The organism is Streptomyces sp. SID8352, from assembly GCF_009862265.1.
Lineage (GTDB): Bacteria > Actinomycetota > Actinomycetes > Streptomycetales > Streptomycetaceae > Streptomyces.
On the sequence record NZ_WWGX01000043.1, the window covers coordinates 227,740 to 285,410 of the forward strand.

At 73.1% G+C, this 57,671-nt stretch carries 46 protein-coding genes and 2 pseudogenes (2 of these 48 only partly in view); 23 read left to right on the forward strand and 25 right to left on the reverse strand.

The window, feature by feature from the left end; genetic code table 11:
- The 3 genes from GTY84_RS15380 to GTY84_RS15390 form a co-directional block, all read right to left on the reverse strand.
- Positions 1 to 36, reverse strand: partial view of a non-ribosomal peptide synthetase gene (locus GTY84_RS15380; RefSeq protein WP_161226818.1) — the 5' end (the start) only. Its footprint begins 11,073 nt before the window's first position; 36 of the gene's 11,109 nt are visible here — the first part of the coding sequence; it begins with the start codon at positions 34 to 36; its stop codon lies off the left edge, out of view.
- Positions 37 to 167: 131 nt separating this feature from the next.
- Positions 168 to 1,469 carry an enterobactin transporter EntS gene (gene entS, locus GTY84_RS15385; protein ID WP_202551153.1) on the reverse strand — a complete coding sequence of 434 codons (1,302 nt, stop codon included), beginning with the start codon at positions 1,467 to 1,469 and terminating at the stop codon, positions 168 to 170.
- Complete coding sequence (locus GTY84_RS15390) at positions 1,462 to 1,728, reverse strand: phosphopantetheine-binding protein (protein ID WP_161226820.1); 267 nt, start codon at positions 1,726 to 1,728, stop codon at positions 1,462 to 1,464. The genes entS and GTY84_RS15390 overlap by 8 nt, the downstream gene beginning before the upstream one ends.
- A gap of 147 nt (positions 1,729 to 1,875) precedes the next feature.
- On the opposite strand from GTY84_RS15390, the gene GTY84_RS15395 reads away from it, so the two are divergent.
- The gene (locus tag GTY84_RS15395; protein WP_161226821.1) at positions 1,876 to 2,385 is read left to right on the forward strand and encodes a GNAT family N-acetyltransferase; all 510 of its coding nucleotides are present in this window, start codon (positions 1,876 to 1,878) and stop codon (positions 2,383 to 2,385) included.
- 60 nt (positions 2,386 to 2,445) lie between these two features.
- Here GTY84_RS15395 and GTY84_RS15400 read toward each other — a convergent pair whose 3' ends face one another.
- From GTY84_RS15400 to GTY84_RS15410, 3 genes are all read right to left on the reverse strand, one after another.
- Positions 2,446 to 2,658 (reverse strand): MbtH family protein, encoded by a 213-nt coding sequence (locus tag GTY84_RS15400; RefSeq protein ID WP_161226822.1) that lies wholly within the window; start codon positions 2,656 to 2,658, stop codon positions 2,446 to 2,448.
- Positions 2,659 to 3,141: 483 nt separating this feature from the next.
- On the reverse strand, positions 3,142 to 4,545 hold the full coding sequence (locus GTY84_RS15405) for a lysine N(6)-hydroxylase/L-ornithine N(5)-oxygenase family protein (protein WP_161226823.1): 1,404 nt from the start codon (positions 4,543 to 4,545) through the stop codon (positions 3,142 to 3,144).
- 1,358 nt (positions 4,546 to 5,903) lie between these two features.
- Complete coding sequence (locus GTY84_RS15410) at positions 5,904 to 6,653, reverse strand: AraC family transcriptional regulator (RefSeq protein WP_345943446.1); 750 nt, start codon at positions 6,651 to 6,653, stop codon at positions 5,904 to 5,906.
- Between the two features lie 132 nt (positions 6,654 to 6,785).
- Between GTY84_RS15410 and GTY84_RS15415 the strand changes: the two genes are divergently transcribed.
- The 5 genes from GTY84_RS15415 to GTY84_RS15435 all read left to right on the forward strand — a co-directional run bounded on the left by GTY84_RS15415 (position 6,786) and on the right by GTY84_RS15435 (position 12,759).
- Entirely contained in the window at positions 6,786 to 7,832 is a 1,047-nt protein-coding gene (locus GTY84_RS15415; protein ID WP_161226824.1) for an iron ABC transporter permease, read from the forward strand.
- Positions 7,832 to 8,932, forward strand: coding sequence for an iron ABC transporter permease (locus tag GTY84_RS15420; protein ID WP_161226825.1), 1,101 nt, complete (start codon positions 7,832 to 7,834; stop codon positions 8,930 to 8,932). Before GTY84_RS15415 ends, GTY84_RS15420 begins: the two co-directional genes overlap by 1 nt.
- On the forward strand, positions 8,929 to 9,762 hold the full coding sequence (locus tag GTY84_RS15425; protein WP_161226826.1) for an ABC transporter ATP-binding protein: 834 nt from the start codon (positions 8,929 to 8,931) through the stop codon (positions 9,760 to 9,762). Before GTY84_RS15420 ends, GTY84_RS15425 begins: the two co-directional genes overlap by 4 nt.
- Before the next feature lie 2 nt (positions 9,763 to 9,764).
- Complete coding sequence (locus GTY84_RS15430; RefSeq protein ID WP_161226827.1) at positions 9,765 to 10,808, forward strand: ABC transporter substrate-binding protein; 1,044 nt, start codon at positions 9,765 to 9,767, stop codon at positions 10,806 to 10,808.
- A 118-nt stretch (positions 10,809 to 10,926) separates the two neighbouring features.
- On the forward strand, positions 10,927 to 12,759 hold the full coding sequence (locus GTY84_RS15435; protein ID WP_161226828.1) for a siderophore-interacting protein: 1,833 nt from the start codon (positions 10,927 to 10,929) through the stop codon (positions 12,757 to 12,759).
- Positions 12,760 to 13,044: 285 nt separating this feature from the next.
- Here GTY84_RS15435 and GTY84_RS33870 read toward each other — a convergent pair.
- From GTY84_RS33870 to GTY84_RS15445, 3 genes and pseudogenes are all read right to left on the reverse strand, one after another.
- A pseudogene (locus tag GTY84_RS33870) lies at positions 13,045 to 13,146 on the reverse strand (alanine--tRNA ligase-related protein); the annotation flags it as partial.
- Between the two features lie 70 nt (positions 13,147 to 13,216).
- Positions 13,217 to 13,372 (reverse strand): annotated as a pseudogene (locus GTY84_RS34960) (IS5/IS1182 family transposase); the annotation flags it as partial.
- A 102-nt stretch (positions 13,373 to 13,474) separates the two neighbouring features.
- Positions 13,475 to 14,725, reverse strand: a complete 1,251-nt coding sequence (locus tag GTY84_RS15445; protein ID WP_161226829.1) for an FAD-dependent monooxygenase — start codon at positions 14,723 to 14,725, stop codon at positions 13,475 to 13,477.
- Between the two features lie 79 nt (positions 14,726 to 14,804).
- Between GTY84_RS15445 and GTY84_RS15450 the strand changes: the two genes are divergently transcribed.
- Together GTY84_RS15450 and GTY84_RS15455 are read left to right on the forward strand one after the other, a co-directional pair.
- On the forward strand, positions 14,805 to 15,365 hold the full coding sequence (locus GTY84_RS15450; RefSeq protein WP_202551183.1) for a TetR/AcrR family transcriptional regulator C-terminal domain-containing protein: 561 nt from the start codon (positions 14,805 to 14,807) through the stop codon (positions 15,363 to 15,365).
- Between the two features lie 333 nt (positions 15,366 to 15,698).
- A complete protein-coding gene (locus GTY84_RS15455; RefSeq protein ID WP_161226831.1) occupies positions 15,699 to 16,436 on the forward strand; it encodes an IS5 family transposase in 738 nt (245 codons plus the stop codon).
- Between the two features lie 4 nt (positions 16,437 to 16,440).
- Here GTY84_RS15455 and GTY84_RS15460 read toward each other — a convergent pair whose 3' ends face one another.
- The gene (locus GTY84_RS15460; protein ID WP_345943452.1) at positions 16,441 to 17,016 is read right to left on the reverse strand and encodes a hypothetical protein; all 576 of its coding nucleotides are present in this window, start codon (positions 17,014 to 17,016) and stop codon (positions 16,441 to 16,443) included.
- A gap of 239 nt (positions 17,017 to 17,255) precedes the next feature.
- Between GTY84_RS15460 and GTY84_RS15465 the strand changes: the two genes are divergently transcribed.
- Positions 17,256 to 18,026, forward strand: coding sequence for a transglutaminase-like domain-containing protein (locus GTY84_RS15465; RefSeq protein WP_161226832.1), 771 nt, complete (start codon positions 17,256 to 17,258; stop codon positions 18,024 to 18,026).
- Positions 18,023 to 18,943 carry an NAD(P)-binding domain-containing protein gene (locus GTY84_RS15470; RefSeq protein WP_161226833.1) on the forward strand — a complete coding sequence of 307 codons (921 nt, stop codon included), beginning with the start codon at positions 18,023 to 18,025 and terminating at the stop codon, positions 18,941 to 18,943. The genes GTY84_RS15465 and GTY84_RS15470 overlap by 4 nt, the downstream gene beginning before the upstream one ends.
- A 488-nt stretch (positions 18,944 to 19,431) precedes the next feature.
- Here GTY84_RS15470 and GTY84_RS15475 read toward each other — a convergent pair whose 3' ends face one another.
- Both GTY84_RS15475 and GTY84_RS15480 read right to left on the reverse strand, forming a co-directional pair.
- Positions 19,432 to 19,839, reverse strand: a complete 408-nt coding sequence (locus GTY84_RS15475) for a VOC family protein (RefSeq protein WP_161226834.1) — start codon at positions 19,837 to 19,839, stop codon at positions 19,432 to 19,434.
- A 532-nt stretch (positions 19,840 to 20,371) separates the two neighbouring features.
- Positions 20,372 to 22,111 (reverse strand): SulP family inorganic anion transporter, encoded by a 1,740-nt coding sequence (locus tag GTY84_RS15480; protein ID WP_161226835.1) that lies wholly within the window; start codon positions 22,109 to 22,111, stop codon positions 20,372 to 20,374.
- 1,726 nt (positions 22,112 to 23,837) lie between these two features.
- Between GTY84_RS15480 and GTY84_RS15485 the strand changes: the two genes are divergently transcribed.
- Positions 23,838 to 25,796 (forward strand): AfsR/SARP family transcriptional regulator, encoded by a 1,959-nt coding sequence (locus tag GTY84_RS15485; protein ID WP_237532289.1) that lies wholly within the window; start codon positions 23,838 to 23,840, stop codon positions 25,794 to 25,796.
- A gap of 338 nt (positions 25,797 to 26,134) precedes the next feature.
- Here the strand turns inward: GTY84_RS15485 and GTY84_RS15490 are convergent, their stop codons facing one another.
- On the reverse strand, positions 26,135 to 27,001 hold the full coding sequence (locus tag GTY84_RS15490; RefSeq protein ID WP_161226837.1) for a pyridoxamine 5'-phosphate oxidase family protein: 867 nt from the start codon (positions 26,999 to 27,001) through the stop codon (positions 26,135 to 26,137).
- An 812-nt stretch (positions 27,002 to 27,813) separates the two neighbouring features.
- Here GTY84_RS15490 and GTY84_RS15495 point away from each other — a divergent pair.
- The 9 genes from GTY84_RS15495 (at position 27,814) to GTY84_RS15535 (ending at position 40,868) form a co-directional block, all read left to right on the forward strand.
- Positions 27,814 to 28,845 carry an iron-containing redox enzyme family protein gene (locus tag GTY84_RS15495; protein WP_161226838.1) on the forward strand — a complete coding sequence of 344 codons (1,032 nt, stop codon included), beginning with the start codon at positions 27,814 to 27,816 and terminating at the stop codon, positions 28,843 to 28,845.
- A 35-nt stretch (positions 28,846 to 28,880) separates the two neighbouring features.
- Positions 28,881 to 29,567 (forward strand): 2OG-Fe dioxygenase family protein, encoded by a 687-nt coding sequence (locus GTY84_RS15500; RefSeq protein WP_161226839.1) that lies wholly within the window; start codon positions 28,881 to 28,883, stop codon positions 29,565 to 29,567.
- An 83-nt stretch (positions 29,568 to 29,650) separates the two neighbouring features.
- On the forward strand, positions 29,651 to 30,559 hold the full coding sequence (gene dapF, locus GTY84_RS15505) for a diaminopimelate epimerase (RefSeq protein ID WP_161226840.1): 909 nt from the start codon (positions 29,651 to 29,653) through the stop codon (positions 30,557 to 30,559).
- Entirely contained in the window at positions 30,556 to 31,653 is a 1,098-nt protein-coding gene (locus GTY84_RS15510) for a pyridoxal phosphate-dependent aminotransferase (RefSeq protein ID WP_161226841.1), read from the forward strand. Before dapF ends, GTY84_RS15510 begins: the two co-directional genes overlap by 4 nt.
- Before the next feature lie 64 nt (positions 31,654 to 31,717).
- Positions 31,718 to 34,897 carry a non-ribosomal peptide synthetase gene (locus GTY84_RS15515; protein ID WP_161226842.1) on the forward strand — a complete coding sequence of 1,060 codons (3,180 nt, stop codon included), beginning with the start codon at positions 31,718 to 31,720 and terminating at the stop codon, positions 34,895 to 34,897.
- Positions 34,890 to 36,332: a serine hydroxymethyltransferase gene (glyA, locus tag GTY84_RS15520; protein ID WP_345943447.1), complete on the forward strand. Its 1,443-nt coding sequence runs from the start codon at positions 34,890 to 34,892 to the stop codon at positions 36,330 to 36,332. The genes GTY84_RS15515 and glyA overlap by 8 nt, the downstream gene beginning before the upstream one ends.
- Entirely contained in the window at positions 36,329 to 38,746 is a 2,418-nt protein-coding gene (locus GTY84_RS15525; protein WP_161226843.1) for an amino acid adenylation domain-containing protein, read from the forward strand. The genes glyA and GTY84_RS15525 overlap by 4 nt, the downstream gene beginning before the upstream one ends.
- Complete coding sequence (locus tag GTY84_RS15530; RefSeq protein ID WP_161226844.1) at positions 38,743 to 39,552, forward strand: alpha/beta fold hydrolase; 810 nt, start codon at positions 38,743 to 38,745, stop codon at positions 39,550 to 39,552. The genes GTY84_RS15525 and GTY84_RS15530 overlap by 4 nt, the downstream gene beginning before the upstream one ends.
- A 2-nt stretch (positions 39,553 to 39,554) precedes the next feature.
- Positions 39,555 to 40,868, forward strand: a complete 1,314-nt coding sequence (locus tag GTY84_RS15535; RefSeq protein WP_161226845.1) for an MFS transporter — start codon at positions 39,555 to 39,557, stop codon at positions 40,866 to 40,868.
- A 179-nt stretch (positions 40,869 to 41,047) separates the two neighbouring features.
- Here GTY84_RS15535 and GTY84_RS15540 read toward each other — a convergent pair whose 3' ends face one another.
- From GTY84_RS15540 to GTY84_RS15560, 5 genes are read right to left on the reverse strand one after another with little or no spacing between them, the layout of a single operon-like run.
- A complete protein-coding gene (locus GTY84_RS15540) occupies positions 41,048 to 42,346 on the reverse strand; it encodes an LLM class flavin-dependent oxidoreductase (protein WP_161226846.1) in 1,299 nt (432 codons plus the stop codon).
- Entirely contained in the window at positions 42,343 to 43,422 is a 1,080-nt protein-coding gene (locus GTY84_RS15545) for an LLM class flavin-dependent oxidoreductase (protein WP_161226847.1), read from the reverse strand. Before GTY84_RS15545 ends, GTY84_RS15540 begins: the two co-directional genes overlap by 4 nt.
- A 41-nt stretch (positions 43,423 to 43,463) precedes the next feature.
- Positions 43,464 to 44,225 (reverse strand): amino acid ABC transporter ATP-binding protein, encoded by a 762-nt coding sequence (locus GTY84_RS15550; protein WP_161226848.1) that lies wholly within the window; start codon positions 44,223 to 44,225, stop codon positions 43,464 to 43,466.
- A complete protein-coding gene (locus GTY84_RS15555; protein WP_161226849.1) occupies positions 44,222 to 46,003 on the reverse strand; it encodes an FAD/NAD(P)-binding protein in 1,782 nt (593 codons plus the stop codon). The genes GTY84_RS15550 and GTY84_RS15555 overlap by 4 nt, the downstream gene beginning before the upstream one ends.
- Entirely contained in the window at positions 46,000 to 46,857 is an 858-nt protein-coding gene (locus tag GTY84_RS15560) for an amino acid ABC transporter permease (RefSeq protein ID WP_161226850.1), read from the reverse strand. Before GTY84_RS15560 ends, GTY84_RS15555 begins: the two co-directional genes overlap by 4 nt.
- Positions 46,858 to 47,471: 614 nt before the next feature.
- Between GTY84_RS15560 and GTY84_RS15565 the strand changes: the two genes are divergently transcribed.
- The gene (locus GTY84_RS15565; RefSeq protein ID WP_237532306.1) at positions 47,472 to 48,371 is read left to right on the forward strand and encodes an ABC transporter substrate-binding protein; all 900 of its coding nucleotides are present in this window, start codon (positions 47,472 to 47,474) and stop codon (positions 48,369 to 48,371) included.
- Between the two features lie 394 nt (positions 48,372 to 48,765).
- Here GTY84_RS15565 and GTY84_RS15570 read toward each other — a convergent pair whose 3' ends face one another.
- From GTY84_RS15570 to GTY84_RS15595, 6 genes are all read right to left on the reverse strand, one after another.
- Positions 48,766 to 49,704, reverse strand: coding sequence for an NAD(P)-dependent oxidoreductase (locus GTY84_RS15570; RefSeq protein WP_161226852.1), 939 nt, complete (start codon positions 49,702 to 49,704; stop codon positions 48,766 to 48,768).
- Positions 49,701 to 50,867: a cytochrome P450 gene (locus GTY84_RS15575; RefSeq protein WP_161226853.1), complete on the reverse strand. Its 1,167-nt coding sequence runs from the start codon at positions 50,865 to 50,867 to the stop codon at positions 49,701 to 49,703. The genes GTY84_RS15570 and GTY84_RS15575 overlap by 4 nt, the downstream gene beginning before the upstream one ends.
- Positions 50,868 to 51,315: 448 nt before the next feature.
- Entirely contained in the window at positions 51,316 to 52,794 is a 1,479-nt protein-coding gene (locus GTY84_RS15580; protein WP_161226854.1) for a class I adenylate-forming enzyme family protein, read from the reverse strand.
- Positions 52,794 to 53,534, reverse strand: coding sequence for a glycosyltransferase (locus tag GTY84_RS15585; protein WP_161226855.1), 741 nt, complete (start codon positions 53,532 to 53,534; stop codon positions 52,794 to 52,796). Before GTY84_RS15585 ends, GTY84_RS15580 begins: the two co-directional genes overlap by 1 nt.
- Positions 53,531 to 54,559, reverse strand: coding sequence for a ketoacyl-ACP synthase III (locus GTY84_RS15590; RefSeq protein WP_161226856.1), 1,029 nt, complete (start codon positions 54,557 to 54,559; stop codon positions 53,531 to 53,533). The genes GTY84_RS15585 and GTY84_RS15590 overlap by 4 nt, the downstream gene beginning before the upstream one ends.
- Before the next feature lie 163 nt (positions 54,560 to 54,722).
- Positions 54,723 to 55,283 carry a hypothetical protein gene (locus GTY84_RS15595; RefSeq protein WP_161226857.1) on the reverse strand — a complete coding sequence of 187 codons (561 nt, stop codon included), beginning with the start codon at positions 55,281 to 55,283 and terminating at the stop codon, positions 54,723 to 54,725.
- Between the two features lie 147 nt (positions 55,284 to 55,430).
- Here GTY84_RS15595 and GTY84_RS15600 point away from each other — a divergent pair, with 147 nt between their 5' ends.
- Both GTY84_RS15600 and GTY84_RS15605 read left to right on the forward strand, forming a co-directional pair.
- Entirely contained in the window at positions 55,431 to 55,790 is a 360-nt protein-coding gene (locus tag GTY84_RS15600; protein WP_161226858.1) for a hypothetical protein, read from the forward strand.
- A 19-nt stretch (positions 55,791 to 55,809) separates the two neighbouring features.
- Positions 55,810 to 56,913: a protein kinase family protein gene (locus GTY84_RS15605; protein ID WP_161226859.1), complete on the forward strand. Its 1,104-nt coding sequence runs from the start codon at positions 55,810 to 55,812 to the stop codon at positions 56,911 to 56,913.
- Between the two features lie 121 nt (positions 56,914 to 57,034).
- On the opposite strand, the gene GTY84_RS15610 is transcribed toward GTY84_RS15605, so the two are convergent.
- A protein-coding gene (locus GTY84_RS15610; protein ID WP_161226860.1) for an NYN domain-containing protein crosses the window boundary here: on the reverse strand, positions 57,035 to 57,671 show its 3' portion. It continues 149 nt past the right edge of the window; only the last 637 of its 786 coding nucleotides appear in the window; its start codon lies beyond the right edge, outside the window; it ends in the stop codon at positions 57,035 to 57,037.

A 57,671-nucleotide genomic window follows, 5' to 3' on the forward strand; every position in this document is an offset into this window, starting at 1 on the left:
GGTGAGGGGAAGTCGCCGCAAAGCACGCTCGGTCATGGATCTTGCTCCAGGGTGCGCACGCGGTGGGCCGGGGACCGGGACCGCAGGGGGGAATGAGTCGTGCCGCGGACCGCGCCGGGAGGATGGGCGCGGTCGGACGGCGGGGGGAGAGAGGAGGACCGGGCGGTTCAGCCGGCTGCCGCGCGGGCACCGTCGGAGGGCACCAGGCCGCCCGTGGCAGGCGGAGTGCCGTCCTTGCCGGGAAGGGTTGCCCTACGCAGTCCGGGTACCGCCACGGCCACCGCCACTGCGGCGACCGCACAGACCGCGCCGTTGAGTACCGCAGCCGCAGCCGGACTGAACCAGCGTGCCAGCAGGGCCACTTCGGCGTCGCCGACGACATCGCCAGTAGTTCCCTGAGCGGTGATCACGCTGACAAGCCGACCGCGCAGCCGGTCCGGTGTGCTGTGCTGGACAAGGGCGTACTCCAGGATCTCGTACACCGTCCCGGCCGCACCGGCGATGGCGAGCATTGCCACGGCCACGGCGACATGGCCGCTCAGGCCGAAGCCCACGGTCGCCAGTCCGCCCGTGAACGCGGCGGTCAGCAGCATCCGTCCGGGCCGGGCGGTGCGGGTCAGCCAGCCGCTGGTTGCGGACACCAGGACGGCGCCGACGGCGGGCGCGGTGTAGAGCAGGCCGAGCATGACTTCGCCCCCGCCGAAGCGGGTGTCCACCAGCTCCGGGAACAGTACGACCGGCAGATTGAACAGCGCGGTCACGCCGCCCAGGACGAGCAGTCCGCCGACGACACGGTTGCGCAGCGCGTATTTGAGGGCCACCAGCGGTGAGCCGCTGTCCTCGGCACCTTTCTCGTCATCGGCGTGCTTCACCGGGGGCAAGGGCCGGATCCGGGAGATCAGCAGGGTCGTGACGCCGGTGGTGAACGCGGTGAACGCGAAGACCGGGCCCGGACCGCCGAGAGCCAGCAGCACACCGCCGAGCAGCGGTGCGGCGATCGAGCCGATCTCGCCGGTGAGGGAGATCAGCGCACCGGCCGCGGGGAGTTGGTCGGAGCGCACCAGGGTCGGGGCCACCGCCATCAGCGCCGTGACGCTCACTCCGGTGGCCAGTCCGTCCCAGGCCACGCACAAGTAGATCGCCCACAGGGACTGCTCCGGAAGAAAGGCGTTGACGGCCAGCCCGGCGAACGCCAGGGCCGCCGCGCCACGTGCGCAGACGATGAGCCGGCGGCGGTCCGTGCGGTCGGCCATCCAGCCGCCCCACAAGGAGCCGAGCAGCACCGTGATGCTCATGATCATGGTGCTGACGGCGACGTGGAAGGTGGCGCCGGTCAGCTCGTAGACCTGCGAGGCGAGTGCGACCGTCGCCATCCCGAGCCCGAACAGGGACACCACGCGCGCGATGAAGATGGCTCGGAAGTCCCGGCTGGTGCGCAGGGGTTCGACATCGATCAGAAGGTCACGCATCCGCACGAGGTGCTCCGCCCGGCGCGAGGAGGCCGGTCCACTCGGTGAGCGTCGGGCGTTCCGCGAGGTCCACGAAGCTGATTTGCGCCCCGTCCGCCCGCCATGTCTCCACCAGCGTCATCAGACGGATCGAGTCCAGGCCCTGGTCGAGCACGTTCTCGTCCACCGCGATCTCGTCCGGGTCGAGGTACAGCACCTCCGCCACGTCGCGCACCAGGCGCTCCAGCGTGAACATCTGCTCCGAGTCGTTCTCGGTCATCTGCGGTCCTTCTCCCCTAAGAGAGCGCATCAATGGATGCTGGATTAGGTAAGGCTAACCTAACTATCTATGCTCGGTCCGAGTCAAGCCGGTCCGTCGCGCACGACCTGGCGCCCGGCGTCCCAACTCCACGAGAGCGAGAGGCAGATGACGACGCAACTGTCCCGCAGCGGACCCCGACCCGCTCACGACCCCGTCGTGCGCACCGCCACGACGGGGGACGCGGACGAGCTCTACCGCCTGTCCCGCGGCTTCGCCCACAAGGGCGCGCTGCGCGCGAGGGCGTCGCGGGTGTACGCGCGGTCGGTGGGCGACTTCCGGGTCGCCGAGTCGGCGACGGAGGGTGTCGTGGGATGCGTGGGGCTGCGCCGCCATCCGATGCCGGGCGGGGACACCGCCGTTCTCTACAACTTCTGTGTGTCGCCCACCAGTCAGGGCCGGGGAGTCGGTTCGGCTCTGCTGCGGGCGACGCTCGCCGCAGCGGTCGCCCAGTCCGTCGTGCGCGTGTACACAGCTACCGTCGGCGTCGGCACGCTGTTCCTGCGGCACGGATTCGTCCCGGGGGCCACGGACGGGGCGCCGGCGGCCTGGCTGGCCGCGCTGGATCCCCGCCGGGGCTCACAAGTGCTGGCCCTGGTGCTGACAGCCGGGCGCTGACGGCGCACCAGGCAGCCTTTGGGAGGGAACCACGGAGGCTGCCCGGTGTCCTGGGAGCAGTCAGGGCCGCGCCGCCGTCAGGCTGGCCGGGCGCATGTCGGTCCAGTGCTCCTCCACGTAGGCGGCGCAGCCCTGTCGGGAATCCTCACCGTGGACCACGGTCCAGCCGGCAGGCACCTCGGCGAACGCGGGCCACAACGAGTGCTGGTTCTCCACGTTGACGAGTACCACGTACCGGGCTTCGTCGTCCTCGAACGGATTGGTGGCGGTCATTTGGGACTCTCCTTCATATGTGCGGATGGGATCGTGGGTCCGGCTGCGGCTGCGGCTGCGGCTGGGGCCTGTGGCCGGGCACGGTGCGCGGGCCCGCCTCCGCGCGCGGCCACGGGGGCGAGGACCGGGATCTCGCCCTTCGCCCAGGGCCGTGTACACCTCGGCGATGCGCTGGGTGAGCGGGGTGACGCCGCAGCCGTCCATCCGGACGGGACGGCTGCTCTCCTGGCGTATCCGGCAGCGCGTTCGGGGCGCCTCGGTGAAGACGCGGTGGACCGCTACTGACACGGCCGCGTCCGGAGGGCCGCGCGGATCGGTGTGCCGGCCCATGTCGTACGTGCTGTTCCGGGGGCGGCGCACTGGGCCGACAGCACACTGCAGCGCGTTGCCGTGTGCTGCGGCGGCGTGCGCGTCAGAGTTCTGGACACGGGCACGGTGGGCTTCTCCGGAATCGGATGCTCGGCGGGACGGTCGACGGCAGGATCACGCGGTGGGCATCGGGACGCTCCCTACCCCTGTGCCGCCCGGGATCGCCCCCTCCAACGCGTCCCGCCCGGCCTGCCCCAGCAGCAGGGAGTCGCGGATCTCCCCGGACCGGACGGCCAGCGTCGACAGCAGCGTGGAGGTGATGCCGTGGGTGTGCTCGGTGGCTCCGCCCTGCACATAGATCCCGGCGCGGATCCGGTCCGTGGTGAGCAGTCGGTGGTCACGGCCGATGCGCAGCCGCCCCTGTCCGTCCGTCAGGCACTCCTCGGCGAGCGGACCGAGCAACTCGCGCGGATCGGCAGGACGGTAGCCGGTAGCGACGACAACGGCGTCGCAGTCGAGCGTGTGCCGCTCGCCTGTGGTGAGCGAGTGGGCCACCGCACGTACGCCGTCGGGCAGGTCCTCCACGGCGGCGAGCGCGGTGGTGTTGAGGATCCGCAGCCGTTCGGCGCCCGCCACCTTCTCCTGGTACACGGTCCGGTAGAGCTGCTCGATCAAGGCCCCGTCCACCACGGAGTAGTTGGTGTTGGCGTGATAGGCGAGAAGGGACTCCTTCACCTCGTCGGGCGCGTCGAAGAAGTCGTCGACGGCCGACGGATCGAAGATCCGGTTGGCGAACGGGCTGTCGTCGGCCGGGCTGTAGCCGTAGCGGCTGAACACCGCGCAGACCTCGGCATCCGGGTACTCCCGGTGCAGGAACTCGGCGGCCTCCGCGGCGGACTGCCCGGAGCCGATCACGGCGAAGCGGCGGTGAGGGCGATGGGTCAGCTCCTCGGCACGGAAGAGCAGGTCCTGGGTGTGCCAGACGCGCGGTCCGGCCTTCACGCCCTCCGGGAGCCTGGGCCGCAGGCCGGTTCCGATGGCCACATTGCGGGTGCGCAGCATCCGGCCGGTCCGGGCGGCGCCCCCGGTATGACGGGTGAGCACCATGAGCGCGTCCACCGGGTGGTCCGCCACGTCCGGTTCCGCCGCCCGGATTCCGTACGCCTCGATGCTGTAGCGCACCCGGTGCTTGACCTGGTCCGCGCACCAGCGCAGGTAGTCGTGAAACTCGATACGCGTCGGGAAGAACGACTTCTGGTTGATGAAGTCCGCCAGCCGTCCGTGCTCGTGCAGGTAGCGCAGGAACGTGAACCGGCTGCCCGGGTCGCGCATCGTGGCCAGATCCTTGAGGAACGACACCTGCATGGTCGCCCCGGCCAGCAGCATCCCCGGATGCCAGCCGAACTGCGGCCGGCGCTCGGTGAAGACGGCCCGCAGCGCGTGCCCGGGTCCGCACCGGTCGTTGTGCTCCGCCGTGGCGACGGCCAGTGCGAGATTGGCGGGGCCGAAGCCTATGCCGACCAGATCCTCGACGAGGGCGGCGTCGTGATGCCCCGCGTCGGCGTGCCCTGCTGACATGCTCATCCTTTGCTAGTCCTGCTCGGTACCGGGGACTTCGGCTGGTTCCGGGAATGGTCGGGGCGCTGAGCCCCGGTGGGCCGACACACACGACCACGGAAAATTAGGTAAGCCTTACCTAAGAATCACGGGGTGGGTGACTCATGTCAAGTCCGTGCCGTTGAAGTGAAGGCGGCCGGATTCCCGGCCTGAAGCCTCATCAACTGAACGTGCAACAAGCATGGTTGGGTGCGGGGCGGCGGCGGAGGGGGTGGTTCCGGTCCCCGTCGGAGCGGTCAGCGCCTGCGCAGGCCTGATCACGTTCTCGCCCACTGCGTTCACCGGGAAGCCTGCGCCCCGTGCCCGCGCCCCCGCCCCGGCGGCCACCGGCACGCCCGGCGTCGCACCGGGCGTCGGCGGATGACCGACCCCCTTGACACCCGAGCGCGGCGCCGCCGCGGACCCGCCGCACCCGCGTCAGCGGGTCCTGCGCCCCAGGGGTGTCCAGGAACGTGATGCTCGCGGCTCGGAGGACCGGGTTTGCCGGCGGGTAGGCCGAGCCGTGCCTACCCGCCCCAGCAGTGTGAACGCCTCCCCGAAGGCCGGTTCCGCGTCGATCGATGGCTCGCGCCCAGCCGTTCACCGACGGCACCACGTCCGGCTCGCGGCCGGACTCGGCGAGACGCGGGCGCCGCGCCCGGTCCGGCCGGTGCGGGCAGGCACCTCGCCCAGCACCAGCAGCGCCCCCTCGTCTCCCAGGTGATGTCCAGGGCCGTCCGTAGAATCCCTCCGCTCCTGGCACCGTCCGCCGGTGGGCTACGGCAGTAGGGAGGTCTCCTTCGGCGGCCGAAAGCCGCAGTCGACGCCGCTGCTCGAAGCCCGGCTGACGTGCGGCCCCGGCGCGTCGGTGAGCACTACGGGCCCCACCGCGCCGAGCCGGATGCCGGGGCCGCCGCCGCGAGATGCGCGTTGACGTCGCGGACCTCGCTGTCCGCTCTGCGATCGGCGGCGTCGCCGGGAATGCGGCCCCGGCGGGTATCGGCGCGCACGGTCTCTGGGCCGCCCGGTCGGGAGCGCCCACCAGTCCGGCCCCGACCGGCTGCCGTCCCCCTGGGCGGGGTGGCGCACCGCAGCGCGCGAGCGGGTCGGTGGGTGAGCGCAGGCCATCGGCTTCGGGCGGGACGCGGGTCGGGTTTCCCGGGACCACGTGCCCGGTGGGCGCTGTTCGCAGGTGAGGTGCGCTGACGCGCCGGTTGTTCTGCGGGGTGCCGGCGCGGACCCGTCGTATTTGGTCTCCGCGCCATGCGGTCCCCCCGCGAATCGTCCGCATTCTGGATTGCGCCGGTGGCCGCCTCCGCTTCTGTCTGATCGGCCTGCCTCTATGCCGCGGAATGCCGCGAAGCCCGCACGAACGCCCCCGGGGTGCAGCCGAAGTGGCGGCGGAACGCGACGATGTAGCCGTTCGTACTGGTGAAGCCCACCCGGGCCGCCACCGCACCGACCATCAGCCCTTGGTCCAGCAGCTCCAGCGAGCGGTTGAGCCGCAGCCGGGTGCGCCACTCGGTGAACGCCAGCCCTGTCTCCTTGCGGAACGCGCGCCGCAGGCTCGTCGAGCTGGTGTGCAGATCCTCCGCCCACTGCGTGGCCGTGCGCTGGTCGGCCGGGTCGCGCAGCAACCCGGCCGTCACCGTACGGGCCGGGCCGCCGGTCGGCCGGGGAAGGGCAAGACACCGCTCGTGTCCGTCGGTGAGCGCTGCGAACAGGTACGCGTCACCGGGGTCCGTCCGTCCGCTGCGCATGCGCGACAACAGCATCCGGCGCTTCCTGTCGCCGATGTTCACCACCGTCGCCTCCGTGTACGGCAGTACGTGCGGCTCGGTGTCGAACGACTCGGCCATCACCAGTGAATCCGGACCGAAGCGGGCGCAGTGCGGTACGCCCGCCGGGAGCCAGAGACCCACGGAGGGCGACAACCCGTGGTCCGTGCCCAGCGCCGTCACGACCACGCACCCCAGCGGTGCGTAGAGGAACTGATGGAAATCGTGCACGTGTGTGGGATGCCCCAGCGCCGCGATGAAGCCGTCGTCCGCGGTCTGCGGCCCCTGGTTCCACGCATCTCTGTGCGTCACGAACGCCCCCGAATCGTCGGGCCGTTTGAACGACCCCTGAATGTGATTGCCGCGCACTCCCGCTTGGATCGACCGCGAGCAGGGTTAGGTTAGCCTAACCTTGTCAGGGAATCGTGAGGAGCCGAACGACACATGACGACAACGTCCCCACCGGTGACGTCCCGAGAGACACCGGTACGGACCCGCTTCTCGCGAGGGGCCGGCATCCTGCTGCTGGCCACAGCCCTCGTCGCCGTGACCCTCGTCGCGAGCGTCGGACTGGGCTCCCGTGACATCTCTCCCACGGAGATCGTCCGAATCCTGCTCCACCCCGGCGGCGAGACCTACAACTCCCATGTGCTGTGGACCGAGCGTATCCCCCGATCCCTGCTGGGGCTGCTCGTCGGCGCCTGCCTGGGCGCGGCCGGGCTGATGATGCAGGCGCTCACCCTCAACCCGCTGTCGGACCCGGGCATCCTGGGGATCCAGCAGGGCGCCGCCATGTTCGTCGTCCTCGGCATCCTGTTCTTCGACATCACCAGCCTCGAAGGTCACTTCTGGACGGCTTTCGCGGGCTCCGCGGTCACCGCCGCGCTCGTGTACCTCATTGGCACCCGCACCAACGCGGGCAGTTCCACCATCGGCCTGGTACTTGCCGGAGTCGCCCTCGCCGCGGTGATGTCCTCCCTGATCACCCTCATGGTGGTGCGGGACACCGAGGCCTACTCCCACTTGCGCTTCTGGTCCGTCGGCCAGCTCACCGGACGGGCCAAGGTACTCGACGAGACCGTGCCGTTCGCGGTCGCCGGGCTGCTGCTCGCTTTGCCCTTCGGCCGCGCCCTCAACATCCTCGCCCTGGGCGAGGAGACGGCCCGCGGCCTCGGAGTGCGCGTGGAACGCGCCCGTCTGGCCTGTGCCGCGGTGGCCGTACTGCTGTGCGCCGCCGCCACCGCTGCCACCGGCCCCGTCGCCTTCGTCGGACTGGTCGGTGCCCATTGCGCCCGACTGCTCGTCGGGCCCGATCACCGCTGGTCCCTGCCGCTGGCCATGGCCCTCGGCGCCGTGCTGCTGACCGGCGCCGACACCGCCGGACGTCTCATCGGCGGTCACGGGGAGATCCAGGTCGGAGTGATGACCGCGGTCGTCGGCACCCCCTTCTTCGTGTGGCTCGCCCGACGCCGGAACCTGGTGCGTGTGTGATGACGACTGCGACCACCCGGACCCCGTCCACCCCGTCCACTCCTTCCGGCGCCACCGGTGCCACGGCCCACGTCGCTGCGCGGCTGCGTGCCCGCCGCCGAGCACAGGATCTGCGCACCGTCCGTGTGACGGCCGTTCTCACCGTTCTGCTGCTCGGTGGTATGGCGGCGTCCGTCCTCCTCGGCGGCGTCGGCAGCGTCGACCTCTCCGATGTCCTGCCTGCGGCCCTCGGACTGCGCACCGGACTCGCCGACTACCTGATCTTCCAGCTACGGATGCCCCGGACCCTGTCCGCAGTGCTCGCCGGGGCGCTGTTCGGCCTGGCCGGAGCCCTCTACCAGCGCATCGTCCGCAACCCGCTGGCCACCCCCGATATCGTCGGCATCTCCGCCGGTGCCGGAGCCGGTGCCGCCACCGTGCTGCTGCTCGCCCCAGCCGCCACCGCCGGAGTGGGCACCCCGGCCGCCGCGATCGCCGGGTCCTTCGTCATGGTCGCCGTCGTGTACGCGCTGAGCTGGCGGCGAGGTATCGACACCTACCGGCTCGTGCTCGTCGGGATCGGACTCAGCGGGGTCTGCGCCGCCTACACCAACTACCTGTTCACCCTCGCCGACGAGTCCAGCGTCGCCGTCGCGACCCGCTGGCTGATCGGCAGCACCAGCGCCGCCGACTGGGACGGCGTCACCACACTCGCCCTCGGCCTGGCCGTCTGCCTGTTCGGCACGGGGCTTGTCCACCGCCCGCTGGCCGACATGGCCCTCGGCGACCAACTCGCCACCGGCCTCGGTACCAAGGTGGCACCCGCCCGTGTGGCCGTCCTGCTGCTCGGCGCGGGCGCCGCCGCCCTGGCGACCAGTGTCGTCGGCCCCGTCGGCTTCGTCTCCCTTGTCAGCGGCCCCATCGCCCAGCGGCTCGTCGGAGGGGACCGTGCAGTCGCCGTCGCGCCGCTCGTCGGCGCCGTCGTCGTCATCGGGTCCGATGTCCTCGCCCAGAACGCCCCCCTGATCAGCCCGGTGCCCACCGGAGTCCTCACCGCGCTGCTCGGAGCGCCCTATTTCGTCTGGCTGATCCTTCGGCGCAGGCAGGGAGCCGTCTCGTGAACCCACGCACCCCCGACGAACCAACCCTTTCGCACAGCCTGGAGGCGCGCGGCGTATCCGCCGGGTACGGCGACACGCACATCATCCAGGAGTTGTCGCTGCGCATCGAGACGGGGCGGATCACCGCCCTCGTCGGTCCCAACGCCTGTGGCAAGTCCACGCTGCTGAAGTCGATCGCACGGCTTCTGCCCCTCGCCTCCGGCTCCGTGCTGCTGGAGGGGGCCGACATCCACGCCATGAAGACCCGCCAGGTGGCCCGCCGCCTGGGCATCCTGCCTCAGAGCCCCCTCGCTCCCGAGAGCATCACGGTCGGAGATCTCGTCTGGCGTGGCCGACACCCCCACCGCCAGTTCGGCCAGCGGCGCACCGACGCCGACGAACTGGTGATCGCGGAGGCGCTGATGGCCACCGGCACGGCGGATCTCGTCGACCGTCCGGTCGACGAGCTCTCCGGTGGGCAGCGCCAGCGCGTGTGGATCGCGCTCGCCCTCGCCCAGGGCACCCCCACACTGCTGCTCGACGAGCCCACCACCTATCTGGACATCGCACACCAGATCGAGGTGATGGACCTGCTGGCCGAACTCAACGAACGGACCGGCAAGACCATCGTGCTCGTCTCCCACGACCTCAACCAGGCGGCCCTGTACGCCTCGCTCATCGTCGCCATGCGCGACGGCCGCATCGTGCGCCAGGGCCCCCCGGCCGAGGTGCTCGACGAACGCACCGTCGCCGAGGTGTTCGGCCTCGACTGCGTCGTCGTGCCCCACCCCCGTAGCGACCGGCCCCAGATCTTCCCTCTGGGCCGCCGTCACCTCACGCAGGAGAAGTGAACATGAACCGCCTCGCAAGTCCCACCGGCCGCCGTGCCGCCGCTCGTGTGCTGCTGGCCGCCACTGCCTGTCTCGCGCTCGCCACCGGCTGCGGCTCCGACGACAGCGGGGACGAGGCCAAGGACGGCAGTCCGGCGGCTGGCGCCGGCGCCTTCCCGGTGTCCCTCACCAACGCGTGGGGCAGGGCGGAGGTCGAGAAGAAGCCCGTCAGGATCGCCACGGTCTCCGACGGAGACACCGACATCGCTCTCGCCCTCGGCATCGTGCCTGTGATCACCCCGGACGCGGAGGACGGCGGACCCGTCCCCGAATACAAGCAGCGGGTCCTGGACAAGCTCGGTGCCGGCACGCTCAAGCTGTACGACGACACCGACGGCACCAACTACGAGGCCATCGCCGAGGCTGCCCCCGACATCATCCTCGGGATGAACACCTGGTCGATGGAGACCGACTACGCCAAGCTCAAGCCCATCGCCCCGGTTGTCACGTACACCGACAAGAAGCATGCCGACACCCTCACCTGGCAGGAGCGGCTGAAGACCGCCGCCAAGGCTCTCGGTCTGAACGAGAAGGCTGAGGCGGTCATCGCCGCCAACAAGAAGGCCACCGCCGACGCGGCCGCCGCGCACCCCGAGTTCCAGGGTAAGACGTACACCTACGCGGTCGTCCACCCCGAGCAGATCACCTTCATGTCCTACGCCGACCAGGACCCGGGCGTCTTCGAGGAACTCGGCCTGCGCAAGACGGACAAGGCGAAGAACTACACCGCCGAGAAGAACGCCGTCAGCCTGGAGAACCTCGACGAACTGGAGGCCGACGTTTTGCTGATCACCTATCCGTTCGGGGACAACGGCCTGCTCTCCGCCTCGGAGCTCGAGAAGAACAAGGTCTTCAAGTCCCTCGTCGTGGTCAGGAACAAGCACTACGCCGTCGTGCCCTCGGAGAACACCCTCTCCTCCGCCGTCGCCTACCCGGACGCGCTCACCTCGCCCTGGGTGGTCGAGAAGCTGACGCCCATCCTGGCCGACGCCGTCGCCGGCAAGTAGTGCAACCACTCCGCCACCCTCCCGGCCGGGGGCGCTGAACCGGATCCCCCGGCCCGGCGTGCCGTCCGTCCAGCGCCCCGGCCCCCGAGGGGCCGCAGTATGAAGGAGCAGCATCACCATGCCCACCCGCAACCCCCGCCCGGTGGTCACCTTCCCCATCGTCATCCGGGAACTGACGGTCCTGCGCACGGAGAACATCACCCCGGGCATGCGCCGAGTGACTCTCGGCGGCGAGCAGTTGCGTGGCTTCACCCGCGACGACCTCGACCTGCCCGCGCTGCGCACCGAGGGATTCGACGACCATGTGAAGTTCTTCTTCACCGACGAGACCGGCCACCTGGTCCTGCCTCGGCAGAACGTCTCCAGCCTGGACTGGCCCACCGACGGCCGGCCCGTGGCAAAGGACTACACACCTGTCCGGCACGACTCCGAGACGGGCGAGATCGACTTCGACTTCGTACGGCACGAGGGCGGCGTCGCCGCCACCTGGGCGGAGCAGGTCAAACCCGGCGAGAGTGCCTGGATCGCCGGACCCAAGATGTCCCACGGCCACCCGGAGGGCTCCGACTGGATCCTGGCCGTCGGCGACGAGACCGCACTGCCGGCCATCGGCCGATGGCTCGCGGAGATGCCCGAGGGCACCCGGGCCAAGGTGTTCATCGAGATCGGCCAGGACAGCCACCGCCAGGACCTGCCCACCCGGGCCGACGCAGACATCGTCTGGCTCTCCCGCGACGGTGCCCCCGCGGGTACCACCGACCTGCTCGAACAGGCCGTGCGAGACATGGAATGGCTGCCCGGCACCGTATTCGCCTGGGCCGCCGGTGAGGCGGGTGCCCTCAAGGGCATCCGCCGTCACCTCGTCGCCGAACGCCAGGTGCCGCGCGAGTACACACACATCACCGGCTACTGGCGCCGCACCGAACCCGTGCCCGGCGCCGCCGCCGTCGAGGAGGAGAACGATGCCCACGAGCGGCTTCATGAACTCACCGATCTCGCCCCCGGGTACGCCATTCGCGCCGCCGTCACGCTCGGCCTGTTCGAACTCGTGGGCACGGGCGTACACGACCTGCCCACTCTGACCGACCGAACCGGCGCCGACCCTTCCACCCTGACCGCACTGCTGATCTATCTGGCCTCGATCGGTCTCCTCGCCACGGACGGTGACGGATACCGTCTGACTCCGATCAGCGAGGAACTCGTCGAGGACGACCACTCCGCCGACGAATACCATCTCGGTGGAGCCCAGGCGGCGTTCGACGCCTCTCTCAGCGGACTGCTGCACACCTTGCGCACCGGTGAGGCCGGATACCGCACCTTCGGCGGTGAGACCCTGGCCACCGCAATGACCTCCGACACCCGCCTGGCCGGAACCGCCCGGAGGACCGTCGAGGAAGAGGCTCGCTGGATCGCCCCCGGAGTACTGCGCGTATACCCGTGGTCCGCCGTCAGCTCCCTGAACGCGAGCGGTCCGGGCTGCGGCACCGTCGTCAACGCGCTCCTGAAGGCGTTCCCGCAGCTGAGTGCCCGGATCGGTGCGCTGCCCTCCGTACTGCGCGTGCTCAGGGACGAGATCCTCGACACCGACATCCTGCCCAGGGTGGAGCTGACTGCCGACGGAGCCGGCCGATCCGGAGAGGAGCGGCCGCATCTGATGTGCCGTCGGCTCGAATGGCTCCCCGACGAGGACGCGGCCCATGTCCTGGGTGAGGCCGCGGCAGGGCTCACGAGGAACCAGCACCTGCTCGTCGTGGAGCGGACGGTTCCCGAGGACCCCGACGACATCGACGCGGTCCTGCACCATCTGCGTCTGAAGTGTGCCTTCGGATCGGGCATCAGGAGTGCGGAACGGGTGACGGAACTGACCCGGACGGCAGGTCTCACCACACACGCCAGCTACGACATCGGCTGGGACCACCGCCTCTGGGTATGCAGTTCTGCCTCGGTCTGACACACACCGGCAACGTCTGCGCCTTCCGGAAGCACGTCTCAGGCATCCGGCGTGTTCGGGCGAGCCGTCCGGTACCTCCTCGTTCAGGAGACGAGGAAGACCTGCGGAGGAGGAACCACGGACGCGCTCGCGGCAAGGCATCCTCCTCGGCCTGGGAGCGGTCGAGGATCCGGGTGGCCGTCCGCCACCTCGGGGAGGCCGGTGGGCACGTGGGTCCCGCGCCACGCCCAGGAGTTCGGGCAGGGCGGGCTCGTGGTGGCCGAGCCGGCACATGGAACGCACGGCACGGCGGATGATGCGGCGCGGCACGTGGCCGCGGCTGCCGTCGCCGGGAGGGGGTCCGTCGGCGAGCAGCGTCAGGCCGGTGCGGATGTGGTCGGCGATCACGCGTGGTCGGACGTCGGTCCGCGGGTCGGTGCCGCGGGCCGCGGCGGCGAGTCGGGCGGCGCGGTCGGGGATGGAAGATCGCGTTCACGGCCTCCCCCAAGTCGCAGGACCCGGGATCTACGGTCGCCGACCGCGCCACCCGGCCCTGCTTCCAGGCCGTGATCACCGGCTCGATCAACGCCCATTGCCCATCCGGCAAGTCGCTGAGATACGGCTCTCTCACCACGCCCCGCATCTTTACATGGACATGCCCACCGAGCAGCCCGGGCCGCGATCAATGCCACGATCGAGCGATCACGAACGAAGGGAAGTCGGACTTGACGACCACTCAGGAGGCGCTGATCGGTGCCGGGTCCTGGGGAAGCTGCCAGTTACCGCCGCGGTCCTGCTTCGAAAGGCGCGCGGCGATGCCGGGGACGCGCAGGAAGCAGGCCAGCGCGGTGGCGGCCTGGAAGGCGTCGATCGCACGCCGGGTCATCGGCATGCCCAGGCGCAGGAGGCGCGGATTCACCTCGCCCTGGATCTTGTTGACGAAGGGCCGCAGCACGCTGTCGTAGTTCGCCAGCGCGGTCGGCAGGTCGCCCGGGTGGCGGTTGATCTCGCCGGCCAGGACGTGGGCGCCGACCAGGCCGCCGGAGACTCCCATGCCGCTGTAGGGGGAGGTGCAGTGCGCGGCGTCACCGGCCAGGACCACTCGACCCTTGGACCAGGTGTCGGTGCGGACCTGGGCGATCTCCTGGGAGTAGAAGAACGGGCTTGTCCTCATGCCCTCGATGAAGCGCTCGGTCTGCCAGCCGGCGTCGCGGAACCTGCTCGCCCAGAACTCCTGCTGGTGTTCGACGGGCGCCCGGTGGATCGCCGAGGCTTCACCGGATTCCTCCCGTATGACGAAGTACACCTGGGTCTCGGTCGGGTTGTGGCTGCGCCGCATGATCTGACGGCCGCCCGGGGCCATGTAGGTGTCCCGGATGTTGCTGTCGGACGCGATGCGAGGAACGAACCAGTAGGCCATGTGGATGCCGACCCGCCAGTACGGGTCGAAGGCCTCCGGGAGAACTGTCCGCCGGATGCGTGACCCCTGCCCGTCCGCGCCAACCAGGAGGTCGAATTCACCGGAGGAGCCGTCGGAGAAGTGCGCGACGACCTTGTGTTCGTCCTGCTCGAAGCCGTCCACGCTCCTACCGAAAACGTACTCGGTGTCGTCCCTCGCCGCATCGTGCAGGATGCGCACCAGGTCGCCGCGCATGATCTCGTACTCGGAAGTGAGGGTCTGCCGGCCCCGTCCGGAGGTGTTGGCCGGGATCGTCGCCCTGGCCTTGCCGTCGGCGCCGACGAAGGCGACGCCCGCCTCGTCCACGAGCTTGCCGCGGACGGTGTCGAGAAGCCCCATTCGCCTGACGGCCTCGATGCCCTGCCCTCGGAGGTCGACCTGCGCGCCGGTGGCCCGCAGCGCCGGGAAGCGTTCGGCGACGGTCACCCGGTGGCCGCCCCGCGTAAGCCAGAAGGCCAGAGCCTGCCCCGCGACCCCGCCGCCGGCGACGAGAACCCGCAGGAGCCGCGATACCGATTCCTTCGCCATGCCCATCCCCCCAAAATCTATCGGTGAATGATTTCTTTCCAGAGTCATCTATCGGCGATAGATTGTCAACGTGACCAAGATGAACCGCGAGACCGTCATCGCCGAGGCGCTCGGCCTGCTCGACGAGGTCGGGCTGGACGCCGTCAGCACAAGACGGCTGGCGAAGCGACTGAACGTGGAGCAGCCTTCGCTCTACTGGTACTTCCGCACCAAGAAGGACCTCCTCGCCGCCATGGCGGCGGCGGCGATGACACCCCATGCGACCGCACCACTGCCGACGCCCCACGACGACTGGCGCGACTGGTTCCTGGACAACACACGCAGCTTCAGACACACGCTGCTGATGCGCCGGGACGGCGCACGGCTCCACGCCGGCAGCACCCCGACCGGTGACCTCGACCGGATCCGTCGCAAGATGGACTTCCTCGTCGCCTCCGGCGTGCCCGAGCGGGACGCGCAGATGGCGATGCTGGCGGCCGGCCGCTTCACGGTCGGCAGTGTCCTGGAAGAGCAGGCGGACAGCGACCCCGGGGACAGTCCGGATCTACCGGCTGACGTGCCGGTGATCGATCACGAGTCGGCGTTCGAGGCCGGCCTCGCCCTCATCCTGAACGGCCTGGCGCACTGTAACGAGGCGTAGGGGGCTGACCGGTCCCGCAGCTCAGGCGCCACATGATGTGGGAGATCCACTGAGCAGGTGTGAGAAGCCGTATCTCGACCGATCTTGGAACGTGGGGATCGACCGGAGTTCCCGGTCGGGTGATCTTCCGGCGGTACCTGCATGAAGGCAGGGTCTCCTGGTAGCTCGGGGGTGCGATCCCGTTCCGGGCGGTTCCCGGAGGCCCGGTTGTCGTTGTTGTACGCGCCCGGTCCTGTTGACTTCAACTGGGCGGCTCCATCGTGTGATTGCCTCGCGCACGTATACGGCAACGCGGCCGGCCATCCCGACCGGGTGCGCCGGTATCCGTCGGACATGACGAACGCGGAGTGGGCGGCAGTACGGCCGTTGCCGCCGGTGCCGGTCTGGCTTCAGGGGCGGGGCGGACGGCCTGAGGGCTACTGCCACCGCCGACTGCTGGGCGCGGTCCGCTACCTGGTCGCGAGCGGGATCTCGTGGCGGGCGATGCCCGCGGACTTCCCCGGCTGGGGTCGGGTCTACGCCTTCTTCCGCCGCTGGCGCGAGCACGGGCTGATCGCCGAGTTCCACGACAGGCTGCGCGGGAAGGTCCGTGAACGCGAGGGCCGTGAGGCCGAGCCCACTGCGGGGATCGTCGACGAGCAGTCGGTGCGGGCCGAGGCTCCGGTGCCTGCCGCCTCACGTGGCTACGGCGGCGGAAAGAAGGTGCCGGGCCGCAAACGGCACCTCGTGACCGACACCCTGGGCCTGCTCCTGGTCGTCGCGGTCACCGCCGCGAACATCGGTGACCGGGACTCCGCGGCGGGTCTGCTGAACCGGCTGCGCCGTCTGCACCGCGACATCACACTCGTCCGGGCCGATGGCGGCTGCACCGGCGGCCTCGTCGGCCGGTGCCGGGACAAACTCGCCCTGGCCTTGGAGATCGTCAAGCGCACCGACGACATCACAGGAATCGTGGTGCTTCCCGGACGCTGGGTGGCAGAGCGCACGTTCGCATGGCTGATGAGCTCCCGCCGCCTGGCCCGGGACTACGAGACCCTGCCCGCCACCAGCGAAGCGATGATCCGGTGGTAGATGGTCACGCGGATGAGCCGGAGCCTGGCACGGCCACGGGCCGCCGGCCGGCACTGAAGGCCCCCGATGCCTCCAGCAGGAGCCATCCGCGCTCCGCCAGGCGCCGGGCTTTCGACCGCAGCCCCTCAGCCTTCGCCGGCGTCGCCCCAAGACCCAGTTCCACCGCGATCTCCTTGGCCCGAAGCGGCCCGTGACCCGTGGATCGCTGCTGTTCCAGCATGCCCAGAATTCGCTGGTAGTCCGGCGCCAGAACCGTCACCGGCAGCCCTTCCCGCCAGGGCGGCACCGTCGAGCCCGGCACCGGCGCGGGCGACGGCGCCGGTTTCCCCGCCGCTTCGGTCGTGGTCACGGCAGTGGACTCGGCCGAGGAGACTGCCAGGGCCTCGACCAGTTCCTCCCGTGCGATCACCCGCCGGTCCAGCTCGATCTCCGCGGCCTCCGACACCTCAGCCAACTGCGCGACTTCCTCCCGCAAGCCCTCCACCCGCACGCGGGCAGCCGCCTCTCGCTCCTCCAGCATTCCCAGCACCGACGCCACCGCGCACCCCTCGACCATGAAGCTGACACAAGACGTCACGATGCCTCCCTCAACCCGAGCGAAACCATGCCTGACCAGCAGGAATCAAGGGATCGCGTTCGGTTGAGATGCGGCTTCCAATATCACTCTTCGGAGTCAGGGTGGGTGAAGATCGCTGTTGTGCCCTCCGGTCGCGCAGAGCGCGTGTTCCTGCCTACAGTCATGGGACAAATGAGACCCCCCTTGAGGACCACAAGAAACTCTGATCCCGGCCCACTGAAGATGGTGACTAGGCAATGGATATGAGTTCAGTATCTCTTCCGCCCGAAAGCCTCCGTGCAACACTTTTTTGCGACGCAGACCATCCGGCTGTTCGGGCCACTGCAATCTCGGTCTCGTGCGACTCCGAGACAGTGGAAGAAAAAATTTCACGCCTCTTCTCTTGGGTTCAGGACGGCATCCGGATGACCATAAAGAGAGACTGGGCTGATAAGGCATCGGAAACCATGGAAAGCCGTCGCGGCGGCTGTTCAAACAAGGCCAATCTCCTGGTCGCCATGCTCCGGTCCGTCGGGATCCCGGCTGCTTTCTACAGGCAGCCCGCTAATGCGAAGGAATATTTCGGCCCGGTCTGGTTCTCACAAATTCAAGCCATGTGCGATGAAGATTCGTGTCACTTCTACGCAGCGGTGTGGGTATCTGATAGATGGGTGAAGTGTGACCCTACCGACGACCTGCAGCTATCCCTGGGGAGCAGTCACTTCAATCCCCCTTCGGAGCGAATCACCTTCGACGGCACAAAGGATTCTCTGCTGAACTTGAATCCGATGCACTTGGAGGGTGCTCCGGAGTTGGTTTGGGACTTGGACCAGGATCTGGGATCCATATCGAAGAAGCCCGACTTCTACTTTGCCGTTATGGATGCGTACTGGTGTTTCCTCCGCCTCGAGGGCCCACGATTTGAATCGGTCGACGCTCTGCCAGAACTCTTCCGCATCTGGCTTGGTGCGCGTGACCCAGAGTTGGCCGTCATGTATGAACGCTGGTGCAAAGAACTGGAGGAAGTCTCGTGAGCGCAAAAGGATTCAAGCCGGCGACGGCAGGAGTAAAGGGAGATCCGCAAGGAGTAGCTGTCCTCGGGCTGGGCAACATGGGGACCGCCCTGGCGGATAATCTCCTGCGTGCCGGGCACGCGACTGTCATCTGGAATCGCACGCCAGGCAAGGAAGGGGATCTGGTAAACCGGGGAGCAGTAAGCGCCGAAACCGTGGAGCAGGCAGTCCGTTCAGCTCATCTAGTAGTAGTCAGTGTCACCGACTACAAAGTCTCACACGCTATCTTGAGTAGGGTGACGGACAGCCTGGCAGGCCGCATCATATTGAACGTGAGTTCTAGCTCGCCACAACAGGCATCAGAAGCCGCAGCGTGGGCACGGGAGCACAACGTTACTCTCCTTCACGGCGCGATCATGTCGTTCCCGCAGGGCGTTGGCCAGCGTGACAGAATGTTCCTCTACAGTGGCCAGTATTCTGCCTATGAAAGCGTCGGTCCGCTCCTCTCCTGCCTGGGCGACAGTCTTTATCTCGGCTCCGCACCAGGGCTGGCCAGTCTTTACGACACTGCACTGCTGGAGATGATGTACGCGACCGTAGCGGCTTGGTGCCATGGAGTGGCGCTGACATCAGTCAACGGAATCAGGCCAACAGACTTCACACCTGTCGCCGTCCGCTGGATGTCCGCAGTCCTGGAACTCCTCACCGCGTACACGTCACAGGCAGATTCAAGGGAGTATCCCGGAAGCGATGCCTCCCTGGATATACACATCTCGGCAGTCGATCACTTGCTCGAGGCAACCCATGCAAGTGATCTTGACGACCGCCTCCCTCGCTTGTTGCTGGCACTTCTGACAGACGCGGCCAAGGACGGGCACGGCTCAGACGGCATGGGCCGCCTGTTGGAAGTTGCCACCCGCCGCGTCGCAGCAGCGTAGGGAGAGGACGAACCCACCCCCAAGGGCATCTCACCGACCTGACACTCCAGCCGTTCGGTCCAGCTGACGCAAGTTGCTCTGGCTCGCGACTGCCCGCCTCGGCCTCGTGCTGCTGGGCTGTGCGCCGCTCGTCATCGCGGCGACCCGCAACACCCAGCACGTCGCGACGCTCTCGCTCATCTCGTTCAGGTCTGGGACACGGACACCCCGGGCACGCCCTGGAAGGAACAGACCCCGGCGACATCGCTCCAGCGAGCGGGGGGTCATCCAGAGAGTTCGCAGCTTAATCTGCCGTGCCAGTCTTCTGAGGCCGGGCGGCGGCTCCTGGGAGCTTGCCAGTACTGCAACGGTGCTTGCCGTGACTGATGGCGGTCCAGCACGTCCCGCTCCTTGCTCTTTCGTGATCACCACGCTGGGCGGCGGCCACTGCGTCGCACCCGACCGTCCGTGCCCGTTCGGGCCGGGTGCGACGCGATGGCGGGGCCGGGTCAGGAACGGGCGTACGGGTGGGTGATGACCTCCATGTTGTGGCCGTCGGGGTCGTCGAAGTAGGCGCCGCGACCCCCGAACAGGCGGTTGATCCGGCCGGGTTCGGTGTGCGCGGGATCGGCGTAGTGGGTCACCCCGAGTCCCTCCAGCCGGGCGAGCACCGCGTCGAACCGCTCGTCGGGCACGAGGAAGGCGTAGTGCTGCGACTGGATCGGCCCGTCGGACAGTTCGTAGTAGTCGAGGGTGACGCCGTTGCCGAGGACGACCGGCAGGAACGGCCCGAACGGCGCGCCGACCGAGAGGTCCAGGACCGCGGCGAGGAACTCGGCGGAGGCGCGCCGGTCACGTGCGTGGACGACGGTGTGGTTCAACTCGACCGGGGCGGGGGTGGGGCGCGAAGGGGACATCGGTGAATGGTCTCCAGGTCTTGTGGTCCGTGGGACGGAACGCCCGTACGCGGGCGGGAAACACGAAGACGAGGAGGGAGGGGCGGCGCTCTGGCCCGCCCGGCGCTCATGCCCGGGCCGGGAACCCCACGACGACATGGCCCAAGGCCGACCCGGCAGTCACCCGGCCGACCCTAGCGGCCTCCGGCGGACGGGGGCAACGGGGTTTCCGCCGGGGACGGCGGGGCCGCCGGTGCCGTGGGACGGGGGGAGCCGCCGGGACGGCGGGGACGGGACGCGCGAGCGCCGGAACCCCGCCGAGGTGCGGGGCCGTGCCGGGCCGTCCCGCCGTCCCGCCGTCCCGCCGTCCGGCCGTCCGGCCGTCCAGTCGGCCCGGCGTACCGTCGGGTCGTCCCGCGGTGCCGGAGTGCCGCCGTGCCGCCGGCCCGCCGCGCCATGTACCGCAGTGCCGCCGGCCCGCCGTGCGGCGGCACGGGCGCGGTCCGAACGCCGGGCCCGTCGCCCCGTCGCGCCCCCGGTTTCCCCGGGTGCCTCAGGGCGACGGCGCCGGTGATTCGGCCGGGTCGTCCGTCCGGCCCGGCGGGCGCTCACGGGGGCCGGGGAGGACGCCGTGGGTCTCCAGGTGCTCGCGCGCGGCTCGGATCGCGTCGGGGGTGGTGGCGTACTCCCGGCCCGCCGCGCACAGCGCCTCCAGCGCGCCCACCGACGCCAGCACCCCGCGCTGCTCGGGGCGTATCCCGGAGGCGAGCACCAGGATGCCGCGCCGCCGCAGCTTCTCCGCCGCGTCCTTGAGGACCAGGGCGCCGGTGGCGTCCACCGTCGAGACCCGGGACATGCGCAGGATGACCACCCGGATGTCGGCGGCCTCGGTCAGCTCCAGCAGGAAGCGGTGCGCGGCGGCGAAGAACAGCGGTCCGTCGATGCGGTACGCCACGATGTGCTCGGCCAGCAGCGCGTGCTCCTCCGCGTCGTGGTCGCCCCGGTCCAGCGGCACCCGGTCGAAGCGGGCCTGCCGGGCCACGGCGCGAAGCGCGAGGCCTCCGGCCACCGCCAGTCCGATGACCACGGCGTACACCAGGTCCAGGACCAGGGTCGCGGCGGCGGTGAGGACGAGGACCACGGCGTCGGAGCGGGTGGCCCCGGCTATCGCCCGCAGCGAGCCCACCTCGACCATGCGGACGGCGGTGGCCAGCAGCACTCCGGCCAGCGCGGCCAGCGGGATCCTGGAGACCAGCGGGGCCGCCGCGAAGACGATCACGGCGAGGACGGCCGCGTGGGACAGGGCGGCGAGCCGGGAACTGGCACCGGTGCGCACGTTGACCGCGGTGCGGGCGATGGCTCCGGTCGCCGGGACCCCGCCGAAGAGCGGGGCGGCGATGTTGGCCAGGCCCTGGCCGAACAGTTCCCGGTCCGGATCGTGCCGCTGTCCCACGGTCATGCCGTCGGCGACCGACGCGGAGAGCAGGGACTCCAGGGCGGCCAGGGCGGCCACCGCCAGGGCCGGGGTGAGCAGACCTCCGAGGGCGGCCGGGTCGAGGAAGGACAGCGAGGGGGCGGGCAGCCCGGCCGGCAGGTCCCCGATGGGGCGCACGGAGTCCAGGAGGGGGAGCTGGGCGGCGGCCGTCGCGGCGGCCACGGCGATGATCGAGAAGGGCACCGTGGGCCGTATCCGCGCGCCCACCAGCATCACCGCGGCCACGGCGACCGCGAACCCGGCCGCCGTCCAGTCCGGGGACGCCGCGAACGCCTCCACCGCCCGCCAGGCCACCACGAGCACCCGGTCGCCCTCCGGCGCGGCCACCCCGAGGGCGTTCGGTATCTGCTGGAGGCCGATCACACAGGCGATGCCGAGGGTGAAGCCCTCGACCACGGGGGCCGGGATGTACTGGGTGCAGCGCCCGGCCCGCAGCAGGGCGAGGGCGACGAGGATCACGCCCGCCATCAGTCCCACCGTGAGGACGCCCGTCGGTCCGTACTCGGCCACGATGGGCACGAGGACCACGGTCATGGCGCCGGTCGGCCCCGAGACCTGGAGCCGCGAGCCGCCGAACACCGCCGCGCACGCGCCCGCCACCACCGCGGTCGCCAGGCCCGCCTCGGCGCCGAGCCCCGAGGAGACGCCGAAGCCGAGCGCGAGCGGCAGCGCGACGACCGCGACCGTGAGACCGGCGAGCAGGTTGCGGCGCGGATCGCGCCGCACCTCCGCGAGATCGGCCCTGCCGGGCAGCAACGAGACGATCCGGGCCCACCCCCGGCTGACTGCGGTGCTCATCCGGCGGCGACCTCGGCTTTCCCTGACGACCCGGCCCGGCCCCGCACGACCGACGGGCACGGCGGCTCTGCTCCGCTCCGCCACCCGGCTCATCCCGGTCCACCCCGCACGAGGTGTGGGCGAAGACCGTGTCCACCTCGGATCGCGTGCACGGCCAGTACAGCATCTAATCAATTGCGAAATTTTTCAATTCGGCAAGTCATCCGTCACGGCGCCCCGAGGCCTCCGCCGCTCGGGAGCCCCGCGCCGCCCCGCTGTACGGGTCACCTCCGTGCGGGCCACCCAGGGGGCGCACCGGGAGCCTGTGCGGGGGAGGCCCTGTGCGGAGGAGACGCGGGAGGGGAGGGCGCGCGAGGGCGCGGGAAGCATGACGGAGCGGACCCGGACCGGACGGCGCGCCCGGACCGCGTGGACGCGCGGGACGCGCGGGAGGCGCGGGACCGGCCGGTCCCCGGCCGCGGTGCGCCGGTCCCCGGCCGTCGGCCGCCGTCGTCCGTTCCCGGGGCGGGGTGGCCCCCCGGCCGTATGCGGAAGGCCGCCGGGCCCCGGGCCGTACTTCCGGGAGGACCGCCGCCCGGTGCCGCCGGGCCTTCGACGGAGCCCCGCGTCCCCGGCGACGGGCCGTCGAATCCCGGCCCCCGGGGAAACCCCGGCACCGGTCGGCCCGTGACCCCGGAAAGGCGGTTCGTGTCGCCCGGGGGAGGCCGATATCGACCCCTGTCCGACGGGGAGCGCACGGCGGCCATTTCGGGGGCGGCCGGGCGCGCCGAGGGTGGGGTGACAACAACTCAGGCCGTCGCTAACCTGGGCTATCGGGGGCGTCTTACGGATACAAGTTGCGGGGGAATCGTGCTCGATCAACCTCGGGACCGGTGGTTCGCTGAGGGGTCCGGATGTGATCGCGCCGACGAGGGACGGACTCCCCGAAGTAATCCAGCCGTAGAGCCGCAGAGCGGGTAGGCCCGCCCCGGTCGCGCCGCGGTGCCGCTCCCTCCCGGCGATTCCCCTGCGCCGCCGTCCTGATCCGGCCATTCTCCCGTCGTCCGTCCGCTGCCGCGGAGGCCGCCGCTTCCTCCGTGCGCTCCTCATTCGCCGTGCCCCACCCGTCACACGTACATCCTGCTTCTCGTGTGCACATCCTTTTGCCGAAAGGGTCCGGGTGACATCCTCGACGCCATTGTCCCGGCTCGGAGGGAGAGAAGTGGAGACCCGTCACCGCCCGTCCGTCGAGGACACCCGAACCGCGCCTTCCGGCAGGGCAACCGGAGTAAATTGCTCCGACATCCCCGACCGGAAGCCGCGCTGCGAGGAAGCCGATGGCTGAACCGTGACCGGAGGAATTGCGGCCGGAATTCTCCTTACCCGGTGGTGCGTTGGACATGCCGGAAAGCGCGTGGCGCCGGTCCGCGCCCGAGCGGGGAGGCGCCCGCCGCCACGGAGGGTCTCCGGACCGGTCCGCCGGGCGTTGTCCGGACCGCGTGGGGTCGTGTTGCGGCCCCGGCGCCGGACGTGACATCGAGGAAACCGGAATCGTGAGCAAGCCGACGCTCCCACCCCGTTCGCCGGTGGCGCGTGCCCGATCCGAGGGCATGCCGCCGGACCGGCCGGCGACCCGGGGTGGTGTCGGACCGCGCCGGTCCTTTCCGCCCGAGCGGGGCGGCGGGCCCGGCGACGGACGGAACACCACTTCAGGAGGCGAATCGTGATGGCCACCGGGGGAGCCCCCTTGCGGATTCAGCTCTTAGGGCCGGTACGCGCCTGGCGGAACGGCGCGGAGGTGGCGCTGGGCCCGCCCAAACAGCGGGCCGTGCTGGCCCTGCTGGCGAGCCGCGTCAACGACGTCGTGGGCGTCGAGAGCATCGTGGACGCCCTCTGGGGCTGCGACATGCCGCAGACCGCCGTCAACGGGGTGCACACCTACGTCAGCGGACTGCGCCGCGCGCTGGAGCCCGGGCGCCCCCGGGGCGCCGCCGGCTCGGTCCTGACCTCCGAGCCCGGCGGGTACTGCCTGCGGCTGGATCCCGCGGACGTGGACGCCGCCCTCTTCACCCGCGTCCACGGCGACGCGCGGAGACTGCGGGGGGAGGGCGCCGCCGAGGAGGCGCTGCGGCTCTACGAGCGGGCGCTGTCCCTCTGGCGCGGCGAGGCGTACGCGGGGGTCCCCGGGCCCTTCGCGGCCATGGGCCGCACCCGGCTGCGGGACCTGCGGCTGACGGCCGTGGAGGAGTGGGCCGCCGGTCTGCTGGAGGCGGGCCGCCCGGCCGAGCCGGTCGCCGAACTGACCGGAGCGGTCGCCGACGAACCGCTGCGGGAGAAGCTGCGCTGGCTGCTGATCCTGGCCCTGTACCGCTCGGGCCGGCAGGCTCAAGCCCTGCGGGTCTACGAGGAGACGCGACGGCTGCTCAGCACCGAGCTGGGGATAGAACCCGGCGCCGAACTGCGCAGCCTCCACCGGCGCATACTCTCCGGGCAGCCGGAGCAACCGGACCGGCCGGAGCCCGGGGAGGTGCCCGGCGACCACCGCCCGGCCGCCCCCCGGAACCCGTTCCACGACGTCCCCCGGCCCTTCCAACTGCCTCCTCTCGCACGCGGGTTCACCGGACGCGTGATGGAACTCGCCCTGCTGGAGAAGATGCTGGACGAGGAGACCGCCCACCACGCCGCGACCACCCCGGTGGCCGTGGTCGACGGCGCGGGCGGGGTCGGGAAGACGGCGCTGGTGCTGGAGCTGGCCCACCGCCTCGTCGACCGCTACCCCGACGGCGCCCTCTACGTCGACCTGCGGGCCACCGGGCAGCGGTCCCGGCCGCTGAGCGCCGCCGAGGCCCTGGCCCAGCTCCTCGGCGGCCTGGGCGTCGACGCGTCCAGGCTGCCCGCGGAGACCGCCGCCCGCGCCACCCTCTACCGCAGCCTGTTGCACGGCCGACGGATGCTGGTGGTGCTGGACGACGCCGACAGCGCCGACCAGTTGCGGCCGCTGATCCCCCGGGGCACCTCCTGCGTCCTGGTGACCGGCAGGCGCCGCCTCGCCGGACTCGCGGCACGGGACGGGGCGCATCTGGTCACCGTCGGCCCGCTCGCCGACGAGGCGTCGGCCCGGCTGCTCGTCGGCCTCAGCGGCGGACGGCTCGACGGGCAGGACCGCGCCACCGCCCGCCTGGTGGCGCTGTGCGGGGGACTGCCGCTGGCGCTGCGCGTCGTCGCCGACGGACTGGCCGCCCGCCCCGAGGTGCCGCTCGGCGTGCTGGTCGACCAGTACACGGAGGAAGGGGGGCGGCTGGACCGGCTGATGGTGCACGACGACGCGGCGGCCAGCATGCGCTGCGTGTTCGAGACGTCCTACGCGGCGCTGCCCGCGGACGCGGCGCGCATGTTCCGGTACCTCGGCCTGCACCGGGGCCCGTTCACCGCCAGGACCGCGGCGACGCTGGCCGCGACGGACCGGGTGGCCACCGGGCGGCTGCTGTCGGTCCTGGTCTCCCACCACCTGCTCCAGGAGGAGGCTGGCCACCAGTACCGCTTCCACCCGCTCGTCGGCGCCTACGCCGCCGAATGCGCGCTGCGGGAGCCGCCCGCCCACCGGCAGGAGGCACTGGACCGGCTGCGGACGGGCTCCGTCGACCCCTATCCCTGGCTGCTCTCCGGGGACGGCGGCTGGCAGAACATCTGCGCCGCCGCCCTCTGACCACCGGCCCCGGCCCGAGTTCCCGCCCGGGCCCCGACAAGGTTCCCCGCCCGGGCCCCTCCGCCCGGCCCCGACCCGGGTTTCCCTTGCCCGGGCCCCGAGGCCGAGAGTGCCTCGTCCTGGCTCCCCGGCTCCGAGTGCCCCCGTGCACCCGTGCCCGCTCCTCGGCCCGAGCCCCGCCTCCCACGGCCCCGACTCCGCTCCCCGGCAGGGGACTTCGGGGCGGGACCGCCCCCGGCCCACACCCCGGACCGCTCCTCCGGACCATGCCCCCCGGGCCGAGCCCGGAACCGGGCTCACGGGTTCCCCGCCGGACGGTCTCCCCGGGCGGGCCGCCCTCAGCCCGTTCCGCCCACCGGCCCGTCGGCGCCGGACTCCGGTTCCCGGGACGGCCCCGCCTGGAGCACGCGGCTGATCCTGAACCGCACCACCGGGCCCTCCTGGGCCAGCCGCACCCGGGCGGTCCCGGTCAGGTGCAGCGTCGCGCCGTGCCGCGCGTCCACGAACACGACACCGGCGCGGGGGTTGAGGGTGAGGTTGCCGAGCGTCGTGAACATGGAGTTGCCCGGATACTCCGCCCAGGAAAGCTCGGTCGGCGACACCACCTCGACGAAGCCCGGCGCCCCGCCCCGGTGGCTGGCGTCCGCGGCGCCGGTGTCGGAGGCCGAGGCCACGAAGAAGGTGCCCGCCTCCGCGATCCACCGCCGCTGGGCCGCGCCGAGCGCGTCACCGGGGAAGACCTCGCCCCGGGGGAGGGGCAGCGGCCCCGGTCCGCTCCAGTCCCGCAGCCGTCCGGGGCAGTTGGTGAAGATCTGCGCCGTGTCGACCGCCAGCCCCCGCGCGCTGGGCCGGGCCGTCCCGTTGACGCGGAGCCGCAACCCCGTACGGCTGTCCGCGAAGAGCAGACCGATCTCGAACGGGCCGCCTGCGGCGTCGCCCAGGGGCGCGGCGAAGCGGGACCGGTCCAGGGCCAGGGAAAGTGAACGGGGGCCGGTGGCCCGCGCGAAGCCGGGCGGGCCGGTCAGGACCGAGGCCCAGACGTCCCCTCCGGCGTCGGCCGAGCCGGTCACCACGAGTCGCTGGGTGCCCAGGAAGGCGGCGAGCACGTCGCTCAGGCCGTCCCGCATCACCCGGGCCGACCGCCCGGCCTCCGCCGACAGGCCCAGACGCTCCTGGATCTCCCGTTCGCCCCGGTGGTACCGCACGTTTCCGGTGACTCCTTCCCGAGAACGCCCGCCGGGTGCAGCCCCCGGGCCGGGCGGCGCGCACCGGAACCGGCGGCGGCCGTGCCGCGGCCCGTGCCGGGCGACCGGGGCAACGTAGCAGACCGCCGCCGCCCCGCGACCGCTTCCGGACGATCGGCGGGCGACGGTGCGCCCCGCATTCCCGACCGACGGGTGCCACAACCGGGTTGCCGCGGCCCGGACGCGCTGCTCCGTCCGTCCGACGGCACCGCACACCCCTCCTGCGGCGGACGTGGGTGATCCACCCGTCGGCCCCTCCAACCCGGACGGTCCGAACAGCACCCCGCCCCCGCCGGGCCCCGTTCCCCGCCCCCGCCGGGACCCCCGTTCCCGCACCTCATCGGGCCCCGTTCCCGGCCCCGGCAGGCGCCGCGGCACTCCTCGACGCGGGCTCGCGGGGGCATCCAGACGACGTCCATGTCTTGTCCAGGGAGCCTTCGTACACTGCAGATGCCCACAGCCCGTGCGGAATTCGAGCCTGTCCCGGCGGCATGGGCAAGGGAACGACGAAAGGAGGAACGGAACAGGACCGCACTCATCCCCCGTTCCGCGTCTCTCCACGGTCTCCCCGCGTCAGGGGCCGGCGGCCGGTGTCTTTCCACCGCCCGCGCACCCCTTCAGCGGCAGACGATGCCGGACCCGCGCCGTCGCGCCGGGTGATCCGTCTGCCGGACGCCGCCGGGCATGAAATCCGTCCGCCACCGTCTCCCGAAGGACGGTGAACGACTTCGTGACGGAAGTCTGATTCATTCAACGACATCAGAGGAAACCACATGTTAGAGGTCAGCAGCTCCAAAGGACAGGCTCCCCCGCTGTCCACCGTGGACCGGATCACCGCCCTCCTCGGAACCGCCCCCGAGAAGGTCGACTCCGCAGTGGCCGGGGCGGAGCGGGAGCGCTTCCTGGCGGAGGTGGCCGGCATCAACCGGGCGGCGGCCGAGGGCGACATGGAGGCCCTGTACGCCCAGCAGTACCTGCTCGACCGCATCTACCAGCTCTACACCAGGATCCCGAGCGGCGAGAACGCCGAGGGATCGGTCTTCGTGTACGAGGTCGGCCGGCTGCTGGAGACCGCCACCGCCGCGGCCCAGGACGCCCTGATCGCCCCCGAGCTGCTCGACGGGATCCCCACGGACCCGCGCGAGTACCTGTCCTGGCTCAAGCACACCGCGCGCGGCCACCGGGTGTACAAGCACCCGTACTACCACGAGTTCATCCGCAACACGGCGACCGAGAGCGACCTGCGGAACTACGTGATGCAGGAGTCCGTGGTGGACGGCCGCTTCGACGACCTCCTCGCGCTCATGCAGGTGGGCACCTCCGGCGACGCGAAGATGGAGATCGCCGCCAACTTCTGGGACGAGATGGGCAACGGCGACCACGCCCAGGTCCACACCACCCTCTTCAACAAGATCTTCGAGGTCTTCGAGATCTCGGACGACGAGCTGGAGCGCTCGCTCACCGCCACCTCGCTCCTGAACGGCAACCTCGCCGTCATGCTGTCCCGGCACCGCTCCCTGTACCCCGAGGCCGTCGGCTTCCTCGGGATGACCGAGTGGATGGCGCCCGACCGGTTCGTCCAGGTCGTGCACGCCTGGGAGCGCCTCGGCCTGCCGGAGGTCGGTATCACCTACCACCGGCTGCACATCACCATCGACTCCCAGCACGCCCAGGGCTGGTTCCACAACGTCGTGCTGCCCGCCGCCGAGTCCGCGCACATGCGCCGGGCCATCGCGCGCGGCATCCTCTGGAGGCTCAACTCCTCCGCCGCCTACCTGGACGAGCGCATGCCGTCCGCCGCGTGACGGCCGACCCGACCCCACCGACTGGAGGAGAGACCATGCCGCTCGGCAGCGAAGGCTACGCCATCATCGACCTGCCGGATGTCGCCCCCGACATCCTGCCCAGCTACGACGACTGCCCCGTCGACGAGTACATGGGCAACGGCACTCGCTTCAAGCGGTTCACCCAGTACCGTCTGCGGGCCCGGGACGACGACAACTGGTCGTTCGAGCGGCTCCCGCACCGGGACTACACGACCTACAAGAAGTTCAACGCGGTCGGCGGCGGCATCCGTCGCGTCTACGAGCCGATCCAGGTGGACTTCACCCCCCTCATCCGGGCCGGCATCAGCGGGCTCGGCCTCGACCGGTCCGAGGACTGGCAGATCAACGTCCACCAGAACCGGACCCGCGCCGAGGACGGCAGGCCCGGCCCCCTGACCCCCGAGGGCGTCCACCACGACGGCCACGAGTTCGTGATGATCGGCATCCTCAACAAGGTGAACGTCGCGGGCGCCGTCACCCGCCTGTGGAACCCGGGCGCCGACGAGCCCTTCTGGTCCGGGACGCTCGAACCGGGGAAGGCCGTCCTGCTCGACGACCGGGCCCTCGCCCACGACGTCACCGACGTGCGCTCCGCCGACGGCGGTCCCGGACACCGCGACATCGTCATCATCGCGTTCTCCCGGTGGGCGGAGAAGTGGTACGGCGACGAGCACGACGCCGCCGCGCTCGCCGAGCAGTAGCGCCGGGGCGCGGCGCCGCCCGGGGGCGGGTACGACGCCCCGGGCGGCGCCGCGCCGTGTCCCGCAGCCGAGGGAGACCAGCCGTGACCGACTTCTTCAAGTACCAGGCAGCAGGCAACGACTACGTGGTGATCGACCCGCGCGGCTCCGGCTTCACCGTGAGCCCCGAGACGATCCGGCTGATATGCGACAGGCACCGCGGCATCGGTGCCGACGGCGTCCTGTTCGGGCCCCTTGAGCAGCCCCGCCCCGGGGTCCCGGTGCCACTCGCCCTCTACAACTCCGACGGCTCCGACTGCGGCCGGAGCGGCAACGGGCTGCGGATGTTCGCCCTGCACCTCGCCGCCCGCGAACCCGGCGGCTGGGCCGACGGACGGGAGTTCGTCCTGCGCACGCCCGCGGGCGACTGCCCGGTGCGCATCCTCGACGTGGGGGCGGGCCGGGTGCAGATCGGCATGGGCCGCCCCGACTTCAGCGCCGCCGCTCTGCCGCTGCTCGCCGAGGACGGGACCCCCCACCCCGGACGGGCCGTCCGGGTGCCGCTGACGGTGGACGGCGAACGGCTGACCGTCACCAGCCTGCACAACGGCAACCCGCACACCGTCGTACCGGTGGACGAGCCGACGCCGGAGCTGGCCCGGCGGCTCGGACCGGGCATCGCCCGCCACCCCCGCTTCCCCGGGGCGACCAACGTGCAGTTCCTGCGGATGCTCGACCGCGGCGTGATGCTGCTGGAGGTCTTCGAGCGGGGTGCCGGCTATGTGACCGCGTCCGGCAGCAGCGCCTGCGCCGCGGTCTCCGCCGCCCGTGAACTCGGCCTGTGCGACAGCCGCGTCGAGGTCCGGATGCCCGGCGGCACCGCCGAGATCACCGTCGCCGCGGACGGCGGCGTCACGATGACCGGCGACGCCGAACAGGTGGCCGCCGGAACCTTCGCACCCGCCCTGCGGGCACGGCTCGACCGGCTGACGGAGGAGGTGGCGGCACGATGACCGGGACCGCGGAACCGCTCGGTGAATACCCGATGCAGCGCTGGGTGTTCGAGGACGCCGTGGGGCGCTTCGACATCGACCTCGGCGACAGCAACATGCTGCCCGGCCGCCTCGACGACCTGACCCTGCCCGCCGGGCTCGCCCTGGACTACGGCCACGACCACGGCCTGCGGCCGCTGCGCGAGGCGGTGGCCGGGCTGTACGGAGGGAGCGCCGAGTCGGCCCTCATCACCCAGGGCGCCCAGCAGGCCCTCTACCTCGTCTACCGGACCCTGCTCGCCCCCGGCTCCCGGGTGATCGCCTTCCGGCCCGGCTGGCAGCAGTCCTGGGACGTCCCAGCCGACCTCGGCTGCCGGGTCGACCTGGTGGGCTTCCGCCCCGACTTCGGCTTCGACATCGAGGCCGCCGAGGCGGTGGCCGGCCCCGACGTCCGGCTGATCGTGGCCAACAGTCCGTGCAACCCGACCGGCCGGCGCATCGCCGACAAGGACCTGGACGCGCTGCTGGCCCTGGCCCGGCGCACCGGCGCCCACCTGCTGCTCGACGAGGAGTACGCGCTCGACCTCTCGCGCTCGGCGGCCCTCGGCGAGGACCGGGTGATCTCCGTGTCCAGCCTCTCCAAGGTCTACGGCTTCCCCGGGCTGCGGGTCGGCTGGCTCTACGCCGCCCCGGACCTGGTGGAGCGCTGCAACCGGCACAAGTTCCTGTCCACCATCTCCAATTCGGTGCTGTGCGAGACCCTGGCCCTCGACGTCCTCGCCGACCGCGAACGCCATCTGCGCGCCTACCGCGACCTGACCGGCCGGGGCCTCGGACTCGTCCGGGACTTCGCCCGGCGCAACCGGGACGCGGTGACCCTCGTCGAGCCCGAGGACACGCCGTTCGCCTGGCTGTGGCTCACCACCGGGGAGCAGCCCCTCACCATGTGCCGCAGGGCGCTGGACGAGGGCGTGCTGCTGATGCCCGGCGAGACCCTCGGCTCCGGGGACGGCTTCCGGATCTGCTTCGCCCGCCCGCCCGAGGACGTGGCCGAAGGACTGGCCCGCGTGGAACGGGTGCTCCGGCCGCCCGCCACCGCTCCCGCCGCGCCCTGAGGCCGGCTCCCACCCCCCCGCACGGCCCCCTGGGCATCTCACCACCGAATGGAGTTCTGTCACGATGAGCGACCCGTCCACCGCCGAGACGCGCCTCCCCCTGTCCTTCGGGCAGGAACAGCTGTGGTTCCTGGACCAGTTGAACCCCTCGGAGACCACCTACAACGTCCCCACGGCCTACCGGCTGCGCGGCTCGCTGGACGTGCCCGCCCTGGAGGGCGCGCTCAACCTGCTGCTGGCGCGCCACGAGCAGCTCCGCATGACCTTCCACGCGGCGGACGGCGTCCCGTACCAGACCGCGGCCCCCGTGCGGCACCGGCCGCTGCCGGTCCGGGACCTCGCCCAGGAGGCCCCCGGCGACCCGGAGGAGGCACTGCGCCGGGTGCTCCAGGCCGAGGCCGACACACCCTTCGACCTGGCGGCGGGACCCAACGCCCGGTTCCAGCTCCTGCGGATCGCCGACGACGACCACGTGCTCAGCCTGAACTACCACCACATCGTCACCGACGGCTGGTCCGGCGGCCTGATCAGCCGCGACATCTCCCAGGCCTACGCCGACCTCGCCGCCGGCCGCGAGCCCGCGCTGCCGGAGCCGTCCGTCGGCTACGCCGACCACGTCGAGGAGCAGCGCCGCCAGCGGACCGAGGGGGTGTGGGAGGAGGAGCTCAAGTTCTGGCAGCAGCGGCTGGCCGGCCTGGAGGCGCTCGAACTCCCCGCCGACCGGCTCCGTCCCGCCCGGCCCACCGGGAACGGCGAGACCTTCGTCGCCGAGTTCCCCGCCGAGGTGCTGGCCGGGGCGCGGGCGCTGGCCCGCGACCGGGGAGCCTCCCTCTACATGGTCGTCGTCGCCGCGCTGAACGTGGTCCTCGGACGCTACAGCGGACAGGACGACATCCCCCTCGGCGTGCCCATGCTCGGCCGGACCGATCCCGAACTCGAGGACGTCGTCGGCCTGTTCATCAACATGACGGTGCTCCGCACCGATCTGTCCGGCGGGGTGACCTTCGCCGAACTGCTGGAGCGGATCGCCGACACCAACCTCGACATGTACGACAACCAGGAGGTGCCGTTCGAGCAGGTGGTGGACCGGGTGCAGCCCACCCGCGAGGCCGGGCGCAACCCGCTGTTCCAGATCGCCTGCCAGCTCCTCGGCGAGTCGACCACCGGCGACGCGCTGCGGCTGGAGGGGCTGGACAGCGAGTCGATCACCGTCTCGGGCGGGCGCTCGCGGTTCGACCTGTCCTTCACCTTCATGGAGGGCGAGGAACGGCTCCGGCTGATCGTCGAGTTCGCCACCGACCTCTACGACCGCTGGCGGATGGAGGCCCTCGTCGGCCATCTCCGAAGCGTCCTCATCGCGGCGGCCGAGGCGCCCGACACCCCCATCGCCGCACTGCCGCTGCTCTCCGCCGAGGAACGCGCCGAACTGCTGGAGGCGGGCCGCGGCGCGGACTTCGACTTCCCGGCCGAGCCGGTGCACGCCACGATCGCCCGGATCGCCGAGGAGCACCCCGACTGGGTCGCCGCCGTCTGCCGGGGCGTCGAGATGACCTACGGCGAACTGATGCGCCGCGCCGGGAAACTGGCCCGGTACATCCGCTCCCGGGGCGTGCGGCCCGAGGAGGTCGTGGCCATCGCGATGGACCGCGACCTGGACGCCCTGGTGTCGATGCTGGGCGTGATGCTCTCCGGAGCGGCCTACACGATCATCGACCCCTCGCACCCCAACGCCCGCCTGGACCACATGCTCCGGGACACCAAGGCGCCCCTGGTCATCACCCGGGAGGCGGCCCTGGGCGACCTGCCGGACTCCTGCGGCTGGGAGAGCGTGCGCATCGACGCCGACTGGGAGCTGATCGAGGCACGCTCCGACGCCGAGCCGCTGGCGGAGCTGACCACCCGGACCTCCCTGGTCTACATCCTCTACACCTCCGGCTCCACCGGCCGCCCCAAGGGCGTGATGATCGAGCAGCGCGGCCTGCGCATCTTCATCGAGGCCTACCGGCGCACCTTCGGCGAGTGGACCCATGGGGACCGGCTGCTCCAACTGCCCGCCCTGACCTTCGACATGTCCCAGGGCGAGATCTTCGCGGGGCTGATCAGCGGCGCGGCCCTGGTGCTGGTCGCACCGGAGGACGCCTCGTCCCCGGAGTCCCTGGGCGGCCTGATCCGCGACCAGCGGGTCACCTACGCCGGACTGTCGCCCGCGATCCTCTCCGTCGTCGAGGCCGGGCCGTACCCCGACCTGAAGCACATCATGGGCGGCGCCGAGGCGCTCCCCGCCGAACTGGTCAACAAGTGGAACCTGCCGGGCCGTTCGTTCGTCAACCTCTACGGCCCCACCGAGGCGTCCATCGCGACCACCGAGTACCTGTGCGAGCACAAGGAATGGCAGTCGTCGCCCCCCATCGGCCGGCCCGAGTTCGCCCGGCTGCACTACGTGGTCGACAAGGAGTTCAACCTCGTCCCGGTCGGCGTCCCCGGAGAGCTGCTGATCGGCGGTGACGAGGGCCTGGCCCGCGGCTACCTCCACCAGCCGGAGCTGACGGACGAGAAGTTCGTGCCCGACCCCTTCCTGGGCGAGGGCCGGGTCTACCGCACCGGCGACCTGGTGCGCTGGACCCGCGATCTCCAGATCGACTTCATCGGCCGCCTGGACAACCAGGTGAAGCTGCGCGGTCTGCGGATCGAACTCGGCGAGATCGAGTCCGGGCTGCTCACCCACCCCCGGGTCCGGATGGCCCTGGTCCTGCTGCGCGAGGACGGCGGCGAGAAGCAGCTCGTCGCCTACTACACGGTGCTGGGCGACACCCCCCCGACCGTCGCCGAACTCCGCGAGCACCTGGGCGCCACGATGCCCGAGTACATGGTGCCGACGGCCTGGGTGGAGCTGCCGGAGTTCCCGCTCACCCCGGCCCGCAAGATCAACCGCGCCGCCCTCCCGGCCCCCGTGTCGGGCACCGGCGGGGAGGCGGACTTCGTCGCCCCCGCGACCCCGACCGAGGAGAAGGTCGCCGAGGCCTTCGGCTCCGTCCTCGGCCAGGAACGGGTGGGCGCCGACGGCACCTTCTTCGACCTGGGCGGCAACTCGCTCCAGGCGATGCGGGTGGTGAGCCGCCTCAACAAGCACTTCCGCGTCAAGGTCAACGTCCGCCTGCTCTACGGGGGCGCCACCGTGGCCGCCGTGGCCGCCGCCATCGACGCGCTGACCGACGCCAGGAACGCGGCGGCCGGCCGTGCCTGACCCCACCCGGGACACCTCCCCGCCCGGGGACGCGGCACCGGCCGCCACCGGCTCCCGCTCCGCCCAGTCCGCGCTGCTGGACTGGGGCGCGGCCCTGCTGGACCGGACCGATCCCGAGCTGGCCCTGCTCCTCGACCGCGAGGTCGAGAAGCAGGGCACCACCCTGGCCATGGTGGCGTCCGCCAGCTTCGCCGGCCCCTCCGTCCTGGCCACCGGCGGCGCCGCCCTGTCCAACGTCACCGCCGAGGGATACCCCGGCGCCCGCTACCACCCCGGGGCGGCCCGGTTCGACGGCGTGGAGCGGCTCGCCGTCGAGCGCGCCCGCGAGGTCTTCGGCGCCCAGTACGCCAACGTCCAGCCGCACTCCTGCTCCTCGGCCAACCAGGCGGTCCTGGCCGCGCTGCTGCCCCCGGGCGGCACCCTGCTCGCCCTCGACCTGGACTCCGGCGGGCACCTCACCCACGGCTCCAGCGCGTCGGTGACCGGACACCACTACCGGGCCGTCCACTACGGCCTCGACGAGGCCGGGTTCATCGACCACGACCAGGTGGCGGAGCTGGCCCGGACCCACCGGCCCAAGGTGCTCATCGCCGGGGCCAGCGCCTACTCGCGGATCATCGACTTCGCCCGGTTCCGGGAGATCGCCGACTCCGTGGGCGCCTATCTGATGGCCGACATCTCCCACATCGCCGGGCTGGTCGCGGCCGGGGAGCACCCCAGCCCCGTCGACCTGGCGCACGTCACCACCACCAGTACCTACAAGCAACTGGGCGGCCCGCGCGGAGGGATGATCCTCATCGGCCGCGAGCACGCCACCCCCGGCCCCGACCGCCGCACCCCGCTGGCCCGGCTGATGCAGCGCGCCGTCTTCCCACAGACCCAGGGCACCCCGAACCCGGCGGCGATCACCGCCAAGGCGCACACCCTCAGACTGGTGGCGGAGCCGGCGTTCAAGGAGACCATGCGGCTGGTCGTCGACGACGCCGCGACCCTCGCAGGCGCCCTGGCGGGGCGCGGGCACCGGGTCCTCACCGGGGGCACCGACAACCACATGATCCTGCTCGACCTGCGCGGGCGCGGCATGACCGGCGTCGTCGCCGAACGCGCCCTGGAGGACTGCGGCATCCTCACCAACCGCAACCGCATCCCCGGCGACACCAAGCCCCCGCTCGTCGCCAGCGGGCTCCGGCTCGGCACCAACATCCTGGCCCAACGGGGCATGGGACCCGCCGAGATGAGGATCTGCGCCGATCTGCTGGACGAGGTCCTCACCGCCACCACCGCGCTGGGCGACACCGAGTACCGCACCGACCCGGAGACCGCAGACCGGGTCCGCGCCGGAACGGCGGACCTCTGCCGCGCCCACCCGCTTCCCCTCGGGCCCCCCGACGACACCGCCGCCGCCCGCCCCCGCACGCCAGGAGAGAGGTCGTGACCCCCAACCCAGGGCCCCCCGCCCCACCCGTCCCCCCGCCGCCCGCGCTGCTCCCGGCCGACCGGCCGCGGCGGCCCGGTACCGTCCCCCGGCTCACCGGAACCGCCACGGCACCGCTCGGTCCCGGGGCCCGCACCGCCCCCGGCGACCTCCTCCTGGCGGGCTTCGCCGCGCTGCTGCACCGCTGGACGGGCCAGGCCGCCCTCTCCTTCGCCGCGCGGACACCGGAACGCGGCGCCGTCCGCGTGGGCCGCGCCGTCAGCGGCACGGCCACCCTCGCGGACCTCGCCCGGGACCTGGGGGAGGGCTGCGCGCCGGCGGCCGCGGCCGCCCCGGACGAGTTCGAACTCACCCTGCCGGCGCCCGCCGGGGACGGCGCCCGGCGGGAGGCCCTGCTGCGCTACGACCCGGCCCTCTTCGACCGGGCCACCGCCGACCGGCTGCTCGACGGCTACCGCACCCTGCTGGAGGACGCGCTCACCACCCCCGGCCGACCGGTGGAACGGCTGGCCCTGCTCCCGGAGCCCGAGCTGCGCCGGATGCTCGTGGAGTGGAACGACACCCGGGCGGACCTCCCGCACGAGAGCTGCCTGCACACCGCCTTCGAGGACCGCGCGGCCGGGGCCCCCGACGCCCCCGCCCTGATCGGCACCGACCGCTCCTGGACGTACCGCGAGGTCAACGAGGCCGCGAACCGGCTGGCCCACCATCTGCGCGACCTGGGCATCGGCCCCGGCCGGCGGGTCGGCATCTGCCTGGAGCGCTCCTTCGACCTGCTGGTCGCCGTCCTTGGAGTGCTCAAGGCGGGCGGCGCCTACGTGCCGCTCGACCCCGGCTACCCCGGGCAGCGGCTCGCCGCGATGATGACCGGCAGCTCCTGCGCGGCCGTGGTCAGCCGGAGCGGCCCGGCCCGCGGCCTCCCCCTGGCGGACACCCGGCCCGGCGGCCCCACCGTGCTCCTGGACCGCGACGCCGAACTCCTCGCCACCCGCCCCGCCCACGACCCGGAGGGCGGCGCCACCCCCGACGACCTCGCATACGTCATCCACACCTCCGGCTCCACCGGGGCGCCCAAGCCCATCGCCCTGCGCCACCGAGGCGTGGTGAACAACATCGCCGACCTCAACACCCGCTACGGAGTGGGCCCCGGCGACCGGGTCCTCGCCCTCTCCTCGCCCAGCTTCGACATGTCCGTCTACGAGTTCCTGGGACTGACCGCGGCGGGCGGCACCGTGGTCCTGCCCGACCCCGGACGCGCCAAGGACCCGGAGCACTGGGCGGAGCTGCTGGCGGCCCACCGGGTCACCGTCTGGAACTCCGCCCCGGCCCTGCTCGACCTGGTCGTCGGCCACCTCGCCGACACCGGCTCACCGCCCCTCCCCGACCTGCGGCTGGCCCTGCTCGGCGGCGACTGGATCCCCGTCACCCTCCCCGACCGGGCCCGCGCGCTCTTCCCCGCCCTGCGGTTCACCGCCCTCGGCGGGGCCACCGAATCATCCATCCACTCCACCCTCTACGAGGTGACGGAGACCGACCCGGCCTGGACGAGCATCCCCTACGGCCGCCCCATGGCCAACCAGCGCACCTACATCCTCGACGACCTCCTCCAGCCCGTGCCGCCCGGCGTGCCCGGCGAACTCCACCTGGCGGGGACCGGACTAGCCCGGGGCTACCTCGACCGGCCGGAGCAGACCGCCGAGCGGTTCCTCGACTGGTCCTTCGGCCCGGTCCGCGACGAACGCCTCTACCGGACCGGCGACGTGGCCCGCTACGGGCCCGACGGCCTGATCGAACTGCTGGGACGGTCCGACTTCCAGGTCAAACTGCACGGACTGCGGATCGAACTCGGCGAGATCGAGGCCGTGCTGCGCGCCCACGAGGACGTCCGCGAGGCCGTCGCCGCCGCGCGCCCCGACGGCTCCGGCGACCTCCGGCTCGTCGCCTACGTCGTCCCCGCCCCCGGCGCGGGCCCCGATCCGGGCGCGATCACCCGGCACGCCGCCCGGTCACTGCCCGCCTACATGGTGCCCGGCACCGTCGTCGTCCTGGACGGACTGCCCCTGACGCCCAACGGCAAGGTCGACCGCAAGGCACTGCCGGAGCCCCCGGAGGAACCCGCCGGAGAGCGCGACGGCTACGCGGCGCCCGCCACCGAGACCGAGCGGACGGTCGCCGGGATCTTCGCGACCGTGCTGTCGGTGCGGCGGGTCGGCGCCGACAGCGACTTCTTCGCCGTCGGCGGCAACTCGCTCCAGGCACTGCGCGCCGTCACACGGCTCAGCAAACACTTCGGGATCAGGGCGAACGTCCGTATGCTGCACGGCGGGTCCACCGTCAGCAGCATCGCCTCCGTCATCGACCGGCAGCTCGCCCAGCCGCCGGCCCCGACCCCGAAGGAAACCCCGCGACAGTGACCGAACCCTCCCCCGACAGCCTCGTCACCCTCCGGGAGACGGGCGGTCCGAACCCGCTGTACTGCGTCCATCCGGTGTCCGGGTCGCCGTACTGCTACTCCGGTCTGGCCCACGGCCTGGGCACGGACACCCCCGTGCACGGGTTCGAGGCGCCCGGATTCGACGGTGTCTCCGAACCCGCCGCGTCCATCCGGGAACTGGCCGAACGCCACACGGCCACCCTCAGGGACGCCCGGCCGCACGGCCCCTATCTCCTGCTCGGCTGGTCGCTCGGCGGCGTCGTCGCCTACGAGATGGCCCGGCTGCTGTCGGCCGCGGGGGAGGAGGTGCCGCTCCTCGTCATCATCGACGCGGCGCTGCCCCGGCTCCAGCCGCTGCCGCCGGAGGACAGCCTGGCGCGCTACTTCCTCTACGACTTCCTGGGAGTCACCGAGGGCCGCGCCCCCGACGTCGACAAGGCGGTGTCGGGACTGGGCCCCGGAGCCCGCCCGGCCGACCTGTTCGCCGCGGTGGAACGCGAGCGCGCCGTGCCCGAGGAGTTCGACGCCGAGTTCCTGCTGGAGCGCTACGCCCTCTTCCGCACCCATGTCAGGGCCCTGCGGCACCACCCGCTGGGCCCCGTCCACGAGGGCCCCGCGATCCTCGTCAGGGCCGCGGTGACCGAGGACCGGCTGCTGGAGTGGGGACCGTATCTGCCCCGGCTGACCGAGCACACGGTGCCCGGCGACCACCACTCCATGTGGCAGGGGCCCGGACTCGACGCCATGAGCGGGATCGTCACCCGCGCCTTACGAGAGGTGAGCTGAGCATGGCGGAGCCCACCGCCCCCACCGGGGCGGACACCGCGAAGCCCCCCGGCCCGCCCCGGTCCCTCTGGCACCACCGGGACTTCATGGTGTTCTGGACGGGGGAGGCCCTCTCCCTCTACGGCACCCAGATCACCAACCTCGCCCTCCCGCTCACCGCCGTCCTGGTCTTCGACGTCGGGGCCGAACAGCTCGGCCTGCTGCGCTTCGCCCAGCTGGCGCCGTTCCTCGGGCTCGCCCTGGTCTTCGGCGTCTGGGTGGACCGGGTGCGCAAGCGGCCCGTGATGCTCGGCGCCAACCTGGTCCGGATGGTGCTCATCGGGCTGGTGCCGCTGCTCCACCAGTTCGACCTGCTGACCCTCCCCCTGCTGTACGCGCTCGCCCTCGGCGTCGGTGTGGCCACCGTCCTCTTCGACGTGAGCTGGATGTCCTACGTCCCCGTGCTGGTCAGGGACCGGCAGAGCCTGCTGGAGGCGAACAGCAAGCTCAACGCCACCCTGTCCTCGGCCGACATCGCCGGGCCGGGGCTCGCCGGCACCCTCGTCAGCGCCTTCTCGGCCCCCTTCGCGATGACCGCCAACGCCGTCTCGTACGCCGTCTCGGTGGTGTCCCTGATGGTCATCAGGACGCCCGAACCGGTGCCCGAGGCCCCCGCGGAGAAGCGGCGGCTGCGCGTGGAGCTCCTGGAGGGCCTGCGCTGGGTGTTCGGCAACCGGTGGCTGCGCGCCATCGGGCTCGTCGGCTGCGCCTGCAACTTCCTGCTGACCATGGTGCAGTCGCTGTTCCTGCTCTACGCCGTGCGCGACAAGGACCTCTCGGCCGCGGCGGTCGGCTTCGTGATGGGCGCGGCGGCGGTCGGCGGACTGCTCGGCGCGCTGGTCTCCGGCAAGGTGGTGCGCACGCTGAGCGTGGGCACCGCCTACCGGGTGTCGGTCTCGGTCATCTTCCTCGGACCGCTGCTGGTGCCCGCCGCCGGCGGCCCCCGCTGGCTGCTCCTGGGCATGTTCGTGGCCTCGTTCTTCCTGGAGTACTTCGGCAGCAGCGTCTCCAACGTGCTCATCGTGAGCCTGCGCCAGACCATCACCCCGCAGCACCTGATGGGCCGGATGACGGCCGCCATGCGGATGCTGCTGTACGGCGGCGGCGCGCTGGGCGGCCCCGTCGGCGGTCTGCTGGCGGTGGCGGCCGGGCTGCACGGCGCGCTGTGGATCGCGGGGCTGCTCTCCGCGGCCATGCTGGTCCCGATCCTCCTGTCGCCGGTCGGCACCCTGCGCGCCATGCCCACCGGGCCGGAGGACAGCGCCGTCGCCGCGTGAGAGGAGCCCCGCCGCCGGGCAGCGGCGGCGGGGCTCCCCGGTCCGCGTACCCCGGTCCGCGTACCCCGGGCAGGGGCGGCCGGACGGCGCCGTGCCGCTGGTCACCGGGCCTCGCGCCCCGGTGCCCGGACCCGGCCGGGGGCGCCCCGTCCCCGGGACGCCCGCCCGTCCCCGGGAGGTCAGTCCGTGGGCGCGGTCGGCGCCAGACCGAGGTGCGACCGCAGGGTGCCGCCCTCGTACGCGGTGCGGAACACCCCGCGCTCCTGGAGCAGCGGCACCACCCGGTCCACGAAGTCGTCCAGCCCGCCCGGCGTCACCTGCGGGACGAGGATGAAGCCGTCGGCGGCCTCCCGCGCCACGAAGTCCGTCAGCTCGGCGGCCACTTCCTCCGGTGTGCCGATGAAGGACTGGCGGGCGCTCGCCTCGATCACCGTCTGCCGGATGGACAGCCCCTTCTCCTGCGCCAGCGCCCGCCACTTCTCGGCGGTCGCGAGGGCGTCCCCCCGCCCGGCCCGCCCCTGGGTGAGCTGCGCGCCGGGCACCGGGTCGAAGCCGGGCAGCGGCCCGTCGGGGTCGTACCCGGAGAGGTCGGCGCCCCACACCTGCTCCAGCGCCAGCAGCGCGGTGGCCGGGGAGATCTGCCGCCGCCGGATCTCCGCCGCCCGCTCCCGCGCCTCGGCCGGGGTGTCCCCGAGGACGACGGTGACCCCGGGCATGATCTTCAGCTCCTCCGGACGGCGACCGTACGCCGCCAGGCGCCGCTTGACGTCGGCGTAGAAGGCCCGGCCCGCCTCCAGGGTGCCGTGCCGGGTGAAGATCACGTCGGCCGCCGAGGCGGCGAACTCGCGGCCCTCGTCGGAGTCCCCGGCCTGGATCAGCACCGGCCGGCCCTGCGGGGACCGCGGCAGGCCGAACTCGCCCGCGATGTCGAAGTGGTCCCCGCGGTGGGCGAACGGGCCGGGCTCTCCCCCCGGCGTCCAGGAGTCCCAGACCGCCCGCGCGGCGGCCACCGCCTCGGCGGCCCGGGTGTAGCGGTCGGCCCGGTCGAGGAAGCCGCCGCGGCGGAAGTTCTCCCCGGTGAAGGCGTCGGAGGAGGTGACCACGTTCCACGCGGCCCGGCCCCCGCTCAGGTGGTCCAGGGTGGCGAACCGGCGGGCGAGTTCGAAGGGCTCGTTGAAGGTGGCGTTCACCGTGGCCGCCAGCCCCAGCCGTTCGGTCACGGCGGCCAGGGCGTTCAGCACGGTGAGCGACTCGGGGCGGCCCACCACGTCGAGGTCGTGGATGCGGCCCTTGTGCTCCCGCAGCCGCAGCCCCTCGGCGAGGAAGAAGAAGTCGAACAGGCCGCGTTCGGCGGTGCGGGCCAGATGTTCGAAGGAGGAGAAGTCGATCTGCGAGCCCGACCGGGGATCGGTCCACACGGTGGTGTTGTTGACGCCGGGGAAGTGCGCGGCGAGGTGCATGGTCCTGCGGACGGTCATGGGGTCCCCCCGGTGGCGGCGTACTGGTTGGCGGGCCGGGCCAGGCCCAGGTGGTCCCGGAGCGTGGCGCCCGGGTAGAAAGTGCGGAACAGGCCCCGGTGCTGGAGCAGGGCCACGGTGCCGTTGACGAGCCGCTCCAGGTCGCGGTGCGGCTCGGCCGGACGGAAGTGGAAGCCGTCCACGGCGCCCTCCCGGTGCCAGGCGATGACCAGTTGGGCCAGGTCGACGGGCCCGCCCCGGTACCGGGGGCCGTGCGGGGTGGGCCGGGGGCCGCCCCCGCCGTGGCCGGGAGCGGCGGCGCCCTCCCCGTCCCCGAGGTCGACCTCCAGGCTCGCGAGGACCCGCAGGCCCTCCGGGTCGCGCCCGTGCGCCGCCGCCGAGGCCCGCAGCTCGCCGCGGACCGCCGCGGCCTCCCCGGGGTGTGCCGCCCGCACCAGGGCCACGTCGGCGTGGCGGGCCGCGACCGCGCGGGCCGGGCGCTCGGTGGCGTCGACCACGCGCACCGGATGGCCCTGGGGCGGGCGCGGCACGATCGAGGGACCCCTGACGGAGAAGGAGGCGCCGCTGAAGTCGACGTGGTGCAGCTTGTCCCGGTCGACGAAGCGGCCGGTGGCGGCGTCCCGGATCTCGGCGTCGTCCTCCCAGCTGTCCCAGAGCCGGGCCGCCGCGTCGGCGACCTCCCCGGCCTCCCGCCACAGCGCGTCGGCGGGCGCGGCGCGGCGGCGGCCGAAGAGGCGGGCCTCGCCCTCGGTGGTGGACACGTCGATCCGCCACCCGGCCCTGCCCCGGGAGACCCAGTCCAGGGTGGCCACCGCGGCCTGGACGTGGAACGGCTCGGTGTGGGTGGTGGTGACCGTGGGCACCAGCCCGATCCGGGCGGTGTCGGGCGCCACCCGGGAGAGCACCGCGAGCGCCTCCGGCCCGGGACGGCCGAAGCCGTCGCCCAGGGTCACGAAGTCCAGGGCGCCGCGCTCGGCGAGCCGCGCGGCGTCCACGTAGGGCCCGGCGGTGCGCACCGCCGGCTGGTCCAGGGCGGTGGCCAGGTGCAGCCGTCGCCCGCTGTGCGTGGAGGTCATGGGGGACCGTTCCTTCCGTTCAGCCGTCTCGGACCGCGCGCTCACAGGACCTTGGAGAGGAACGCCTGGGTGCGCGGATGCCGCGGGCGGTCGAGCACGTCGGCGGGCGGGCCCTGTTCGACGACGCGCCCCTCGTCCATGAACACCACGGTGTCGGCCACCTCACGGGCGAATCCCGTCTCATGGGTGACGACGATCATGGTGGTGCCCCGTCGGGCCAGGTCCCGCATGACGTCCAGGACCTCGCCGACCAGTTCGGGGTCGAGCGCCGAGGTCGGCTCGTCGAACAGCAGCAGCCCCGGTTCCAGGGCGAGCGCCCGCGCGATGGCGACCCGCTGCTGCTGGCCGCCGGACAGATGGCGCGGGTAGGCGTCCGCCCGGTCGGCCAGTCCGACCCGCTCCAGCAGCCGCCGCGCCGCCTCCCCGGCCTCGCGGCGGGAGCGGCCCAGCACGGACACCGGCGCCTCGGTGATGTTCTCCAGCGCCGTCAGGTGCGGGAAGAGGTGGAAGTCCTGGAAGACGAAGCCGATCCGGGTGCGCCGGCGCAGCACCTCCCGCTCGGGCAGCTCGCGCAGCCGGTCGCCGGAGCGCCGGTAGCCGACCGGCTCGCCGCCGACCTCGATCAGCCCCCGGTCCGGCTTCTCCAGGTGGTTGACGGTGCGCAGCAGCGTGGACTTGCCCGAGCCGGAGGGCCCCAGGATCACGGCCACCTCTCCGGCGCGGACCGTGAGGTCGATGCCCCGGAGCACCGGATGCGGGCCGAAGCTCTTGTGGACGGACCTGATGTCCACCGTGAGGCTCATCGGGGGGTCTCCTCCAGCCGGGGGTGCGGGCGGGCGCCGTCCGGGGCGCCCAGCAGGGTCAGGGCGGCCCGGGCGGCCGCGTCGTTCTGGCGGAACGCCGGCCCGCCGGTGCGCGGCCGGTGGAAGCCGCTGGAGCCGCGTGCCTCGGTGTACGGGCCCAGCGCGAACCGGCGGGGGTGCGGCCGGCCGGACCGGTCGAGCAGCCGCCCGTCGGCCGGGTCCACCGCCAGCAGCCCCTCGGCGGTGGCGGCGGCACCCTCGGCGTACAGGGCGCGCAGCAGCGGATCGCGGGTCCGCTCGACGGTGGGGTCCGGCAGCCGCGCCTCGACCAGCGCGCGGGCGTCGACGGTGGCGCCGGGCACGGTGGCGGAGGCCGCCCGGAAGACGCCGTCCACGGCGGTGACGGTCATGTCGGCGCCGAGGAAGCGCAGCACCCCGGCCCGGGACAGGGCGAGCATCTGGCGCAGCCGGGGGCCGGGCGGGCCGGAGGCGAGGTGGTTGAAGAGGCCGTGCCACCCGGCGTCGGCGCCGCCGAGCCGCTGGAGCTGCCCGTAGACGGAGAGCAGGGCGAGGAAGACGGCCAGGTCGGTGCTGTGCGCGGGGTCGTGGCGCCGGGCCAGGTCGGCGCCCACGTACCGGCGCATTCCCGCCTGGAGCTCCTCGGGCGTGCCGTACCGCACCCCCCGCAGCGGCCGGTCGAGGGCCGCCAGGTCGAACCGGTCGGCCGGGTCGGGCACGGCGGCGGCGACCAGGGCGGCGCGTTCCGCCGCGCCGGCGGTGGCGTACCGGGCCTCGAAGGCGGCGAGGCCGCCGGCGGCCCGCTCGGGATGGGCGGTGAACAACCGGTGGTAGTGGGCGAAGCCCAGCTCCTTCTCGATCAGCGGCCACACGTCCCGGCGGAAGTCCGGCCCACCCGGCCGGGCGAGCAGCTCCTCGACCTGGGCGGGACCGAAGAACCGCGGCAGCGGCGGCCGTTCGCCGACGAGGCGGTAGCCGATCTTGGAGTGGTAGGGGACACCGCGCCGGGAGCCCACGTACAGCACCGGCTCCCGCCCGGAGGGACGGTAGCCGCCCGCGTGGTGGCGTCCGCCCCGGCCCTCGGTGAGCAGCACCATCAGGTCGACGAAGGCCAGTCCGAAGCCGCGCACGAGGACCGGCTCGCCGGGGCGCAGGGCCGACAGATCGCTGTCGGCGGTGAAGTCCGGTGGCAGGTGGACCAGTCCGTGGGTGCGGGCGTACGCCGCCAACTCGCGCTGTCCGGCGTCCGGTTCGGCGTCCAGATGGCCCAGGGCGAGGATGACGGCGTCGGCGTGGAGGGGCAGCGGGCGCCGGGTCAGCCACACCCGCTGGCGCCCCTCGCGGGGCCCGTCGACCCGTACCGCGCGGCAGGCGTGGCGGTGGACGACGAAGCCCTCCGGCAGGGAGGCCACGGCGCGTTCGTAGGCCCAGCGGAGATAGGCGCCCTGCGTGCGACGGCCGGCGAAGACCCGGCCGTCGAGTCCGGCCCACTCGTGCAGCGTGGGCCCGGGGCGCACCGGTCCGTCCATCTCGACGGTCTCGTCGGTGAACAGGGTGACGTCCTCGGCGTGCGAGTTCATCCACAGCAGTGGTGACTGCCGCTGCCGCCAGACGCGGCCCGCGCCCGGCGGGTACGGGTCGACGAAGTGGATGTCCAGGCCCCGGCCCGGGTACAGCAGCGGCGCGTTGGCCGCGACGCGCTCCAGGACACCGGTGCCGCGCGGCCCGGCGCCGACGACGACGAGGGAGGGCCGGCTCATCGGGTGCGCTCCGTGCCGCGCGCGTAGTGCCGCTCGACGTAGTACTGGCCGACGCCGAGCACCGAGGTGACGACGGTGTACCAGACGGTGGCCACCATCAGCAGCGGGATCACCTGATAGGTGCGGTGGTAGACGAGCTGCACCGAGTACAGCAGGTCCTGCACGGCGATGACGCTGACGATGGAGGTGCCCTTCAGGGTGCCGATCAGCATGTTCCCGGCGGGCGGGACGATGGAGCGCATGGCCTGCGGGAGCACGATCCGCCGCAGCCGCCGCCACCGGCCCAGTCCGAGCGCCTGGGCGGCCTCGGTCTGGCCCCGGTCGACGGAGAGGATGCCGCCGCGCACCACCTCGGCGGCGTACGCGGCCTCGTGCAGGGTGAGGCCGATGACGGCGACGGTGACCGGCCCCAGCAGGTCGACGGTGCGCACCCCGAGGACGCTCGGGTACAGGGCGCCGATGTTGAACCACAGCAGGAGCTGCACCAGGATCGGTATGGACCGGAACAGCCAGACGTAGCCCCAGCTCACCGCGCGCAGCACGGGGTTGGCGGAGAGCCGGAGCACGGCGAGCAGGGTGCCCAGAGCGAAGCCCAGCACCATGACGACGGCGGTCAGCCACAGGGTGAGCCAGAGGCCGCGCAGCACGGCGTCGGAGGTGAAGTAGCGGGCGACGACGTCCCAGTGGAAGGCGTCGTTGCGCAGCACCGAGGTGGCGGCGCCGCCCAGCAGGAGGAGGACGACCACGGCGGCCGTCCACTGGCCGGCCCGGCGCTGCGGGACGATCCTCGGGAGGTCCGCCCGGTCCGGGGCCGCCGGGACGGCGGCGGGTTGGGCGAGGGTGTCGGAGGGCATGGGAGGACTCCGTGGCATCGGGTCGGCCGGACGCCGCGGCGGTGCCTTCACACGGTGCGCGCACGGGGCGCGCGGTCCGCGCCCAGCGGCGCGGATACGGCCGAGCCCCTCAGCAGGGCCGTCCGCCGAGAGTACGGGGCGGTTTCGGTGCGTTGTCAACCCTGTCCACACTGTGAGCGATGCGTCTCAGGTCGTTGACGCGGACGGTGGACGCCTGCTGCACTTGACCCATGCATCCGCAGCAGTGGCTGGTCACGCGCTCCCACATCGACTTCGGTCGAGTGTGGTCCTCCTCCTGTTGAGCCGACCCCGCCGCCTGCCCTGAACTCCCGCCCCACCAGGGCGTCTTCACGCGCTTCGCGGCTTCCCGCGCTCCTGCGCGCGCCCCCTGCCTCCCGCCCGCGCCGTCCGCCCCGCGCCGCCGTCATCACACGTGTTCCCCCCCTCCCCTCGCGCCGCCCCCCGCCGTCGTCCTCAGGAGACCGTCCACCATGCGTACGCTCCCGCGTGCCCGGAACAGCCGCTGGAACAGAAGGAGTCGGAGGCCCCGCAGACCGACGGGGCCCGTGGGTACGGGGAGGTCCGGCCGTCGACTCCCGTCCCTCGTCCCGGCCCTGACCGTCCCGCTGGCCCTGCTGCTCACCGCCTGCGGCACGGGCGACCCCTCGGCCGACGCCGCCGGGGCGGGGGCCGGTTCCGGCGCGGTCCCGACCGCCGACGTCGTCTCCGGCATCGCAAGGAACGCGGCCGCGGCACGGCTGCTGCCGCCCGGCAGCGGTGAACTCACCCTCGCCGTCAGCGTCGGCGGCACCCCGCCCGGCACCACCTATCTGGCCGACGGCAGGACGCTGACCGGCCAGGACGTCGACTTCTCACGAGCCGTCGCCAAGGCGCTCGGCATCCGGCTCAAGGTCGAGCAGGCGTCCTTCGAGGCGATCCTGCCCGCCCTGGACAGCGGCAAGTACGACATCGGCGCCTCCAACTTCGGGGTCACCGAGGAGCGGCTCGGCACCATCGACTTCGTCACCTACATCAACGACGGCCAGGGCTTCGCCGCCCGCGCGGACAGCGGCCTGTCCCCGGTCACCGATCTCGTCCGGCTGTGCGGACGGAAGGTGGCCACCAGCGCGGGCACCACCTTCGAGGCCACCCTCACGGAGAACGTCCACCGGTGCGCGGAGGCCGGGAAGAAGCCGTACGAGGTGCGGACCTACAGCGAGACGGGCGCGCTCTGGTCCTCGCTCCAGCAGGGCCGCAGCGACGTGGTGATGTCCACGATCAACGGCCTGCGCTACGCCGTCGCCCACCAGCCGGGCCTGGAGTTCCTCAACGAGTTCCACCGCCTGGACGTCGGCTTCGCCCTCAGGAAGGGCTCCCCGCTGGCACCCGCCCTCCAGGCGGCGGTGAACGGGCTCATCGAGGACGGCACCTACGACAGGATCCTCAGGAAGTGGGGCACGACCGGTTCGGCCATCCCCCGGTCCGAGATCTCCCCGCCGGAGCTGAAGAGCTGACGATGTGCCGGATGGGTGGGGGCAGGGGGAACGGGCCGGTCCCCGTGCCCGGCTCCCGTGGGTCCGCGCTTCCGTCCGGTCCTCCCGGCCTCCCCGGAGCGACGGTTCGGGCCGATGCAGGCCGGCGGTGCCGCTGTCACGTGGTCCGCGGCGTTGCGGTGGCCGTGGGCGATGGGGTGGACGGCCGCCAACTGGGGCCTCTCGTTTTGGATCAGCCCGGGCAGGCGGGCCCTGGCGCCGCTCCTCGCCGCGTTGTCGTCGGTCGCCAGGGCTCCGCCCCGACTCCCTCCTCGGCCCTGCGACGCCACGGCGCCGGACCCCGCACCCTGATCCGGCCCGATCCAAACGAAAGACCCTGGCCGGGGACGCGGGTGAAGACGCCTCCGCCCTTTGGTCAACCATCAGCCGAGGTCGCCCCGGTTCCGCCGGGCACCGGGGCGCCCGCGTAGTCCGCGAGGGTGCGCGGGGCCGTCCACCCCCTCGACTCGGCCCGGCCGACGTCCAGGACGACGGAGTGCGCCAGTTGGTCCACGGCGTACCGGGACAGCACCGGCTCCGCCCTGTGCCGCACCCGGGCCAGCCGCTCGGCGGTGCCCGCCGCGGTCCGGGCCAGCGGCAGTGGCACGTGTCCGATGCGGGGCCGCACCCCGTGGGCCCGCAGCACCGCCCGGACCGCCTCGTCCCGGTCGTACGGCACGGGGTCGGCGATGTTGTACGCGCCCGGCGGCCACCCGGTGGCGAGGAGGCAGGCGTCGGCGAGGTTCTCCACCGCGGTCAGGCTGAGGCGGACGCTCGGGCCGGGCAGCAGGAGCAGTCCCCGGCGGACGCGGGACAGCAGCCGGGGCACCAGATGCGGGTCACCGGCGCCGTAGACCGCCCGGGGGCGCAGCGCCACGGCGCCCGCGGCCACCGCCAGGGCCTCTCCGGCGGCCTTGGTGCGCCCGTAGGCGTTGAGCTGCCCGCGCACCGGATGGTCCTCCGTGATCCGGGAGCGGCCGGGCCCGGGCGTGTAGACGCTGGCGCTGCTCATCCACACCACCGGCCGTCCCCCGGCCGCCTCCAGCAGCCGCGCCGTGCCGTCGACGTTGACGGCGCGCATCACGGCCTCCGCCGGTGAGCCGGGAATAGGGTCGCCCACCGCCGCCGCGCAGTGCACGACGACGTCCGCCCCCGACAGGTCCGGCACGTCGCGCGCGGCGTCCCACGGGACGTGCCGCCCGACCGGTCCGGGCCGCCTCCCCACGCACAGCACACCGAGGCCCCGGGCGGCCGCCGCGAGGGCCACGTGGGAGCCGCAGAAGCCGCCGGCCCCGGTGACGGCGACGGTGGTCACCGGACCTCCGGGCGGCCCGGGCCGACGGTGGCCCGGACGGTGAGGGAACGCCAGCCGGGCAGTGCGGCGCGCCGGTCCGCCCGCGCGCGCAGCACCGCGGGCCGGTGTGCGGCGAGCGCGGCCAGGAGGTCGTCGAGCTGGGCGCGGGCCAGCCGCGCGCCGGGGCAGGCGTGCGCTCCGGCGCCGAAGACGAGCCGGGCCGCGGCGGCCGGTGCCGGGTCCCGGGCGTCGGGCGGCCGGTCGTGGGCCCGCGCCGCGTGCCGGACCACTAGGACCAGCCGGTCCCCGGCCCGCACCGGGCACCCGCCCAGCCACGCTTCGGCCGCCGCCACCCGGGGGAGCAGCGGAGAGGGCGCGAGGACCCGCAGCAGTTCGTCGGCCAGGGCGGGGCGCAGCCCGTCGTCGGCCGCCTGCTCCCAGAGCCCCGCGTCGGCGCACCAGGCGGCGGCACGGGGCAGGGCCGCGACGGTGGTGTTGACGGCGGCGACCGCGAGGACGGCGCGCAGCGCGGGGTCCGCCGCCGTCCCGGAGACGGGCGCGAGCAGCGCCTCCAGCCGTGCCGCCGCCTCGCGGGCCGCCCGCGCGGTGCCGGGCGGGCGGGGGCCGGGCAGGTGGTCGCGCACGGCGGTGGCCGCCGCGTCGGCCGCCGCCCCGGCGATCTCCTCGGGCCCGGCGGCCGTGCCGCCCAGCAGCGCGCGGACGGTGGCCCCGGCCATCTCCCGGGCGAGCGGCACGAGGTCGACCTCCCGTGCCGCGCCGAGGGGTGCCAGACGGCGCTCCAGGACCTCCCGCCACACCGGACGCAGCCGCTCCACCCCGGCCGCGCCCAGGCCGTCGGCGACGGCGCGCCGGGTGGCGCGGTGTCCGGCGCCCTCCTGGTCGAACAGGGCCCCGCCGGCGGACAGTTCGCGGGCGGCGCCGCCGGTGGTCCCCGGGGCGGCGCGGTCCAGCGGGACGCGGGTGAGCGCCTCGCGGCAGGGCCCGGTGCCGTGCACCAGCACGGTGCCGCCGACGCGGGTGACGGCGCGGCGGCGGGTGGCGGCGAGGAGGGCGAACAGCACCGGGCGGGACCGGGTGTACACGCGCCGGTCGCGGCGCCGGGCGGCGCGGAGCGCGGCCGGGGCCGGGGTCGGGGCCGAGGGCTGGGAGGGGGCGGTGGTCATCGCGAGGTCACCCGCTTCGGTTCGGAGGGGATCCGGACGCTCCGGCCGTCCGGCGGCCGGACGGTCAGACGTGGGACCGTGCCCCGGCCTGCCGCCACCGGGCCCGGTCCGGTGTGCCCCGCGCCCGGTGGGGGGCGTCCGGGAACGGCGCGCCCGCACGTCGGCGCGGCGGACCGGCGCGGCGTGACCGGTACGCGGCGGGCGCGTGTCGGTGGCGCGGCGGGCCCGGGGCCACGCCGGACGGCGGGGGGAGGCACGGGCACGGGCTCCCGCACGAGCACGGGCACAGGTAGGGGCACAGGCACCGGCGCCCGCACGGGCGCAGGTACCCGCAGGAGCGGCGGGGCCGGGGCGACCCGATGGGCCTCCGCCGCGCTCCCGGCCCGCGCTCCGGCGCGGCCCCCGGCGGCCCCGTCCTCCCGCGCCGCCCGTCCGCCGCCCCCGGCGGTCACCGCCCTGCCCCTTCGGCCAGGCGCCGGGCGGCGAGTCGCGCGGTCGCGGCCCGGTCCGGCTTCAGGGAACGCCCCGCCAGCGGGACGTCGTCGAACAGCACCGCGTCCGGCCGGGCGGTGCCCATCCGAGCCAGCGGCCCCGCCAGGGCCGCCCGCAGCGCGGCGGGGTCGGCGCCGGGACCCGGCTGGACGACGGCGACCAGGCGCTCGTCGCCGTCACCTGCCGGAACGCCGACGAGCAGGGCCAGTTCGACCCCCGCCACGTGCAACGACGGTTCGTACAGCCCCGGATAGACGTTCTCCGCCCGCCGCAGGACCATGTCCTTGAGGCGGCCCTCCAGCACGATCCGGCCGCCGTCCAGCCGGGCCCGGTCACCGGTGGCGATCCAGGGGTCGGGCGCCTCGCCCAGGTAGCGGTCCCGGGCGGCGGGACCGGTCAGCAGCAGCTCCCCGGAGGCGCCGGTGGCGGCCCGCACCCCGGGCAGGAGCGCCCCGGCCAGGTCCCCGTCCCCGGTGAAGGCTGCCTTGTCGGCCTGCTCGACCGCCGCCGCGGGGAACAGTTCGGTCAGCGCGTACACCCCCCACGCCTCGTCGGCACCGGCCCGCTTGACCCGGGTGAGCAGTTCGGCGCCGGCCGGGGCCGAGCCGGTCCAGACCCGCCCGCCGAACCGACCGCCCCGGGCCAGGACGCTCCGCAGTCGAGGAGGTGTCAGATAGGTGGACTGCGGGGACAGGCACCGCAGTTGGCGGGAGAGAGCCCCGGGGGAGCGGGCGGGCAGTGCCACCGGCGCCCCGCTTGCCAGGGAGGGCACGAGGACGAAGAAGGTGCCGCCGAGGACGGGCCGCCCGGCCCCGGGCCGGACCAGCTCGGCCACCGTGGCCATACCGGCGGCGAGCGAGGAGCGGGTGTGCACCACGGCGCGGGGCCGGGAGGTGGTGCCCGAGGTGAACACGATGGCCGCGTCCCCGTCCCCGTCCACCGGCCGGGGCAGTGGTGTCCCCCGGACGCCCGCGTCCAGGGCCGGGGCGCAGCCCGGGAGCCGGGGGCCGACCGTGGCCACCGGTCCCAGCTCCGCCAGGTGCGGCAGCGCCAGCCGGGCCCGGCCGGCCAGCGGCCGGGCCCAGCCCGCGACGGCCTGGGCGGCGGCGTCGGCGAGGACGATGTCCGGAGGGGCCAGGGCGAGCCGGGCGCGCAGCACGTCCGGACCGGCACCGGGGTCCAGCACCGCGGCCCGCGCGCCCAGGCGGTGCACGGCGAGCATCACCGCCAGCGCCCGGGGCCCCGGCCGCAGGGCGACGCCGACGGTGCCGCCCGGCCGGACGCCACGCGCGTGCAGGGCGGCCGTACAGCGGTCCGCGAGGTCGGCCAGGTCCCCGGAGGTGGCCGTGGTCCGTACGGAGCCGGTCCGGGTGGCGCCCAGGACGGCGGGCCGGTCCGGGTGGCGCCGCAGGGTGTGTGCGAGGGCGTCGAGCATCAGCGCGGGTCCTCCCCGTGACGGCCAGGACCCTTGCCCAGGTACCAGCGGGCGGTCCCGGCCAGGCCGTACGCCCGCAGCCGCCGGCTGGAGTTCTCCACCACCATGTCCCGGGCCCGGACGATGGCGGTGGTGCGGCGGCGCACCCGGTTCAGGAAGAGCCGGTCGGTGGGGGAGGGACGGCGCGGCATCCCCCCGACGGCCTCGTACAGGGCCGCGGTGACCGCCATGTTGTTGCCCGCGTGCATCCGGTAGGGCGTCAGATAGCCGTGGCGCAACCGGTGGGCGGGGCGTATCCGGCCGAACAGGGCGGCGGCGCGGACCAGCGCGCGGAAGGCGGCCCGCCCGAGCGGCCCGTGCTCGTCGGCGCGCGCCTCGACGCGTCCGCAGACCAGGCCCGCGCCCTGCCGCAGGGCGGAGCGGGCCCCGGCCGTCCAGCCGGGGCGCGGCAGGCAGTCGGCGTCGGTGCGGGCCAGCCAGACCGCGCCGTGCCCGATCGCGTACCGGAAGCCGGTGTCCACCGCGCAGCCCACCCCCTTCTCCGGTTCGTCGAGGACGTGCACCGGGAACGGCGCCCACCGGGCGAAGTCGTGGGCGAGGGCCGCGGTGCCGTCGGTGGAGGCGTTGTCCACGACGACGAGGGTGAAGTCGCGGTCCTGCTGGGCCGCGAGCGCGTCCAGCGTGGCGCCGATCCGCGCGGCCTCCTGGTGGGCGGGCACCACCACCCAGAGCGCGGTCACGCCTTCTCCCAGACCATCGTCATGATGCTGACCCCGCCGCCCAGCCCCACGAACAGGAGCCGGTCGCCCGGACGCAGCCCCGCGTGGACGCGGTCGAGCTGCACGCCCAGCGTGGCGCTGGCCATGTTCCCGAGCGTGGGGACGGTGACCACGAGCCGGTCCCGGGGCACCCCGGTCAGCTCCACGAACCGGTCCAGATAGGGCACCGTGACCTGGTGCACCAGGACGTGCCGGAAGTCGTCCCAGTCCAGCCCGGTGCGCCGCCGCATCCGGTCCAGCACCGATGTGCCGACCTTCTCGAAGACCGCGCGCAACTCGCCGCCGTCGCCCCGGAAGTACGTGTGCTCGTCGCCCCGGGGATGGCGCGAGCCGCCGCCGGGGATGCCGCCGACCCGCCAGTGCTCGGAGTGCGTCTCGGTGTCCACGTCGACGATGCCGCCCCGCTCCACCGCCTCCAGGACGACCGCCGCGCCCGCGTCGCCGAAGGTGTAGCCGGCGAAGCCGTCCCGGAGCTGGCCCGCGCCGGACGGCGCGTGCCGCACCGCGCGGCTCGGCGTCTCGCCGGTGACGACCAGGGCCCGGCGGGCCCGCCCGGCGAGGATCATCGCCCGTGCCGTGTCGATGCCGTTGACGAAGCTGTTGCAGGCGTTGGTCACGTCCAGCGCGTGCGCCCGGGAACCGAGCGCGGCCTGCACGACGTGCGCGGTGGCCGGTTCCGCCATGTCCCGCGTGGCGGAGGCGAACACCAGCAGGTCCAGGTCGTGCGGGGCGAGTCCGGCCCGCTCCAGCGCGGTCCGCGCCGCCCGCACCGCGAGCGTCGAGGCGTACTCGCCGTCCGCGACGGCCCGGCGCGAGACGATCCCGGTGACCCGTTCGAGCACGCGGGGCGGCAGGGGGAGCCCGGAGGCCGCGGCGACGCTCTCCTGGAGGCGGCCCGAGGTCACTTCGCGCTCCGGGAGGCAGGAGGCCACCGCGATGATGCCCGCCCGGCGCTCCGACGCCGTGGCGGCGTGGTCTATGTGCATGGCCCGGATGCTAGGAGTGCCCCGGTGGGCCCCGCCTGAGTGCCGGTACTCAGACGGAGTGGGTGATCGTCCGGTCCCGCGTGCCCCGGGCGGCACTCCGCACGGCGGTCGGCGGCGGTGCCGACGCGCCCCGCGGGGGCCGTTTCACGGCGGTCGGCGCGGCTCAGTCGTGGAGCGTCACCCGGGGCAGCGGACGGCCGTCCGCGTCGAACAACGGGGTGCCGCAGTCGCAGTGTTCACCGGCCGGGGTCTCGCCGGCCGGAAGCTCCCACACCAGCAGCGACGAGCAGTCCGGACAGTCCAGGCTGACCAGGGTCTCCCCGGCGCGCGCGGTCCAGGCCCGCACGGGGAGCCCCCGGTGCGTCAGCCCGCCGGGCTCGGGGTCGGCGGTGCGCGCGACCAGGATCGCGTAGGTGTCGGTGCCGTCGTCCCGGGTCAGCAGCGCGCAGCCGAGCGGGACCAGCGCGCCGGCCAGGTGGTCGAGTTGCCGGACGGGCACGTCGCCCCGGCGCGGTGGATCGGCGTCGGCCCCGGCCGGGCGGGGGAGGGCGGCGCCGACGCCCTCCGGCGGGATGCCGAAGGCCCGTACCCGCCCGGCGACGAACTCCGCCAACTGGCCGGGGTGTTCCTCCCCGCTCCAGTCCATCGAGAAGACCACGTCGTCGGTCCGCAGCCCCCGCGCCCGCTCGCCGGGGGTCAGGACCAGTTCGGTCAGTTGTGCCATGCCGCTCACGCTACCAACGGCGCACCGGGGCCGTGCCGTCCCCGCCCGGGGCGGCGAAACCCGGTGGCCGCCCCGCCGCGGCGGTCGGTACCGTCGGCCTCCCGGCGGCCCGCACGGCGGTCCGCCCCGCCGAAGTGGAGCTCCCGAGTGACCAGCCTGTCCACGACGACGCTGTGGCGTCCGACCGGTCCCCGGGAGCTCGAACTGGTCCGGGCGTCCGGCTGGCGGGCCTGGCCGCCCAGGCTGCCCGGGCAGCCGATCTTCTATCCGGTCCTCAACGAGGAGTACGCCGTGCGGATCGCGCGGGACTGGAACGTCAAGTACGACGGCGCCGGGTTCGTCACCCGTTTCGAGGTCGGGACGGACTTCCTGCGCCGCTACCCCGTCCAGCGGGCGGGCGGCAGCACGATCCTGGAACTGTGGGTGCCGGCCGGGGAACTCGACGAGTTCAACGGGCACATCGCGGGGAGGATCGAGCTGGTGCACGAGTTTCGCGGGCACCCCTGACGGAAGGGAACCGGACACCATGGACGCCGCCCGGGAGCCGCGCACGGCGGGGAGGGGTCCCCGGTACGCCGGGCGCCGGTCCGCGTACGCCACCGCGGCTGCGCGGCTCGCCCGGTTCGGCGACCGCGCGCTGGGCGACGCGGTGGCCGCCGCGGGAGAGGCCGGCTCGGGCATCGGCGGCAGGCGGGCCGAGCTGGAGATCGAGGGGATTCCGGTCTTCGTCAAACGGGTCCCGCTGACGGAGATCGAGACGCGCCCGGAGCATCTTTGCTCCACCGCGAACCTGTTCGGGCTCCCGCTCTTCTACCAGTACGGCGTGGGGTCGGCCGGGTTCGGCGCCTGGCGCGAGCTGGCCGCGCACCTCCTGACCACCTCCTGGGTCCTGGGGGACGAGTACGGCGGATTCCCCCTGCTGTACCACTGGCGGGTCCTCCCGGACCGCCCGCCGCCGGACGTCGCCGACGAGTTCGGCGGTGTCGACGGCGCGGTCGCGTACTGGGAGGGCTCGCCCGCCGTGCGCGCGCGGCTGGAGGCCATCGGCAGGTCGTCCCTGAGCCTCGTGCTCTTCCTGGAACACCTCCCGCAGACCCTCGGGGCCTGGCTGGCCGGCGCCGGTGACGGGGTCCGTCCGGGGGCGGAGGACGACGGCCCCCACCTGTGGGCGTGGCGGGAGCTGCTCCGGGGGGCGGAGTTCCTGGCCTCACGCGGACTGGTGCACTTCGACGCCCACCTCGCCAATGTGCTCACCGACGGCGAGCGGGTGTACTTCTCGGACTTCGGGCTGGCCCTGGGCCGGTCCTTCCACCTCACGCCGGAGGAGTCGGCCTTCCTCGACGACCACCTCGTCTACGACCGCTGCTACGTGCCGTGGCACCTGCTCCGCCACCATCTGCCGGGGGCCTGGCGCGGCGGGGCGGAGCCCGGCGCGTTCCTGCGCGACTGGGCGGCGGGCCGCCGCCCCGGCGGGGTTCCGGCCGGGATCGCGGCCGCCGTCGACCGCCATGCCCCGGCCGCCCTCGTCATGGACGAGTTCGCCCGCCGCCTCGTCACGGAGACCAAGCACACCCCCTTTCCCGCGGCGGAGATCCGCCGGGCCCTGGGCGGCCCGGCGGACACCGGGTGACGCCCCGTGTCCGCCCCGGCCGCGTCGACCTGACCGGCCGGACCAGTCCGACCAGCCCGACCGGCCCGACCGGTGCGGTGGGCCGGGGCGTGGAGCCGGTGGCGGGCACGGGACGCGGCGGTCAGGGCTCCGGTGCCGTCTGCCGGGGGCCGCTCCCGGCGTGGCGCCTGTCGCGCACGTAGATGACCGTCGTCTTCCCCCCGCCGACCGCACGGCGGTCCAGCTCGAACAGGGAGGTCGCGGCGAGGAGGTCGCTGAGCTTCGCGTACCCGTAGGTGCGGGAGTCGAAGTCGGAGCGCTGCTTGGTGATGATGTGGCCCACGTGCGCGAGGTGCGACCAACCGTCGTCGTCGGAGGCCGCTTCCACCGCGTGCCGCAACAGGCCGACCAGCGCGGTGTCGCCCTTCAGCCGGGCCGCCGTGGCCCGCGCGGCCGGCCTGGCCTCGGCCGGGGCGTCGGAACTCTTGAGGTTCTCCACGTAGATGAACTTGTCGCACGCCGCGACGAACGGCTTGGGCGTCTTGCGCTCGCCGAACCCGTACACCGTCAGCCCGGATTCGCGCAGGCGGGCCGCGAGGCGGGTGAAGTCGCTGTCGCTGGAGACGACGCAGAACCCGTCGAAACGCCCCGAGTACAGCAGGTCCATGGCGTCGATGACCATGGCGGAGTCGGTCGCGTTTTTCCCGGTGGTGTAGGCGAACTGCTGGATCGGCTGGATGGACTGGGCGAGCAGGTGCTCCTTCCAGCCCTTCAACTGC

Bases quoted from the DNA above. Each gene is read 5' to 3' on its own strand.
- GTY84_RS15420 (WP_161226825.1), top strand. From the start codon at position 7,832: ATGACGACTGCGACCACCCGGACCCCGTCCACCCCGTCCACTCCTTCC.
- GTY84_RS15435 (WP_161226828.1), top strand. From the start codon at position 10,927: ATGCCCACCCGCAACCCCCGCCCGGTGGTCACCTTCCCCATCGTCATC.
- GTY84_RS15590 (WP_161226856.1), bottom strand. From the start codon at position 54,559: ATGCACATAGACCACGCCGCCACGGCGTCGGAGCGCCGGGCGGGCATC.
- GTY84_RS15560 (WP_161226850.1), bottom strand. From the start codon at position 46,857: ATGCCCTCCGACACCCTCGCCCAACCCGCCGCCGTCCCGGCGGCCCCG.
- GTY84_RS15580 (WP_161226854.1), bottom strand. From the start codon at position 52,794: ATGCTCGACGCCCTCGCACACACCCTGCGGCGCCACCCGGACCGGCCC.
- GTY84_RS15455 (WP_161226831.1), top strand. From the start codon at position 15,699: ATGACGAACGCGGAGTGGGCGGCAGTACGGCCGTTGCCGCCGGTGCCG.
- GTY84_RS15540 (WP_161226846.1), bottom strand. From the start codon at position 42,346: ATGACCGTCCGCAGGACCATGCACCTCGCCGCGCACTTCCCCGGCGTC.
- GTY84_RS15495 (WP_161226838.1), top strand. From the start codon at position 27,814: ATGTTAGAGGTCAGCAGCTCCAAAGGACAGGCTCCCCCGCTGTCCACC.
- GTY84_RS15605 (WP_161226859.1), top strand. From the start codon at position 55,810: ATGGACGCCGCCCGGGAGCCGCGCACGGCGGGGAGGGGTCCCCGGTAC.
- GTY84_RS15535 (WP_161226845.1), top strand. From the start codon at position 39,555: ATGGCGGAGCCCACCGCCCCCACCGGGGCGGACACCGCGAAGCCCCCC.
- GTY84_RS15500 (WP_161226839.1), top strand. From the start codon at position 28,881: ATGCCGCTCGGCAGCGAAGGCTACGCCATCATCGACCTGCCGGATGTC.
- GTY84_RS15395 (WP_161226821.1), top strand. From the start codon at position 1,876: ATGACGACGCAACTGTCCCGCAGCGGACCCCGACCCGCTCACGACCCC.
- GTY84_RS15515 (WP_161226842.1), top strand. From the start codon at position 31,718: ATGAGCGACCCGTCCACCGCCGAGACGCGCCTCCCCCTGTCCTTCGGG.
- GTY84_RS15405 (WP_161226823.1), bottom strand. From the start codon at position 4,545: ATGTCAGCAGGGCACGCCGACGCGGGGCATCACGACGCCGCCCTCGTC.
- GTY84_RS15445 (WP_161226829.1), bottom strand. From the start codon at position 14,725: ATGGCGAAGGAATCGGTATCGCGGCTCCTGCGGGTTCTCGTCGCCGGC.
- GTY84_RS15390 (WP_161226820.1), bottom strand. From the start codon at position 1,728: ATGACCGAGAACGACTCGGAGCAGATGTTCACGCTGGAGCGCCTGGTG.
- GTY84_RS15575 (WP_161226853.1), bottom strand. From the start codon at position 50,867: ATGACCACCGCCCCCTCCCAGCCCTCGGCCCCGACCCCGGCCCCGGCC.
- GTY84_RS15415 (WP_161226824.1), top strand. From the start codon at position 6,786: ATGACGACAACGTCCCCACCGGTGACGTCCCGAGAGACACCGGTACGG.
- GTY84_RS15510 (WP_161226841.1), top strand. From the start codon at position 30,556: ATGACCGGGACCGCGGAACCGCTCGGTGAATACCCGATGCAGCGCTGG.
- GTY84_RS15480 (WP_161226835.1), bottom strand. From the start codon at position 22,111: ATGAGCACCGCAGTCAGCCGGGGGTGGGCCCGGATCGTCTCGTTGCTG.
- GTY84_RS15595 (WP_161226857.1), bottom strand. From the start codon at position 55,283: ATGGCACAACTGACCGAACTGGTCCTGACCCCCGGCGAGCGGGCGCGG.
- GTY84_RS15465 (WP_161226832.1), top strand. From the start codon at position 17,256: ATGAGTTCAGTATCTCTTCCGCCCGAAAGCCTCCGTGCAACACTTTTT.
- GTY84_RS15475 (WP_161226834.1), bottom strand. From the start codon at position 19,839: ATGTCCCCTTCGCGCCCCACCCCCGCCCCGGTCGAGTTGAACCACACC.
- GTY84_RS15555 (WP_161226849.1), bottom strand. From the start codon at position 46,003: ATGAGCCGGCCCTCCCTCGTCGTCGTCGGCGCCGGGCCGCGCGGCACC.
- GTY84_RS15545 (WP_161226847.1), bottom strand. From the start codon at position 43,422: ATGACCTCCACGCACAGCGGGCGACGGCTGCACCTGGCCACCGCCCTG.
- entS (WP_202551153.1), bottom strand. From the start codon at position 1,469: ATGCGTGACCTTCTGATCGATGTCGAACCCCTGCGCACCAGCCGGGAC.
- GTY84_RS15400 (WP_161226822.1), bottom strand. From the start codon at position 2,658: ATGACCGCCACCAATCCGTTCGAGGACGACGAAGCCCGGTACGTGGTA.
- GTY84_RS15550 (WP_161226848.1), bottom strand. From the start codon at position 44,225: ATGAGCCTCACGGTGGACATCAGGTCCGTCCACAAGAGCTTCGGCCCG.
- GTY84_RS15450 (WP_202551183.1), top strand. From the start codon at position 14,805: ATGAACCGCGAGACCGTCATCGCCGAGGCGCTCGGCCTGCTCGACGAG.
- GTY84_RS15430 (WP_161226827.1), top strand. From the start codon at position 9,765: ATGAACCGCCTCGCAAGTCCCACCGGCCGCCGTGCCGCCGCTCGTGTG.